This is a genomic window from Streptomyces sp. NPDC058697 (assembly GCF_042715345.1).
GTDB lineage: Bacteria > Actinomycetota > Actinomycetes > Streptomycetales > Streptomycetaceae > Streptomyces > Streptomyces liliifuscus.
On record NZ_JBHXSU010000010.1, the window covers coordinates 1 to 55812 of the forward strand.

53 protein-coding genes and 3 pseudogenes (1 of these 56 only partly in view) are annotated in these 55812 nt (G+C 68.9%); 27 read left to right on the top strand and 29 right to left on the bottom strand.

Annotation, left to right across the window (positions count from 1 at the left end):
• Positions 1 to 383 (bottom strand): fasciclin domain-containing protein (locus tag ACFWXQ_RS23570; protein ID WP_383954456.1); only part of this gene is annotated, 383 nt, incomplete at its 3' end.
• 74 nt (positions 384 to 457) lie between these two features.
• Positions 458 to 2083 (bottom strand): molybdopterin-dependent oxidoreductase, encoded by a 1626-nt coding sequence (locus ACFWXQ_RS23575; RefSeq protein ID WP_383954454.1) that lies wholly within the window; start codon positions 2081 to 2083, stop codon positions 458 to 460.
• A 289-nt stretch (positions 2084 to 2372) separates the two neighbouring features.
• On the opposite strand from ACFWXQ_RS23575, the gene ACFWXQ_RS23580 reads away from it, so the two are divergent.
• Genes ACFWXQ_RS23580 through ACFWXQ_RS23590 form a run of 3 tightly spaced genes read left to right on the top strand, consistent with a single transcriptional unit; the run spans position 2373 to position 3912 of the window.
• Complete coding sequence (locus ACFWXQ_RS23580) at positions 2373 to 2957, top strand: RNA polymerase sigma factor (RefSeq protein WP_383954452.1); 585 nt, start codon at positions 2373 to 2375, stop codon at positions 2955 to 2957.
• A complete protein-coding gene (locus ACFWXQ_RS23585; RefSeq protein WP_383954450.1) occupies positions 2954 to 3568 on the top strand; it encodes an Asp23/Gls24 family envelope stress response protein in 615 nt (204 codons plus the stop codon). The genes ACFWXQ_RS23580 and ACFWXQ_RS23585 overlap by 4 nt, the downstream gene beginning before the upstream one ends.
• Complete coding sequence (locus ACFWXQ_RS23590) at positions 3565 to 3912, top strand: hypothetical protein (protein WP_383954448.1); 348 nt, start codon at positions 3565 to 3567, stop codon at positions 3910 to 3912. Before ACFWXQ_RS23585 ends, ACFWXQ_RS23590 begins: the two co-directional genes overlap by 4 nt.
• 73 nt (positions 3913 to 3985) lie before the next feature.
• Here ACFWXQ_RS23590 and ACFWXQ_RS23595 read toward each other — a convergent pair whose 3' ends face one another.
• Entirely contained in the window at positions 3986 to 4186 is a 201-nt protein-coding gene (locus ACFWXQ_RS23595; protein ID WP_386269038.1) for a hypothetical protein, read from the bottom strand.
• Between the two features lie 76 nt (positions 4187 to 4262).
• A complete protein-coding gene (locus ACFWXQ_RS23600) occupies positions 4263 to 5321 on the bottom strand; it encodes a TerC family protein (protein WP_383954444.1) in 1059 nt (352 codons plus the stop codon).
• Between the two features lie 383 nt (positions 5322 to 5704).
• Between ACFWXQ_RS23600 and ACFWXQ_RS23605 the strand changes: the two genes are divergently transcribed.
• Entirely contained in the window at positions 5705 to 6529 is an 825-nt protein-coding gene (locus ACFWXQ_RS23605) for a hypothetical protein (RefSeq protein ID WP_383954442.1), read from the top strand.
• Complete coding sequence (locus ACFWXQ_RS23610) at positions 6526 to 7191, top strand: class F sortase (RefSeq protein WP_383954440.1); 666 nt, start codon at positions 6526 to 6528, stop codon at positions 7189 to 7191. Before ACFWXQ_RS23605 ends, ACFWXQ_RS23610 begins: the two co-directional genes overlap by 4 nt.
• Before the next feature lie 46 nt (positions 7192 to 7237).
• Here ACFWXQ_RS23610 and ACFWXQ_RS23615 read toward each other — a convergent pair whose 3' ends face one another.
• The 4 genes and pseudogenes from ACFWXQ_RS23615 to tsaD form a co-directional block, all read right to left on the bottom strand.
• Positions 7238 to 8044: a MucR family transcriptional regulator gene (locus tag ACFWXQ_RS23615; RefSeq protein WP_383954438.1), complete on the bottom strand. Its 807-nt coding sequence runs from the start codon at positions 8042 to 8044 to the stop codon at positions 7238 to 7240.
• Entirely contained in the window at positions 8041 to 8400 is a 360-nt protein-coding gene (locus tag ACFWXQ_RS23620) for an antibiotic biosynthesis monooxygenase family protein (RefSeq protein ID WP_383954436.1), read from the bottom strand. The genes ACFWXQ_RS23615 and ACFWXQ_RS23620 overlap by 4 nt, the downstream gene beginning before the upstream one ends.
• 88 nt (positions 8401 to 8488) lie before the next feature.
• Positions 8489 to 9054: pseudogene (locus ACFWXQ_RS23625) on the bottom strand (GNAT family N-acetyltransferase).
• On the bottom strand, positions 9051 to 10115 hold the full coding sequence (gene tsaD, locus ACFWXQ_RS23630) for a tRNA (adenosine(37)-N6)-threonylcarbamoyltransferase complex transferase subunit TsaD (protein ID WP_383954434.1): 1065 nt from the start codon (positions 10113 to 10115) through the stop codon (positions 9051 to 9053). Before tsaD ends, ACFWXQ_RS23625 begins: the two are co-directional and overlap by 4 nt.
• Before the next feature lie 369 nt (positions 10116 to 10484).
• Here tsaD and ACFWXQ_RS23635 point away from each other — a divergent pair, with 369 nt between their 5' ends.
• Positions 10485 to 11126, top strand: a complete 642-nt coding sequence (locus tag ACFWXQ_RS23635) for a superoxide dismutase (RefSeq protein WP_386269043.1) — start codon at positions 10485 to 10487, stop codon at positions 11124 to 11126.
• Positions 11127 to 11563: 437 nt separating this feature from the next.
• Here ACFWXQ_RS23635 and ACFWXQ_RS23640 read toward each other — a convergent pair whose 3' ends face one another.
• The 4 genes from ACFWXQ_RS23640 to ACFWXQ_RS23655 all read right to left on the bottom strand — a co-directional run bounded on the left by ACFWXQ_RS23640 (position 11564) and on the right by ACFWXQ_RS23655 (position 15087).
• Complete coding sequence (locus ACFWXQ_RS23640; RefSeq protein ID WP_383942876.1) at positions 11564 to 12166, bottom strand: SRPBCC family protein; 603 nt, start codon at positions 12164 to 12166, stop codon at positions 11564 to 11566.
• Positions 12167 to 12280: 114 nt separating this feature from the next.
• Positions 12281 to 12961, bottom strand: a complete 681-nt coding sequence (locus tag ACFWXQ_RS23645; protein ID WP_383942879.1) for an ABC transporter permease — start codon at positions 12959 to 12961, stop codon at positions 12281 to 12283.
• Positions 12962 to 13601: 640 nt separating this feature from the next.
• The gene (locus tag ACFWXQ_RS23650; RefSeq protein ID WP_383942882.1) at positions 13602 to 14648 is read right to left on the bottom strand and encodes a medium chain dehydrogenase/reductase family protein; all 1047 of its coding nucleotides are present in this window, start codon (positions 14646 to 14648) and stop codon (positions 13602 to 13604) included.
• Between the two features lie 139 nt (positions 14649 to 14787).
• Positions 14788 to 15087, bottom strand: a complete 300-nt coding sequence (locus ACFWXQ_RS23655; RefSeq protein WP_383942885.1) for a hypothetical protein — start codon at positions 15085 to 15087, stop codon at positions 14788 to 14790.
• Between the two features lie 15 nt (positions 15088 to 15102).
• On the opposite strand from ACFWXQ_RS23655, the gene ACFWXQ_RS23660 reads away from it, so the two are divergent.
• The 3 genes from ACFWXQ_RS23660 to ACFWXQ_RS23670 all read left to right on the top strand — a co-directional run bounded on the left by ACFWXQ_RS23660 (position 15103) and on the right by ACFWXQ_RS23670 (position 19214).
• Positions 15103 to 15687: a multicopper oxidase domain-containing protein gene (locus ACFWXQ_RS23660; RefSeq protein WP_383942888.1), complete on the top strand. Its 585-nt coding sequence runs from the start codon at positions 15103 to 15105 to the stop codon at positions 15685 to 15687.
• A 22-nt stretch (positions 15688 to 15709) separates the two neighbouring features.
• Positions 15710 to 18400, top strand: a complete 2691-nt coding sequence (locus ACFWXQ_RS23665; protein WP_383942890.1) for an ATP-binding protein — start codon at positions 15710 to 15712, stop codon at positions 18398 to 18400.
• A 172-nt stretch (positions 18401 to 18572) separates the two neighbouring features.
• On the top strand, positions 18573 to 19214 hold the full coding sequence (locus ACFWXQ_RS23670; protein ID WP_383942891.1) for a TetR/AcrR family transcriptional regulator: 642 nt from the start codon (positions 18573 to 18575) through the stop codon (positions 19212 to 19214).
• A gap of 251 nt (positions 19215 to 19465) precedes the next feature.
• Here the strand turns inward: ACFWXQ_RS23670 and ACFWXQ_RS23675 are convergent, their stop codons facing one another.
• Positions 19466 to 19687: a helix-turn-helix domain-containing protein gene (locus ACFWXQ_RS23675; protein ID WP_383942894.1), complete on the bottom strand. Its 222-nt coding sequence runs from the start codon at positions 19685 to 19687 to the stop codon at positions 19466 to 19468.
• Positions 19687 to 20178, bottom strand: coding sequence for a DUF2975 domain-containing protein (locus ACFWXQ_RS23680; RefSeq protein ID WP_383942897.1), 492 nt, complete (start codon positions 20176 to 20178; stop codon positions 19687 to 19689). Before ACFWXQ_RS23680 ends, ACFWXQ_RS23675 begins: the two co-directional genes overlap by 1 nt.
• Before the next feature lie 192 nt (positions 20179 to 20370).
• Between ACFWXQ_RS23680 and ACFWXQ_RS23685 the strand changes: the two genes are divergently transcribed.
• Entirely contained in the window at positions 20371 to 20628 is a 258-nt protein-coding gene (locus ACFWXQ_RS23685; RefSeq protein WP_383942900.1) for a hypothetical protein, read from the top strand.
• Positions 20625 to 20996: a fic family toxin-antitoxin system, toxin component gene (locus ACFWXQ_RS23690; protein ID WP_383942903.1), complete on the top strand. Its 372-nt coding sequence runs from the start codon at positions 20625 to 20627 to the stop codon at positions 20994 to 20996. The genes ACFWXQ_RS23685 and ACFWXQ_RS23690 overlap by 4 nt, the downstream gene beginning before the upstream one ends.
• Positions 20997 to 21365: 369 nt before the next feature.
• Here ACFWXQ_RS23690 and ACFWXQ_RS23695 read toward each other — a convergent pair whose 3' ends face one another.
• Positions 21366 to 21554 carry a hypothetical protein gene (locus ACFWXQ_RS23695; RefSeq protein WP_383942906.1) on the bottom strand — a complete coding sequence of 63 codons (189 nt, stop codon included), beginning with the start codon at positions 21552 to 21554 and terminating at the stop codon, positions 21366 to 21368.
• A 235-nt stretch (positions 21555 to 21789) separates the two neighbouring features.
• On the opposite strand from ACFWXQ_RS23695, the gene ACFWXQ_RS23700 reads away from it, so the two are divergent.
• Positions 21790 to 22413, top strand: coding sequence for a hypothetical protein (locus ACFWXQ_RS23700; protein ID WP_383942909.1), 624 nt, complete (start codon positions 21790 to 21792; stop codon positions 22411 to 22413).
• 749 nt (positions 22414 to 23162) lie between these two features.
• Positions 23163 to 23633, top strand: a complete 471-nt coding sequence (locus tag ACFWXQ_RS23705) for a hypothetical protein (RefSeq protein ID WP_383942912.1) — start codon at positions 23163 to 23165, stop codon at positions 23631 to 23633.
• A 439-nt stretch (positions 23634 to 24072) separates the two neighbouring features.
• On the opposite strand, the gene ACFWXQ_RS23710 is transcribed toward ACFWXQ_RS23705, so the two are convergent.
• Positions 24073 to 25266 (bottom strand): acyltransferase family protein, encoded by a 1194-nt coding sequence (locus ACFWXQ_RS23710; RefSeq protein ID WP_383942915.1) that lies wholly within the window; start codon positions 25264 to 25266, stop codon positions 24073 to 24075.
• A gap of 409 nt (positions 25267 to 25675) precedes the next feature.
• On the opposite strand from ACFWXQ_RS23710, the gene ACFWXQ_RS23715 reads away from it, so the two are divergent.
• Positions 25676 to 29368: a helix-turn-helix domain-containing protein gene (locus ACFWXQ_RS23715; protein WP_383942918.1), complete on the top strand. Its 3693-nt coding sequence runs from the start codon at positions 25676 to 25678 to the stop codon at positions 29366 to 29368.
• A gap of 190 nt (positions 29369 to 29558) precedes the next feature.
• Here ACFWXQ_RS23715 and ACFWXQ_RS23720 read toward each other — a convergent pair whose 3' ends face one another.
• A complete protein-coding gene (locus ACFWXQ_RS23720; RefSeq protein ID WP_383942921.1) occupies positions 29559 to 30143 on the bottom strand; it encodes a hypothetical protein in 585 nt (194 codons plus the stop codon).
• A gap of 570 nt (positions 30144 to 30713) precedes the next feature.
• Here ACFWXQ_RS23720 and ACFWXQ_RS23725 point away from each other — a divergent pair.
• A complete protein-coding gene (locus ACFWXQ_RS23725) occupies positions 30714 to 31370 on the top strand; it encodes a M15 family metallopeptidase (protein WP_383942923.1) in 657 nt (218 codons plus the stop codon).
• 104 nt (positions 31371 to 31474) lie between these two features.
• Positions 31475 to 31725 (top strand): annotated as a pseudogene (locus ACFWXQ_RS23730) (GNAT family N-acetyltransferase); the annotation flags it as partial.
• Between the two features lie 456 nt (positions 31726 to 32181).
• On the opposite strand, the gene ACFWXQ_RS23735 reads toward ACFWXQ_RS23730, so the two are convergent.
• From ACFWXQ_RS23735 to ACFWXQ_RS23745, 3 genes are all read right to left on the bottom strand, one after another.
• Positions 32182 to 33453 (bottom strand): hypothetical protein, encoded by a 1272-nt coding sequence (locus ACFWXQ_RS23735; RefSeq protein WP_383942926.1) that lies wholly within the window; start codon positions 33451 to 33453, stop codon positions 32182 to 32184.
• A 351-nt stretch (positions 33454 to 33804) separates the two neighbouring features.
• Positions 33805 to 34734, bottom strand: coding sequence for an SDR family NAD(P)-dependent oxidoreductase (locus ACFWXQ_RS23740; protein ID WP_383942929.1), 930 nt, complete (start codon positions 34732 to 34734; stop codon positions 33805 to 33807).
• Between the two features lie 73 nt (positions 34735 to 34807).
• Positions 34808 to 35695, bottom strand: coding sequence for an SDR family NAD(P)-dependent oxidoreductase (locus tag ACFWXQ_RS23745; protein ID WP_383942932.1), 888 nt, complete (start codon positions 35693 to 35695; stop codon positions 34808 to 34810).
• A 70-nt stretch (positions 35696 to 35765) separates the two neighbouring features.
• Between ACFWXQ_RS23745 and ACFWXQ_RS23750 the strand changes: the two genes are divergently transcribed.
• Positions 35766 to 36698, top strand: coding sequence for a LysR family transcriptional regulator (locus ACFWXQ_RS23750; RefSeq protein WP_383942935.1), 933 nt, complete (start codon positions 35766 to 35768; stop codon positions 36696 to 36698).
• 148 nt (positions 36699 to 36846) lie between these two features.
• On the opposite strand, the gene ACFWXQ_RS23755 is transcribed toward ACFWXQ_RS23750, so the two are convergent.
• Entirely contained in the window at positions 36847 to 37893 is a 1047-nt protein-coding gene (locus ACFWXQ_RS23755; RefSeq protein ID WP_383942938.1) for a prolyl oligopeptidase family serine peptidase, read from the bottom strand.
• Between the two features lie 455 nt (positions 37894 to 38348).
• Between ACFWXQ_RS23755 and ACFWXQ_RS23760 the strand changes: the two genes are divergently transcribed.
• Positions 38349 to 39068 (top strand): TetR/AcrR family transcriptional regulator, encoded by a 720-nt coding sequence (locus tag ACFWXQ_RS23760; RefSeq protein WP_383942941.1) that lies wholly within the window; start codon positions 38349 to 38351, stop codon positions 39066 to 39068.
• 142 nt (positions 39069 to 39210) lie between these two features.
• On the opposite strand, the gene ACFWXQ_RS23765 is transcribed toward ACFWXQ_RS23760, so the two are convergent.
• Together ACFWXQ_RS23765 and ACFWXQ_RS23770 are read right to left on the bottom strand one after the other, a co-directional pair.
• Positions 39211 to 39834 (bottom strand): hypothetical protein, encoded by a 624-nt coding sequence (locus ACFWXQ_RS23765; protein ID WP_383942943.1) that lies wholly within the window; start codon positions 39832 to 39834, stop codon positions 39211 to 39213.
• Positions 39831 to 40406 (bottom strand): RNA polymerase sigma factor, encoded by a 576-nt coding sequence (locus ACFWXQ_RS23770; protein WP_383942973.1) that lies wholly within the window; start codon positions 40404 to 40406, stop codon positions 39831 to 39833. The genes ACFWXQ_RS23765 and ACFWXQ_RS23770 overlap by 4 nt, the downstream gene beginning before the upstream one ends.
• 379 nt (positions 40407 to 40785) lie before the next feature.
• Between ACFWXQ_RS23770 and ACFWXQ_RS23775 the strand changes: the two genes are divergently transcribed.
• The 5 genes from ACFWXQ_RS23775 to ACFWXQ_RS23795 all read left to right on the top strand — a co-directional run bounded on the left by ACFWXQ_RS23775 (position 40786) and on the right by ACFWXQ_RS23795 (position 45043).
• On the top strand, positions 40786 to 41751 hold the full coding sequence (locus ACFWXQ_RS23775) for an ABC transporter substrate-binding protein (protein WP_383942946.1): 966 nt from the start codon (positions 40786 to 40788) through the stop codon (positions 41749 to 41751).
• Positions 41748 to 42521, top strand: coding sequence for an ABC transporter permease (locus ACFWXQ_RS23780; RefSeq protein WP_383942948.1), 774 nt, complete (start codon positions 41748 to 41750; stop codon positions 42519 to 42521). Before ACFWXQ_RS23775 ends, ACFWXQ_RS23780 begins: the two co-directional genes overlap by 4 nt.
• Positions 42485 to 43294, top strand: a complete 810-nt coding sequence (locus tag ACFWXQ_RS23785) for an ABC transporter permease (protein WP_383942951.1) — start codon at positions 42485 to 42487, stop codon at positions 43292 to 43294. Before ACFWXQ_RS23780 ends, ACFWXQ_RS23785 begins: the two co-directional genes overlap by 37 nt.
• 24 nt (positions 43295 to 43318) lie before the next feature.
• Positions 43319 to 44158 (top strand): ABC transporter ATP-binding protein, encoded by an 840-nt coding sequence (locus ACFWXQ_RS23790; protein ID WP_383942953.1) that lies wholly within the window; start codon positions 43319 to 43321, stop codon positions 44156 to 44158.
• Positions 44159 to 44356: 198 nt separating this feature from the next.
• Positions 44357 to 45043, top strand: a complete 687-nt coding sequence (locus ACFWXQ_RS23795; RefSeq protein WP_383942956.1) for a response regulator — start codon at positions 44357 to 44359, stop codon at positions 45041 to 45043.
• Positions 45044 to 45082: 39 nt separating this feature from the next.
• Here ACFWXQ_RS23795 and ACFWXQ_RS23800 read toward each other — a convergent pair whose 3' ends face one another.
• The gene (locus tag ACFWXQ_RS23800; RefSeq protein WP_383942959.1) at positions 45083 to 46252 is read right to left on the bottom strand and encodes a sensor histidine kinase; all 1170 of its coding nucleotides are present in this window, start codon (positions 46250 to 46252) and stop codon (positions 45083 to 45085) included.
• A 445-nt stretch (positions 46253 to 46697) separates the two neighbouring features.
• Between ACFWXQ_RS23800 and ACFWXQ_RS23805 the strand changes: the two genes are divergently transcribed.
• Complete coding sequence (locus tag ACFWXQ_RS23805; RefSeq protein WP_383942963.1) at positions 46698 to 48233, top strand: subtype B tannase; 1536 nt, start codon at positions 46698 to 46700, stop codon at positions 48231 to 48233.
• A 224-nt stretch (positions 48234 to 48457) separates the two neighbouring features.
• Here ACFWXQ_RS23805 and ACFWXQ_RS23810 read toward each other — a convergent pair.
• The 3 genes and pseudogenes from ACFWXQ_RS23810 to ACFWXQ_RS23820 form a co-directional block, all read right to left on the bottom strand.
• Positions 48458 to 48772: pseudogene (locus ACFWXQ_RS23810) on the bottom strand (ADP-ribosylglycohydrolase family protein); the annotation flags it as partial.
• A gap of 465 nt (positions 48773 to 49237) precedes the next feature.
• Positions 49238 to 50356, bottom strand: a complete 1119-nt coding sequence (locus ACFWXQ_RS23815) for a fatty acid desaturase family protein (protein WP_383942966.1) — start codon at positions 50354 to 50356, stop codon at positions 49238 to 49240.
• A 7-nt stretch (positions 50357 to 50363) separates the two neighbouring features.
• On the bottom strand, positions 50364 to 51419 hold the full coding sequence (locus ACFWXQ_RS23820; RefSeq protein WP_384084424.1) for a ferredoxin reductase: 1056 nt from the start codon (positions 51417 to 51419) through the stop codon (positions 50364 to 50366).
• A gap of 86 nt (positions 51420 to 51505) precedes the next feature.
• Here ACFWXQ_RS23820 and ACFWXQ_RS23825 point away from each other — a divergent pair, with 86 nt between their 5' ends.
• From ACFWXQ_RS23825 to ACFWXQ_RS23835, 3 genes are all read left to right on the top strand, one after another.
• Positions 51506 to 52645 carry a PucR family transcriptional regulator gene (locus ACFWXQ_RS23825; RefSeq protein ID WP_383947638.1) on the top strand — a complete coding sequence of 380 codons (1140 nt, stop codon included), beginning with the start codon at positions 51506 to 51508 and terminating at the stop codon, positions 52643 to 52645.
• A 417-nt stretch (positions 52646 to 53062) separates the two neighbouring features.
• Positions 53063 to 53401 carry a thioredoxin family protein gene (locus ACFWXQ_RS23830; RefSeq protein WP_383947641.1) on the top strand — a complete coding sequence of 113 codons (339 nt, stop codon included), beginning with the start codon at positions 53063 to 53065 and terminating at the stop codon, positions 53399 to 53401.
• A gap of 107 nt (positions 53402 to 53508) precedes the next feature.
• Positions 53509 to 53640, top strand: a complete 132-nt coding sequence (locus ACFWXQ_RS23835; RefSeq protein ID WP_383947644.1) for a hypothetical protein — start codon at positions 53509 to 53511, stop codon at positions 53638 to 53640.
• A 188-nt stretch (positions 53641 to 53828) separates the two neighbouring features.
• On the opposite strand, the gene ACFWXQ_RS23840 is transcribed toward ACFWXQ_RS23835, so the two are convergent.
• Together ACFWXQ_RS23840 and ACFWXQ_RS23845 are read right to left on the bottom strand one after the other, a co-directional pair.
• Positions 53829 to 54878 carry a nuclear transport factor 2 family protein gene (locus tag ACFWXQ_RS23840; RefSeq protein ID WP_383947647.1) on the bottom strand — a complete coding sequence of 350 codons (1050 nt, stop codon included), beginning with the start codon at positions 54876 to 54878 and terminating at the stop codon, positions 53829 to 53831.
• Between the two features lie 156 nt (positions 54879 to 55034).
• On the bottom strand, positions 55035 to 55812 hold the 3' portion of the coding sequence (locus ACFWXQ_RS23845; protein WP_383947649.1) for an alpha/beta fold hydrolase. The gene runs 23 nt beyond the window's last position; only the last 778 of its 801 coding nucleotides appear in the window; its start codon lies beyond the right edge, outside the window — the gene reads right to left on this strand; the stop codon is at positions 55035 to 55037.

Sequence of the window (55812 nt, forward strand, 5' to 3'; positions counted from 1 at the left end):
GCGTCGTTGGTCGGCGCGAACACCGTGATGTTCTCGGCGTTGTTCAGGGTGTCGACCAGGCCGGCCTTCTTCACCGCGGTCACCAGCGTGGACAGCGCCGGGTTGTTGGAAGCGGCGGTGGCCACCGGGTCCTTGGCCATGCCGTCGAAGGAACCGGCACCGTCCGCCGGCACCGACGAGCAGGCCGGGCCGAACGGCTCGTCCGCCGTGGAAGCAGCGCCGGGGCTGTCCATGCCTTCGTCGTCGGCCGCCGACGCCGACGCCTTGCTGGAGGAGTCCGACTTCGCGGAGTCGCTGCTGTCGTCCGAGCAGGCGCTCAGGGCCAGCGGCAGGACGGCGGCTGCGGCAACGGTGACGGCGATTCGGCGGATACGGGTGTTCATGGTGTTTCTCCTGTTGGGTCAATGCGGCCGAAGCCGCGTTCATACGGGGGGTAGGGAGGTGGCTCGGGGTGGGGTCAGTCGACGGTGACGACGACCGAGTGCCAACCGCTGGCCCCGTCGGGGATGGTGCGGGCCCGCTTCTCGGTCTGGACGGCGCCGGTGCGGTCGGTGGCGCGCACCGTGAGGGTGTGGCCGCCTTTGCCCGCCTGCCAGGGAAAGGACCACTGGCGCCAGGTGTCCCGCGAGTCCTCGGCGGCGAGGCGGGTCTCCTGCCAGGGGCCGTCGTCGACGCGGATCTCGACCTTGTCGATGCCGCGGTGCTGCGCCCAGGCGACTCCGCCGACCATGACCGTGCCGGCCCGGGGGCGGGCGAACGGTTTGGGCGTGTCGATCCGGGACTGGGTCTTGATCGGCGCCTGGCGGGCCCAGTCGCGTTTGACCCAGTAGGAGTCGTAGGCGTCGAACGTGGTGAGTTCGATGTCCTTGATCCATTTGCAGGCGGAGACGTAGCCGTAGAGGCCGGGCACGAGCATGCGGACCGGGAAGCCGTGCGCGAAGGGCAGGGGCTGTCCGTTCATTCCGACGGCCAGGAGGGCGTCGCGGCCGTCCATGACGTCGTCGACCGGGCTGCCGATGGTCATGCCGTCCACCGAGCGGGCCACCAGCTGGTCGGCCGTACCGCCCCGGGAGGGAGGCGTCACCCCGCACTCGGCGAGCAGGTCCGCAAGGCGTACGCCGATCCAGCGCGCGTTGCCCACATAGGGACCGCCGACCTCGTTGGACACACAGGTCAGGGTGATGTCGCGCTCGATCAGCTCCCGTTGCAGCAGGTCCTCGAAGGAGAGAGTGACCGGCCGGGTGACGCCCTTCCCATGGATGCGCAGTTGCCAGGTCGCGGCGTTCACCGTGGGCACCACGAGCGCGGTGTCCACACGGTAGAAGTCGCTGTTCGGCGTCGTGAAGGCACTGATCCCGGGGATCCGCAGCTGGGCCCCCTTGGGCACGGCGGGAGCCGGCGAGGCGGGGGCGGGCAGGGCGACGTTCCCGCGCGAGGCGATCGCGTCCTGACCGCGTGAACCGGCCAGCGCCCGTCCCAGGGCACCCGCCCCGGCAGACGCGGCGGCGGCAGCGGTCGCGGCGACGACGAAACCGCGACGATCCCACCCGGCAGCGCGGACCGCCGAGTCCCCCTCCTCACCGTTGCTCGGACTCGGCGTGGAAGTGGAAGTGGGGAGCGTGAGGTGGCCGACGAGCAGGAACAGGACCACGGCTCCCACGACCGCACCTGCGGCCGAGGGCAGCGCGTCGGCGAAGCCGGTCGAGTCGGGCCGGCTCGTAGCCGCGGCAGCCCCGACAATCCCGAACACCAGGACCCCCGCCGCCCCGGTACGCCGGTATCGCAGCGCGACAAGTCCCAACACCAGCGCGAACAAGGCCAGAACGGAAAGAATCCCGAGCTGAAGAACCAGCTTGTCGCTGGTACCGAAATTCCGGATCGCCCAGTCCTTCACACCGGCCGGCGTACGGTCGATCGCCGCACCCCCGACCGCGATGACGGGACCGGACTGCGGGCGCACCCACGCCGACACGAGCTCGGCGACAGCGAGAGCCGCGAATCCCGCGAGAGCGCCACTGAATGAACCCAGAATCAGCCGCAGCCAGTTGCGGGGAATTCGCGGCTTCTTCTCGTCGTCTGTCACGTGGGGAATCCGGCCCCGAGAGCCTGGCGGATTGGTCGATCACCCGATCGGAGGAAGCTTTTTCTCAGACCAATCCGCAGGTGTCGCCGCAACGGATTCATGAATACGGTCGTCGACTTCCGCCTCGGCTCCGTCTCTCTCCCACCCACGTGTACCGGGCCGGAGATGAGCTCCTCGTCCCAGGAACGCCTTGCCCCGCATCCGCAGGGATCCAGTTTCTGGAAGTGCCGCGTAACAGGAGGCGGCCCAGATGTGTCCAACCTTCAGAACGGACGAGAGGAGCCGCCCAGTGGCGGGGGCCCGTAGACAGACCGCAGCACCCGATACGCAGGGCGAGGCCGAGGATGCCTTGCTGGCGGTCCGGGCCGCGGAAGGGGACGAGGACGCCTTCGCTGTCCTCGTCCAGCGCCATGCCGGCGCACTGATCCGGCTGGCCACACGCCTGCTCGGAACCCGCGCGGAGGCCGAGGACGCGGTACAGGAGGCCTTCATCAGTGCCTGGCGACGGCTTCCGGAGTTCCAGGGCCGGTCCTCCTTCGCCACCTGGACATACCGGATCGTGACCAATCGCTGCCTGAATGTGCTGCGATCCCGCAAGTTGGAGGCGCCCCTGGAGGCGGCGGGGGACGTACCCGCCCCCGAGCACGCGGCCTCTCCGGCCCGCATCACCGAGGGCCGCGACGCGGTCCGCGAACTGCGGGAGGCTCTCGACCAGTTGTCGGCCGAACAACGCACCTGTTGGGTGCTGAGAGAATTGGACGGCCAGTCCTACGAGTTCATCGCGGACGCGGTCGGGATCAGCCAGGAGGCTGTCCGTGCCCGCGTCTTCCGTGCACGACGCTGCCTGACACAAGCACTGGGGGCCTGGCGATGACCGCTCACAACCCACCCGACCACACGGACGTGCACGACGACGAGCAGCTGCTCTGCGGACGACTGCTGTCCGAGGTCTGGGACGCGTGGGAACGACAGGTGGACGACCCGCACCGACACGAGTGCCCGCACTGCCGGCAGGCGGTACTTGGTCTCGACGAGCTCGAGACGGCCGTGCGTGATCTGCGTGACGAGGGCGCGGACACCGCAGGCTACGACGCGTCGATGCTGACCCGCCGGGTGATGGATGTCGTGCGTCTCGAACTGCGTCCGGGCCGTCCGTTGCCGCTGGGGGAGCCGGCCGAGGACCTTTGGATCATGGAGGCGGTCGCGGCCCGCGTACTGCGTGCGGCAGCCGAGACGGTGCCCGGCGTGCGGGCCGGCTCCTGTCGGCTACTGCCCGACCCCGACGGGGGCGCCGGTCCGGTTGAGGTGCGCCTCGAGATCCACGCGCCGGCCGACGCCTGCCTTCCGGACCTCGCGGACCAGGTTCGCGGGCGAGTGCAGGAGGCGGCCGACCGCGAGCTCGGCATGGGCACAGCGGCCGTGGACATCCGTATCACCGATCTCGTCGACACACCGCCCGACGGCCAGGAAGGCTCGACCCCATGACGCAGCACACCGTGCACGGCACTCTTACCGAGGAGATCGCCCGGGCCGTGCAGAACGTACCGGGCGTCGCCTTCCTCAAGCCGGGGCTCGCCACAAGGGTGCGCTCCGCCCTGGCCCGCTCACAGCCGAAAACGGCCGCCGAGCGAACGGCCGGAGTGCGCCTGGCCGGCCCGGGCGGCACCGGGCCCTGGCGCGTCGAGGTCCACCTCGTGGCGCGCAGGCGGGCCCGCACGGTGGACGTGGCCCGCGCGGCTCGCCGTACCGTCCTGGACCACCTGGCGGTGAGGTGCCCGGAAGAGGCCGTACGGGCACACGTCACCGTGACCGTCACCGGCCTCGTGTGACAGAGGGCCCGGACGAGGCGGTGGATCACTCGGCCGCGAGCGGCATCGGTTCGGCCCGGGTCCTGTGCTGACGTCAGTCGTTCTGCGGGCTGTTGTGTTCGCGCTCCTTCAGGGTTTCCAGACACTCGGGGTTCTGGCAGGGGTCCGGACCCCACACGGGCACGAAGACTCCGAGCGTCTTGTGCCGCTTCTTGATGCTCATGTCCAGGGGGTGCTTGCAGACCGGGCACACAAGCGTCCCTGGGGGACTGGTCTCATGCTCGGTTTTGCTCATTCTTTAACAATAGGCCGGGTTGGCGGATAAAGAGATGATCGGCGTGCCATCTATCGCGTGCTGATCGGTTCGCCGCTCAGAGTGGATCATCCCGTCGCTGTTCCCGCTCGGCATGCGTGCCCTTGTCGAGCCCGGGCTCCTCGGTTGCCGCATCAGGCAGGGAGGGGGCGTTCTCCTGCTGAGTGGTGTGGGCCGGATGGCCCGGGGCGGGTCGTCGCAGGCTGAGTACGACGGATGCGGCCAGAACGACAACGATGACCGCGAGGCTGATCGGCGAGGGGATTTCCGGGATGCTGGAGCTGATCATCTTGTGGGACGCCTGGAGGATGAGCTTGACGCCGATGAAGGCCAGGATGATCGCGAGGCCCTTGTTCAGGTAGTGGAACCGGTCGAGCAGGCCCGCGAGCAAGAAGTACAGCGCACGCAGGCCCAGGATGGCGAACGCGTTGCTGGTGTAGACGATGAACGCGTCATCGCTGACGGCGAGGACGGCCGGGACGCTGTCGACGGCGAAGACCAGGTCGGCGGCCTCGATCGCGGCCACCACCGCGAGGAGCGGGGTGGCCACGCGTTTGCCGGCCTCCTTGACGAAGAACTTCATGCCCGCGTACTCGTCCCGGACCGGGATGACCTTGCGGAGGAGTCGTAGAGCAAAGCTCTTGCCGGGGTCGAAGCTGTCCTCCTCGTTCTTGAGGAGCTTGTAGGTGCTGTAGAAGAGGATGGCGGCGAAGGCGAACAGCACCGCGGTGAAGCGGCTGACGACGGCGACACCGAGGGAGAGGAAGATCCCTCGGAAGACCAGGGCGCCCATCACGCCGAAGAACAGCACGCGGTGCTGGTAGGCGCGGGGCACCTTGAAGTAGGCGAAGATCACCGCGAAGACGAAGAGGTTGTCCACCGACAGGCTCTTCTCCAGCAGCCACGCGGTGGTGTACTCGGTGCCGGCCGTCGTGCCCAGTACGAGGAAGACGACGCCCGCGAAGATCAGGGCGAGACCCACCCACAGGCCGCTCCATGCAGCGGCCTCCTTGAAGCCGATCACGTGCGCGGTGCGGTGGGCCAGCAGGTCCACCGCCAGCGACACCACCACCGTCGCGGCGAACGCTCCCCACAGCCAGAGCGGGACCTCAAGCACACCCGTCACCCTCTCCGCGGTGCACGGCGATATGGGCCTCGATACGGGCGATACGGGCCCCTATACGAAAGTCTGCGGCATTTTCCGGGACCGGGCGACATCACGAGCACCAGGCCACCGGCGGAGCAGGCCGGAGATTCCGCCGGGCGGCGACGCGCAGAACCTCGCGGCCGGCTTTGAACACCGGAGAGCCTTGCTGCGTTACATAGGTAACTGCACATCAGTTGCAATAAGAGGGCGCGGTTCCCACCGACTCCTTCCCAACTGGTGTGTGGGCACGGGGTGTTGATGCTCCCGGCAGCGGTCGGCCGATCGCCCGGGCATCGCCAGGAATCCGTACGACATGCGGCTCTCCCCACGGGAGCCGCGGAAAAGGAACGAACGTGATGTCCAAGCGAACCGGTCGTCTCGCGGTGCTCGCCGCTCTGCCCGCCGCCGTCCTGCTCACCGTGGCCGGCTCCTCTCCGGCGCTCGCGGAGGAGGACACCCCGGCCTTCCAGCTCGACCTGGAGCAGCTGAACGACTCCGGCTCCAAGGGCACGGCCCTGGTGAGCCTGCGCGGCGACGAGATGACGGTGTGGATCAAGTCCGAGGGCATGGTGCCCGGCCAGCCCTCGGCGCAACACCTGCACGGATCGACCGAGGGGCACGACTTCGTCTGCCCGGACGGCAGCGCCGACACCAACGGCGACGGGATCCTGAACAACACCGAGGCCACGGTCCACTACGGCGACATCAACATCGCCCTCACCGTCTCCGGGGACACCGACGCGGCGACCAGTGGCCTGGCGGTGGACCGGATGCCCGTGGCCGACGACGAGGGCAAGATCTCGTACAAGCGGACCATCAAGGTCGGCCAGGACGTGGTCGAGAAGATCAAGGACCTGCACATCGTGCAGCACGGCATCGACCCGAACGGCAACGGCGAGTACGACTTCGAGGGCGCCGGCAAGAGCGAGCTCGACCCCAAGCTGCCCCAGGAGGCGACCGCCCCGACCAACTGCGGTGAGGTCAAGGGCGCCGCGGTCGGCTCCGTGCCGGTCGGCGGCATCGAGACCGGCAGCGGAGCCACCGAGGCGGGCATGTCCACGGGCACGATGATCGGCGCCGCCGGAGCGGCCTCGGCGACGGCGGCCGGCGTTCTGTTCGCCGTACGTCGGCGGACGGCGTCCGGTGCCGCGGCGGCGAAGACCGGGGGTGCCGCGTGAACCGCTCGGCCACGAGCGCACGGGCCAAGGGACGGCGCGTCCCCGCCGCCGTTATCGCCGCTGCCACCGCGGCCCTGCTCCTGACCGCCTGCGCGGGCCAGGACACATCGGCCTCGCAGACGCCCCCGGGCCAGAGCGTGCCCTCAGGGGCGGCGGGCGGCGGGACTCCGGCGACGGGCTCGGGCGCCGGTCAGGCGGTCGCAGCCCTGGAACGGTCTGTGCCGCAGAAAGTCAGCATCCCCTCCCTCGGAGTCTCCAGCGCGCTGGAGACGCTGGGGCAGAACGCGGACGGGGCGATGACGACCCCGAAGAACCCCGACCTGGCGGGCTGGTACGAACCGGGCCCCACCCCGGGCTCCCAGGGGCCCGCGGTGATCGCCGGTCACGTGACCTGGAACGGCGCGGACGCGGTCTTCAAGGGACTTGACACGCTGAAGGCCGGCGACGCCGTCGAGGTGACCCGCGAGGACGGGAAGACGGCCACCTTCACGGTGGAACGGGTCGAGGAGTACCCGAAGAAGGAGTTCCCCACCCTGGAGATCTACAAGAACCTCGACCACGCGGGACTGAGGCTGGTCACCTGCGGCGGCAAGTTCGACGCGGACCGGCACTACTACCCCAACAACATCGTGGTGTTCGCGAGCATGACGGGGGTCGCGTAGGCGAGCGACGGCCGGGTCCGGTGGGGCCACCGGGCCCGGTCGAGGCTCACCGGGGGCCGATCCGGGCCGCCACCCACGGGATGCTGCGGCCGGTGGCCGCAGCCAGTTCCCGCAGGGTGGCGCCCTCGGCGGTCCGCTCGCGCAGCCACGCCGTGATGTTCCGGGCGCCGACCCGCTCGGCGGCGGCCCGGTCGTTGAGCTGTATGCGTGAGCGCCGCCCGGAGGCGGAGTTCTGACCCGTCGGGCGGACCTCGATGCCGTACTCGACCAGCAGACGCCGCAGCCTGCCCTTGCCGACGGCGAGGATGCGCGCCGTGTCCTCGATGCTGTGCTGCCGGTCGACGTACACGGTCCGCAGCGCCTGCGCGAGGTCCGTGAACCCTCCGGCGCGCAGTGCGGCCGTCAGGCGGTTGTCGGCTGCCCGGGCCTGGGTGCGGCGTCCGGCGGTGAGGCTTTCCTCGCGCACCTGCCGCAGCTCCTCGGGGTCCGCCAGTGTGCGGGCGGTGATGTGGCGTCGACGGGTCAGTTCGCCGGAGCGGGCCATCGCCCGGCCCGCCGCGAAGCGCGCCTGGGCACCTTCCGAAGCCCGGTACCCGGCGCGACGGGTGTCGGACTGCTTCTGTGAGAACGACCGCGCGCTGAGTGCCCGGGCCCGCAGCAGGCCGAACTCCCTCCGGTACTCCGCGGCGGTCATCCCGTGCACCCGCACATGCGCCCCCAGCGAGCGAAAGGCCCGCCCGCACACATGACAGATCACGGTGTCCGTGGCCTCGTCACGGATCAGACGGCCGAAATCGGGGTGCCGGACCGCGCGGTCGCTCTCCGGTATCCGCGGTATGTGCGGACCGGTCATGGCTGTCTCTTGCCGGGTTGCGCTTCCTTGCGGTGCGTCGACCGCACCCGGAACAGCCGCGGCTGCACGTCGGTGGCGATGGTGGCCGCCTGGTCCATGTGGACACGTGCCTCGGGGTTGGCGAGCATCGCGCGGTAGTGCTCCTCGGACTCCCACTGGGCGTAGTTGACGACACGCTCGCCGTCCTGGGAGGCGTGGAAGTTGGCGCAGATGAAGCCGGGTTGGTGCTTCATCGTCTCCTCGGTCGCGCGGGCGAGCAGATCGACGAGTTCGGCCTGGCGGTCGGGGGAGACGGTGAAGACGTTGATGAGCGTCGCCACGGGGCGGGTGGTGTCGAGGTGTGCGGTAACAGTCATGAGGTTATTTCTCCCCTTACGGAAGGTGTGGGGGAGCGGGTGCGGGTTCACATTCCCCTGATCGGACGCGCGACCGGCGCCTCGACGCCTACAGGGGCTGGACGGCGAGCGCCCGGGCGGGGTGGCGAGGGCCGAGGAAGACGACAATGCCCTTGCCGTCGGGGGAGGGATGGGTGGCCTGCGTCCAGCCCTGGCGGCGGTAGAAGGACATGGCCCGCGTCGACTGCACCGAGGTGAGCAGCCACGACCGGCCCTCGGGGGCATCGTCGGTGACCGCATCGAGGAGGCCGGCGGCCATGCCTGTGCCGCGGGCATCGGGGCGTACGGCGAGTTCGTCGATCTCGCGGGCTCCGCACAGCCAGCTCTCGGTGCGGGCGGGTCCGAGGCCGGCGGCGGCCTGGGGATAGCAGCGGTCGGTGGGGAAGGGGGCGAGGGTGGTCCAGGCGGTGGCGAAGCCGGTGACCTGCTGGCCGCTGAAGGCGAGCGCGGCGGTGAAACCCGGCCGCCCACGTTCACGGGGAGCCGGCCCACGAACTCCACGGCCTTCTCCTCGTCCTCGTTCCAGGGCGGGGCACAGAAGGCGTCGACGTACACGGAGCGCAGGGCGGCGGTGTGGGCGAGCAGGTCGGCGCCCTTGAGGATCCGGATGCTCATCGGGCCGCACCTGCCAGGGATGCCGCCGGGTGCAGGGTGGCGTACTCCAGCGGTGCCGACGGATCGATGGACAGGTCCAGCGGGGCGGGTTCGGCTCCGGCCCGTACGAGGAGGTCGCCGACGGCGGCGATCATCGCGCCGTTGTCCGTGCACAGCTTCAGCGGCGGCACGCGCAGCTCGATCCCAGCCGCGAGGCACCGCTCCTCGGCGAGCGAGCGCACCCGCGAGTTCGCGGCCACCCCTCCCACCACGACGAGCGTGCCCACGCCATGCTCGGCACAGGCCGCGACCGCCTTGCGTGTCAGCACATCGGCAACGGCCTCCTGGAGGGAGGCCGCGCCGTCGGCCACCGGCAGCTCCCGGCCCGCGTGACCCTCCGCCCAACGTGCGGCGGCCGTCTTCAGCCCCGAGAAGGAGAAGTCGTACGCGTGATCGGGCGAGCCGGTCAGCGGGCGGGGGAAGGCGACCGTGCGCGGATCCCCCGTGCGCGCGGCCCGGTCGATGGCCGGACCGCCGGGGTAGGGCAGCCCGAAGACGCGCGCGACCTTGTCGAAGCACTCCCCGGCCGCGTCGTCGAGGGTGTCACCGAGGTGGGCGATCGGGTCGCGAGCCAGGTCACGGACAAGGAGGAGCGAGGTGTGGCCTCCGGAGACGATCAGCACCAGGCAGGGGTCGGGCAGGGGACCGTGCTCCAGGGTGTCGGCGGCGACGTGACCGGCCAGGTGGTGAACGCCGTACAGCGGGACGCCCAGCGCGTAGGCGATCCCCTTCGCTCCGGCCAGACCCACCTGGAGCGCCCCCGCGAGGCCCGGCCCGGTCGTCACCGCGACCGCGCCGATGTCGGTGAGCCGCAGGCCGGCGTCGTCCAACGCCCGCCGGATCACCGGCCGTACGGCGTGTACGTGGGCGCGGGCGGCGATCTCGGGCACGACACCGCCGAAGCGGGCGTGCTCGTCCATGCTCGACGCCACCACATGGCCCAGCAGCTGCCCGTCCCGGACGAGGCCCACGCCGGTCTCGTCGCAGGACGACTCGATGCCGAGCACGATCGGAGAGCCCATGCCCACCCCTTTCTGCACCGTCAAACTTATTGCAAGTAGTGTGCAATAACGTAAGTGTTGCAACAAGGTGGGGTGCTGGGCCAGACTGGCGGACGCGGCATTGCCGTATGAGCCGGGTGCGGGGCGTCGTCCTGCCTGACCTCGTCCGTCCTCGCGGACGTCGTCCCGCCCCCTTGCCGGCTTCGGTGGCCCGTCATCGCCTGCGACCTGAGCGCCCATCCCTGCGACCGGAGTGCGATGGGTCGGGGTGGTTGTCTCTGCGCGACACGGCGGAAGTCCTAGGACCAATGCCTGATCGGCGGGTGCCTTTCTTGCTGTTAGCGTGCAACTGCATACGATTGGCAATAACAACGCCGAAGGATGTTGCACATGGCGGTTTACACGCTCCCGGAGCTCCCGTACGACTACACGGCGCTCGAACCGGTCATCAACCCCCAGATCGTCGAGCTGCACCACGACAAGCACCACGCGGCGTACGTGAAGGGCGCGAACGACACCCTGGAGCAGCTCGCGGAAGCTCGGGACAAGGAGTCGTGGGGGTCGATCAACGGGCTGGAGAAGAACCTGGCGTTCCACCTGTCCGGCCACATCCTGCACTCCATCTACTGGCACAACATGACCGGCGACGGCGGCGGCGAGCCGCTGGAGAAGGACGGAGTGGGCGAGCTCGCGGACGCGATCGCCGAGTCCTTCGGGTCGTTCGCGGGTTTCAAGGCCCAGCTGACCAAGGCCTCCGCGACCACCCAGGGTTCGGGCTGGGGCGTACTCGCGTACGAGCCGCTCAGCGGTCGTCTGATCGTCGAGCAGGTCTACGACCACCAGGGCAACGTCGGCCAGGGTTCGACCCCGATCCTGGTCTTCGACGCCTGGGAGCACGCCTTCTACCTCCAGTACAAGAACCAGAAGGTCGACTTCATCGACGCCATGTGGGCCGTCGTCAACTGGCAGGACGTGGCCCGGCGTTACACCGCGGCCAAAGAGCGCGGCGACAGCCTGCTGCTCACGCCGTGACGGCGTAGGCGCGCACAGATGTCCTGCTCGTGATCGTCTTCTCAACCTTTCACCGGCAGGCAGTAGAAGGAAGGGCTCCCGCAAGGACGTGACTTGCGGGAGCCCTCCTGTGTCTGGTTCACGCTCACACCCGTTGAGCGAACGGCAGGCCTCCGTCCAGACCGCTTCCTGCCGACAGCACCTCAATGCCTTTGGGGTTCGGGGGACTTCTCCGTCCGGCGACCGGCCAATGGCTCTCAGCGGTCGTGCTGTGCAGGCACGAGCGGGGCGGGCCTCAGGCCGACCGTTCCTCCCTCGTGCACGCTACTTGGTGTCGTACCAGGCGCGTCGCGAGAGTCACGACGAGAGAGTCGGCGGTGCGCCGCTGCCCGTGGGGGTTCAGCCCGGCAGGTCTCCTGTGTGTGCCCCCGCTCGTCCTCCAGACCACCGGATTCCTGCTACTTGGCCCTGTGGTCGGTGCAGCCGGTCTTCGTCTCGGCTGTGGTCTTGAGCCGGTTCACCCAGTCGTTGAGGCCGGCGTCGAGGGCGGCCTGGTTGCCGGGGATGTCGGCTTCGACGGGGGCACCTGCCCAGGATTCCTCGGTCGTGGCGAGCACACCGCCCTTGACCGGCTTGAAGGTGAACAGGTGTACGCCGTCGATGCCGTTCACGGGCGCGGCCCATGCGGTGCACCGCATCCGTTGGACCGCGGCGACCGTAGAGGTGACCTTCATGTTCTGGGGGGACCATTCGAAGACCGAGCCCGGTCGTAGCGGTCCCGGCGTCTTCTTCCGCGCCGGGGTGATCTCCGGTATCCAGGCGGCCCATGCGTCGATGTCGGTGTGCAGTTTCCAGACCGTCGTCAGCGGCGCCTTGATGAGGACGCTTGCGCGGCTGATGACCGGTGCGCTCCTGTCTACGGTCACGCCCCGGCATTCCTGGTAGGTCCCGGCACCCGGCTGTGCCTGGCGCGCCGCTGCCACGGACGGCGCGGACAGAGTCGTCGCCGTGGCGACCGCGGCGACAGCCATGCCCTGCATGAGTTTGTGTCGTGATGTCATCGAGTCGGTCTCTTCCTAGTGGTCCTGGGCTGCTGGTGTTGATCGTCCCGGCGGGAGTCATGCCGTCGCGTCGGCGAAAGCTGCGTAGCTCGACGCCGTTGGTATGCCGACCACTTAGACCTGGGCACCGGTCCAGGTTTCCTCGGTCCCTACGCGGACGCCCTTGTCGATGCGCAGAAGGCCTGAGAGGGACGCGAGTCGGCGGTTTTCGAGGATCGCCGCGATGGCGTAGGCGCTTCCGCCGGCGAGGGTGAGGACCCAGTAGAGGCCGGGGCTGCCGAGGAGGAGTGCGGCGGTGGAGGTGAGGGCGAGCCAGGTGCCGAGGCTGTAGTGGAGCAGGTTGCGGCGGTGGGCCCCTTCGGCGACGTAGAGCAGGCCGACGACGAAGCCGGAGCCGGTGGGCCAGAGCAGGGACTGCACGTCGGGCATGTCGAGAGTGGAGGCCAGGCCCGTGATGGCAAGGAACAGGGCGGCGAAGGCGGTGACCCAGGCGGCGCCGAGCAGCTTGCCGGAGAGGACGTCGTCGGGGTGGACGGCGGTGCGCTGGGCCCGCAGCGCGGCGACGGTGGCCAGGATGGTACCGGCGGCGAGCCCGGCACCGAGGAGGGCCATCGGCAGCCAGCCGGGCAGGTCGAGCAGGGGGGTGTCGCCCTTGGAGAGGGCGGCGGAGCCGTGGCCGAGCACGTAGGCGAGACCGAAGCTGATGTAGGTCGCGCGGTTGTCGACCTCGCCGGGGAGGCGTGCCGCGGTCGGGCGGCCGGTGGTGGCCGGCGTGACGGTGGTGGTGATGGACATGGCGGATGCCTCCGGAGTCGGGGGGCGGAGCGTCAGAAGGTGCGTGAGTTCACGAGGCGTGACCCGATGCGTGACCCATGCCTGAGCGCGTGGTTCGGGCGAGTCCCGGCTGGGCCGGTGTGCCGACAGCGGGGCGTCGCCGCGCCGGCAGACACACGACATCGACGGCCTGGGGAACGAGGACAAACGGTGCGCTGGTGAGCGAGTCCGTTGCGGGCTGAGCCAGAGAGCGACCGAGTCGGCGAACGGACCGACGCCAGCCGAGCATTCGGCGCCGACGAGACGAGAGACGAGAGACGAGACGCGGGATTGGGCCAGGCAAGCGGCCTACAGGCGCCGGCCGGCGTCGTCGGCATAGGGTGCGCGTCGATGGTGGCCTCAAGCCGCCCGGAACAGACCGCCTGAGGTTTCGCGGACTACGGCGAGCCGGATTGTCGGCCGACGCCCGGGTGGACGGGACGTGGCGATACCGGTCGGCCGGGCCATCGTGCGCAGGGGCAACGGCCGTTCGTCGCCGCACTCGTGGACGTTGGTCGCGGCGACCGCGATGTCCGCGCTCGGGCGGCCGCCCTCTCCTCGCCGGCTACGTGGGCGGACGGCCCAGCTCGGTTGCGGCGAATCGACAGCGGCACTCGCACTGTCATGCTTCAGGCACGATGATGATCTTTCCGGCAACAGTGCGGGATTCGGCGAGTGTCAGCGCCGAGGCGGCGTCGGACAGCGGGATCTTCGCGGCGATCTGCGGGGTGAGGGCGCCGTCGGCCACCAGGCGCAGCACCTGGGTGAGGTCCTCGCTCATCCGCTGTTGCCAGGAGGCACGGCAACGGCGCTTGCTGGCCCAGAAGTTGTAGAACTGAGCACTCCTGCCGTTGGGAAGGGAGTTCCACGCGGCGAGCCGCGCGAACAGCTTCAGTACCGGCAACTGGGAGTTCCCCTCGTTGTCCTTGGTGGCCGCGCTGCCGTAGGAGACCAGGGCTCCGCCGCGGCGCAGCAGTTGCCACGACTGTTCGATCCCGGTGCCGCCGACGTGGTCGAAGACGGCGTCCACGCCATCGGGTGCGAGTTCGCGGATCCTGTCGTACATCTGAGGGTCGCGGTAGTCGACCGGGGCCGCGCCCAGCTCGGTCACGGTCGTGTGGTGGCGGGTCGAGGCCGTGCCGATCACGGTGATCCCGGCGTGGCGGGCCAGTTGCACGAGCGTGGAGCCGACGCCGCCGTTGGCGCCCAGCACGACGATCGTGCCGCCGACGCGGACCTTGGCGACGCGGTGCAGCATCTGCCAGGCGGTGACGCCGTTGACAAGCACCGTCTCCGCCGCGGCCGCGTCCACTCCGTCCGGTACGGGCATCAGGTCCGCGGCGTCGACGAGGAGGTGGCTGGTCCACGCGCCGGTCTTGGTGACCGCGGCGAACCGGCGTCCGATGAGCGCGGCGTCCGCCTCCGGGCCGACCGACATGACGGTGCCGACCAGGTCGTATCCCGGCACGAAGGGGAACGGCGGCTGGTCGTAGTACGTGCCGCGCCGCATCTGCTGCTCGGCGAACGACACGCCGGTCGCGTCCATCCGCAGGACGACCTGGCCCTTGACCGGAGCCGGGAGATCGCGGGTCCGGAGCTCCAGGCCGTCCGGCTCGACCGTGCCGGGCAGGACGATCTCGGTGACAGAGGTGGTGACGGTGCTGCTCATGGCGTACCTCTAGAGGTTTCGACTGTGTGTTTACGACTGTAAGGCTACATGTGTTAGTTCAAGCGTGACAAGAGGGTGCACCGATGACTTCACGGTGCAAGGTGATGAGGTGAAGGCCCCCGCGCACTCCCCGGCGGTACTAGCCGATGTCCGGAAGAGCGCTACTGTCCGTATGGGAGGGCAGGTCCGCGACCAACCGGACGAGCTGCGGGTCGGTCTTGTAGTGGCGCCTCTGCAGCTCCGCGACCTTGGCGCCGAACTCGGGGTCGGGGTCGTCCGTGATGTCGTACGACTCGAACTTCTCCATCAACGGCGGAGCCGCGCCGGATTCGTCGGCGGTACGCGCTTCACCGTCGCGGCCATCGACGGCAACGCGATCCAGGGCGCCGAACCGGTCGGTGCGGGGACCGATCTCCTGCTGGCCGCGGGTGGGCGCCACGACATCGCCTTCACCATGCCCAACCGTGCGGTGACCCTTGCCTTCTCCGAGAACCAGGGCTCTGCCGCACTCGCCTTCAGCCCGGACGGCAAGGCGCAACCCGCCGACCTCAGCGACGGCACGCTGTTCGATCCGCTCAACTACGGTTCGGGCGCCCGCTCCGCACCGGACCGCTACGACCGCACGTACGATCTCCGGCTGGACGACGGCTTCGGCTTCGGCCCGGACGGGTTCGGCTTCGTCAGCAGCATGATCAACGGCAGGCTGTACCCGGCGGTGCCCGCACTGGAGGTCACCGAAGGGGACCAGGTGCGGGTGCGTGTAGCCAACCGAAGCGTCAACGACCACCCACTGCACCTGCACGGCCATCGCGTTCGCGCGCTCTCCCGGGGCGGGGAGCCGGCCACTGGTGGTCCCTGGTGGACCGACACCCTCAACATCGCCCCGGGCGAGGTGTTCGAGATAACTTTCACCGCGGACAACCCCGGCATCTGGATGGACCACTGCCACAACTTCGAGCACGCCGCCAACGGCATGATCATGCACCTCGCCTACACCGGCGTCAGCAGCCCGTACTCGGCGGATCACATGCCCGAGTGAGGCAGGCCCTAACGTTTGCGGCATGACGTTGGACTACTCTCCCGGTCAACTCGTCGGCAGGCAGGCCGAGATCAGGCGAATCAACGAGCTGACCGGCGCCGCGCGTGAGGGCCGGGGCGGGGCACTGGCCCTGCGAGGCGAGGCGGGCATCGGCAAGAGCGCGTTGCTGGGCCACGCCCGGCGGGCGGCCTCCGGGTTCCGGATCGTCACAGCGTGCGGGTCGGAGTACGAGAGGGAGTTGCCGTTCGCCGCACTCCACCAACTCTGCGTGCCGATGCTGCCGCATCTTGACGAACTGCCCGCGCAGCACCGCGAGGCTCTTCGGAACGCGTTCGGACTGGTCACGGGGCCACCGGACGTGTTCCGCATCGGGCTGGCGACCCTGGAGCTGCAGTCCTGCGCGGCCCGTGAGCAACCGCTGCTGTGTCTGATCGACGACGCCCAGTGGCTGGACATGGCCTCCTCGAAGGTCCTGTCCTTCCTGGCCCGGCGCGTCGTCTGCGAACCCGTCGCCATGATGTTCGCGACCCGGCCGCAGGGCGCCGAGGGTGAACTCGACGAACTACCCGGCCTGTTCGTCGGCGGGCTGAGCGACACCGACGCACGGATGTTGCTGGCGGCACAGAGTCATATGAGGCTCGACGACCAGGTACGGCGGCGGATCATCGCCGAGGCACGCGGAAACCCTCTGGCGCTGCTCGAACTGCCCAGGGCCGGCGGGTTCGCCCCGCCGGACACCTCGTCGGTGCCGACCCGGATCGAGCGCGGTTTCCAGTCCAGGCTGGCCGACCTGCCCGACGGAGCGCGGCTGCTGCTGACCGTCGCGAGCGCCGACCCGACCGGCGATCCCGGCCTGTTGTGGCCCGCCGCGCGGCAATTGGGCGTCGACCTGATGGCGTCCAGTGCTGCCGCGACCGCCACCGGGCTTGTCGAGTTCTCCACCCGTGTCCGGTTCTGCCACCCGCTGGCCCGGTCCGCGGTCTACCGGGCAGCCGAGGCGGAACAGCGCCGTACCGCTCACCGGGTGCTGGCCGAGGTCACCGACCCGGTCCTGGACCCCGACCGGCGCGCATGGCACCGTGCCCAGGCCGGCACCGGACCCGACGAAGACGTAGCCGCCGAGTTGGAGCGTTCCGCGTTACGAGCCCGGTCGCGCGGCGGCGCAGTGGCCGCGGCGGCCTTCCTCGAACGCGCGGCGGAACTGTCGCTGGACGCCGACAGACGGACCGAACGCACGCTCACGGCCGTGCGGGCCAAGCTCGACGCGGGCATCACCGACACCGCGGCGGAACTCCTGGCCACCGTCGAGAACGCGGCACTGGACGAACTCCAGCACGCCAGGGTCGATCTGCTGCGCGGACAGATCGCCTTCACACGGCACAACGACGGCAACGGACCGATGTTCATGCTGCGCGCCGCCCAGCGGCTCGCGGACCCGGACCCTGAATGGTCCCGCGAGTGTTTCCTGGACGCGCTCGAAATGAGCCTGGTCGTCGGCCGGGCCACGGGAGTGATGGACACGGTCCTGGCGGCGGCCCGGTCCGCGGCGCCGGCACCGCGTTCCCCGGACGTCCTGGACGCGTTGATCCGGCTGGAGGCGGACGGACACCGGGCCGCGGTTCCGCTGATACGGAACGTTCTCGACGGCGACGACGCTCCGATGTGGACCCGGCGGCCCGCACTCGCCGTCATGCTCGCGGGCGAACTGTGGGACCCGCACGCCCTCGGGGCGATCATCGAGTGGCTGAAGAAGACCGGCCGCGAGTCGGGTTCGCCGCTCCTGCTGCGCCTGGGCCTCGCCCAGATGGCGTCCTACGCCGTGCTGACCGGCGACTTGGGGCAGGCGATGGCGGCGATCGCCGAGGAGGAGGCGATCGCCGACGCTACCGGCGGCCCCCCGGTGACGTATCACCGGCTGCAATTGGTCGCGATGCGTGGCCGCCGCCAGGAGGCCCTGGAACTGTTCGAGACGGTCACCGCGGCGGCGACCGTGCGTGGTTCGGGGCAACTGATCGCCAACACCCAGGTGACGGCAGCTGTCCTGCACAACGGCCTGGGCGACTACCCGGCCGCGCTGACCGCGGCCCGGAAGGCCGCCGCGCACGGCGACCTCTTCCTCACCGGCTTCGCCCTCCCCGAGCTGGTGGAGGCGGCCGTCCGGTGCGGTGAGCACGACGAAGCCGCCAGAGCCCTGGAATCACTGACCGAGCGCACCGAGGCCGGCGGAACCCCCTCGGGCCTGGGCATCGCCGCGTACGCACGAGGTCTGGTGACCGGAGTCGAGGACCACTACCGGGAGGCCGTCGAGCACCTGGAGAAGAGCCCCATGGTCCCGTACCGGGCCAGGGCCCACCTCCTGTACGGGGAATGGCTGCGGCGCGAGGGCCGCAGGCGCGACTGCCGCCTGCACCTGGGTACCGCCCACGAGTTGCTGTCCGAGGCGGGCGTCGAAGCGTTCGCCCGGCGGGCGGCGGACGAACTGCGTGCCACCGGCGAAAAGGCCCGCGGCCGATCCGGGCCGGCCTACGACCAGCTCACCGCGCAGGAGGTCTACATCGCACGCCTGGTCGCCACCGGTGCGACGTCCAAAGAAGTCGCCGCCCGGCTCTTCCTCAGCCCGCGCACCATCGACGCGCATCTGCGCAATATCTTCCGCAAGCTCGGCATCACCTCCCGCAGACAGCTCAGGGACCATCCCGGCCTCGGCATCTGACGGGGCGATGGCTCGCCGGCGGGCGAGCCCGTGGCGCGCCGACCCAGCCACAGAGTGACCGCCTCGATTCACGCGGCTCGGCTCACTGCAGCACTGCAGCACGGCGGCTAAGGGGGTTAATGTTTACGGCGCAAAGGTAACGCCCATAAGTTTTGCGCTGTAAGATAACAATATGGCAGACGACGCATCACCGACTCGCGTCCGCGTTCGCAACCGCCGCGGAGAGGGCGATCGGCTGCGCCACGAGATCGTGGCCGCGGCGGTCGCCCTGCTCGACGAGACCGGCGACGAGAGCGCCATCACCCTCCGCTCGGTCGCCCGCCGTGTCGGAATCGCCGCCCCCTCGATCTACCGGCACTTCCCGGATCAGCCGGCCATCATGCTGGCCGTGGTCCGCAGCGCCTTCACCGAGCTGGACGAACAGTTGCGCACCGCCGTGGACGCCGAAGGCGACGCACCCCGTGAGCGGCTTACGGCGCTGTGCCGGAGTTATCTGGAGTTCGCCCAAGCTCATCCCGGCCGCTACCGCACGATGTTCGGGGGAGTGTGGATGCCCGACCTGAACGAGAGCTCCGTGACCGAGGAGGACGTGGTCACGCTCGGCCGGGCGAGCATGCGGCGGCTCGCCGAAGCCCTCCAGGATTGCGTGACCGCCGGCTGCGCAACCAGCACCGACGTGTCCGCCGACACGGTCGCGTTGTGGCTCGGCCTGCACGGACTCGCCCACCAGCGAGCCGCTGCCCCCTCATTCCCCTGGCCGCCGGACATCGCCGAGCGTGTCATCACCGCACTCGCGCACTTCACGGACGAGTAAGGCGCCGCGACACCCTCCGCTCCGGCCGTCCGCAGCCACACGTCCTGGGTCATGTCCTAGGTCACGTCCTGGGTCACGTCCTTGGCGTCGGCCACGCTCCTCAGCAGCCGGTCGGTAGGCCACACCGACAACCGCAGGCCGGTACCCGCCCCATCCGGCTCGGAGCGCGTTCTCCTGCTCGGACCGTCCGGACCTGTTCCCGCCGCCTATACAGATCGAAACCTCCTCCAACCTGCGGGGATCCACCGCAGCTATCCGACTGCGGCGTCCTCGGCCTCCCAGCGCAGCAGGTCGCCCGGCTGGCACTTGAGCACCTCGCAGAGCGCGGCGAGCGTCGTGAAGCGCACCGCCTTGGCGCGGCCGTTCTTGAGTACCGCCAGGTTGGCGGGCGTGATCCCTACGCGGTCCGCGAGCTCGCCCACGGACATCTTCCGCCTGGCCAGCATCACGTCGATGTCGACGGCGATCGGCATCAGATCACCTCGTCCAACTCGTCCTGCAGCTGTGTCGCTTCGAAGTCGCGTGCGACGGCCTGGGCGAGCAGCATCCGCAGTACGAGCACGATGAGTGCGACCCCCAGGATGGCCAGGCCGATCCCGCCCATGATGACGGTGACGCCCGGGTCGTCCCGCTGGCCCGGTGCGTTGACGGCCGTGACTGTGAACCACAGGAGGGCGGCCGCCACGATCGCGCCGATCACGCCGTCCACGTACCGGAAGGCGGCGTGGGAGAACACGGTTCCGCGTCGCACCATCGTCACGAGCCGCCATACGCAGACCAGGGCGACCTGGACCGACACCATGCCCAGGATCGTGATCACGCGCAGCGGGGTCAGCGGGAGTGACCCGTCCTCCGGATCGTTCCCGCTGACCAACACCCACACCATCCCTGCCTGCACGAACAAGGTGCCGGCAAGCACCACCCCGAGCACGGCGCGCAGCGCACGCACTGTCAGCTTTCCCACGGCCCATCCTCCCATCGAACAACGATGGGAACCTATCGAAAGTCGATAGATACGGCAAGGGCTGGGACGGAAGGTGGCGGCAGGTTCAGGCGACGAGCGTGAGCCTTAACCCTCAGAAGCGCAGGGAACGGACAACCGAGTGGGATCCTGCCCCGCACCCTTTGCCTGCTACCACCCTGCTACCATGCTGGTGTGACTACCGGGAAGAAGCAGACGCAGGTCCGGCTTGAAGAGGATGTGCTCGCGGCCGGCAAGGCTGCCGCGGCCGCCCGCCGGCTGGACTTCAACAAGTATGTGGAGCGGCTCATCATCGAGGACACCACCGGTGCTCGAGCCGCCGGTATGGTTGCGGCCCAGCGGCTCATCGACGACCACGGCATGTTCCTCGACGATCTGGAGCAGCAGCTCGACGCTCCCTACGCCGAGTCGCAGCCGGGCGCCGCCGCGTGATCCTGCACGTCGACGAATCCTGGATTCTCGAAGTGGCGGAACGGGCCGGCCACCGCGACCCGGCCGCCGACGACTACGGCGTCCCCATCGCCGCCGTCGCCCGCCACCGCGGCGAACTCCTCGACACACCCGTCTACGACGGCGCCTACTCCCGTGCCGCCGCCCTGGTGCACACCCTGGGCCGATGCCGCTGGCTGGAGCGCTCCAACCTCACCGTCGCCTGTGCCGCCGCAGTCATGTATCTCGAGGCCAGCAACATCCCCGTCAGCCCCACCCGCGAACAGCTCACCGCACTCGCCCACGAGCTGAACAACCCGCGCTGCACCGCCGCCCGGATCGCCTCCTACCTGCGTACCTGGAAGCCCTGAAATAGCCCCCGTGGGTTGAAGCGCCCTTCCCACGAACGGCCCGAGAGCGGACACGGCAGCGACGGGTACGGTTCCCGGCAAGGCGCCGTCGCGAAACCTGGTGACCTTCCCGGTCGGAGCACTCGACCGCAGGACAGTTCCTCAGGAGGACTGCCCGCATGGTCGCTCTGCGTGAGCTGACCGCGAACGACGCCCCGGAACTCTGCTGCTGCGGTTGCGTGATGAGTGGCGGCGGCCGCGGGCGGGTCGGGGAAGGGACATTCTGCCTCTGGTACCAGTTGCTACCTTCCACGCCATCGCCCGGCGTGACCCACTGCGCGATCCCGTCCCTACCGCCGCCAGGATCGCCGCCCTGATACGCACCTGGCCCTAGACCACCTGAGAGCAGTCGAGCGGCACCGCGTCGCCCGCGCGGTAGCGGTGCCGGGTCGAGGTGTTCATGCCCGGACGGCGGGCCGGCGAGCCATGGCTCCGGTCCGTGTGCTCCTTCAGCGCCCGCAACGGCGCCGCGAACTCCGCCACTTCGTGGATGCCGTCACCGTCATTGTGTGCCGACACAGGCTTTCCTCGTCCTCGTACGTCCTCACCCGGCCGGGGACGCTATCCCAGGCACCCCATGTATCTGCAGGTCAGAGGGGATGGGATGGTTCCATGGTGCTGGATCAGCCTGTGGCTGTTGCGCCCGGTGGCTGTGACGGCTGATGCTCTTGGTGTCGCACCGAGCAGGCCCGGGCCGACCAGCCGGCCTCGCCGGGGCATCCATGTCCACGCACTCATTCACGGGGGAACACCCATGTCCATGCGCATCCGAACGAGCGCTCTCACCGCACTCACCGTCGCCGCTCTGGCGGCGGGCATGGTCCTCACAGCGCCGGCCGCAGGCGCCGCGCCGAAGGCCGCCGTGCCCACGTTCCTCTCGGCGTCACAGCTGCCGCCGCACCCGGCGTCGTCCTGGACCGCCGGACCGGTCACCGAGGGGTTCCCGGAGGCACTGGGCCTGTGCGTGAGCACCGAGGGCGTGCTCGACTACGACTACCGGCACCGGGAGTTCCGGACCGACCTGGACACCAGCGCCGTGCAGCTGACCGTCGTGACGGGCACGGCCACCCAGGCCAAGGCCCTGGCGAAGCACTACGACGACCTGATCCGCACCTGCGCCAACCGCATCGAGAAGTCCTCGCCCGACGTCGAGGCCGAGGGCCGGGACTATGGCACGCTGCCGGTCGAGGAGGGTGCCCGCGTCCGCGGCCTGCACACCGAGACGTCCTCGGGCGCCACCGACATCGCCCTGCTGTCGGTCGGACGGGACGGCAGGACCGTCACCGTCGTCCAGTGGGGACAGATGGGCGACTTCAAGAATGCGCCCGTGACCGCCTTCAAGAAGACGACGACCACGGCCGTCAACAAGCTGTACTGACCGGGCGGCCACCGGAAAGGGCCGGGGTCGTCCTCCCGCCACGGGGTCGGGAGGACGGCCCATACCGGTCATGCCCGACACGTCCGCTGTACCCGCTCACTGTCACCACCTACCACCGTGGCACCGCTCTGCAAGACTCCGGGACCTCCTTCCGGAAAGTCGGCATAGGTTCAGCGTGGGTCCGTGCCGCGGTGACAGAACCGGCACGGACCCACTCTCGCGCTCACGGCCTCGGTTGGACTCCCGCGTCCAGCCGGGGCCGCGCTCTGTCTGCGCAGGGGCAGTACGCGGCGGGCTCCGTATGTCACGGATTGGAGCGGACAGCCGAGAGCGATGTCCTGCAGGGCCGCGAGTTCGGTGTTGTCGGCGGCCAGGCCCCACCGCAGCTTGGTGCCCACCCACTCGCAGGCGTACTGGCAGCGCACCGCGTCGCCGGGGCAGGCGGCACCACTCTGCCGGGTCCTGGTCGCTCTGGCTGCGGTTGGAGCGGGCGGTGACGGCGACCAGGGACGTCTCGGAATCCTGGTCGGTTGCGTAGGCCTCGCGATGCTGCGACGTCCAGCCGGAGGCGCCGCTGTCCCAACCCTCCGCGAGCGGCACCATCTGGTCGACGTCCAGGCCGGACGCGGCAGTTCACCCAGGTCGCGTCGCCGCTGGGGGGCGCGGTTGTTTAAGCCGGGGTGCCGCACGGGTTCGGCTTCGACACGTGCACCAAAATGGGGCCTCCGGATCGGTGAAGGGGTGTTGGGATGGGCTATGACTTGCAAGCAGTGATCGTCGGCAGAGAGGTGTTGCGCGCCGCTGCGCAGGATCTGCCTGATGCTCGGCTGGCATCGCTCGGACAGGGCCTGTCGCTGATGCCGATGACAGACGCCCTCTTTGATTCCGTCACGGATGGCAGCGAGGCAGGACCTTTGGGGTTCCGGCGGTTGCCGGGAGGGTTCGAGAAGACCCTCGCTGACTGGTCGACCGCTGGGCCGGTGGCCTACGTGGAAGCCGAGTACTTCGGCGGGGTGGGCGAGCAGCAGGCTGCCGTGTGGGATGGCGGCACCATCGTGTTGGGCCCGCTCCATGTACAGGAGGGCCAGCCCTTTCCGCCAGCCGGCAGCGCCATCTCACAGGCGCTTCGACGGATGGGCGTCGTGGCGAGCACCGGAGAGGATGAGTTCTCCGCTGTGGGATTGGACCGCCACCGACACGGTGAGGGATGGATCGCCTGAGCAGCGGCTTCCGGATTCCCGCATGGCCGTGCAAGATTCTGGCTCCGCTGGCGGAGTCTGCCCGTAAGTACGAGAACCCCGCGCCCGCTTGGGACCGCCCCGCGCAGGATGCTCACCTGCAGACTTGCGCCGAACCGGCGGCCGACCATCTTGGGGCACCCGCGTGAACTCCAGTTTCATCGGTCACTTCCACCGCCTTCGGGGCCAGCGAGGCGGGGCCACGGATCTCGTCGTCCCACTTCATCGCGTGCAGGACGATCGCGTTGTCCCGGACCAGAGCAGCCCTAGCCGCTCCCGACCGCGCCAGCGCCTTCCGCAACAGCATGTACGGTTTGCTGGCCACCGGGCCGTTGGCTTCCAGGTAGTAGCCCTAGCCGATCCGGATCGGGTACACACGCGTCAGCAGTGGCACCGCAAAGGTGTGCGGAACGAGCGTTCGTCACGGCGGCTGCGTGTGGCGGGCCAACCTGCGGCCCAAGGCCTGGCCAGGCGCTTCAATGTAGCGGTAGGTCAGCAGGCACAGAGGCAGTAGCACGGTGAAGAACGCCGCTTCGAGCGTGAGATTGTCCTGCCGCCGTCGGCCGATGGTGCTGTCGATCACCGTCAGCAGCACGGGATGCACCAGATAGATCGAGTAGCTGATCGTTCCCAATCCGGTGAGTATCCGCGGTATGCGCTGGTGGCGCGTCGCCAGTCCGGCGCCGAAGGTGAGTACAGCCAGCAGGAATGCGACGATCCAGCCGCGCCGTGTGAAGTGGTCACCGTCGCCGTACCAGTACGCGCTCCCCACGGCACAGCCGACAACCATGACGGCGGTGCCAGCCGCATAGCGCCAGGTGATCTGACCGTTGTCGGCACGGTAGACGGCGGTGCCGAGGAACATCACGGCGAGGATCACCAGCCCCTCCCATAGCGGGACCGTGCCATTGAGCAGGACCAGTGCGAGCGCCAGCGCCCCGCCCAACACACCTCCGAACACTCGAAGCACGGGTGGCCTGGCGCTCGCACAGCAGATGGCGATCCCCATCGCGATCGAGGCGAAGGCGATGAGTGGGCCGGTGCCGACCAGGCATGACAGGGCAGAAGCAGGCAGCACCACCCCTGCGATCACGCTCACAGTGGCAAGCACGGCCAGGGTGACCGCGACCGCCGCAGACTGCTGGTGAAGGCGGACCGAGAAAAGTGCGACGACGAGCAGATAGAAGGCCATCTCGTATGAGAGCGTCCACAGGATGAGCAGGAGATTGGGTGTCCCCAGTAACTCCTGGAGCATGGTGGCGTGGGCGACCGCCACGGCGGCCGCGCTCTGCTGACCGAGGTCACGCATCTCCGCAATGCCCAAGAGGTTGACGGCAAGAAGCACGGTGAGGACAGCCGCCCACAGCGGGTACACGCGGAAGATCCGTCCGATCCAGAACGTACGGACGCAGCCACGGCGCTCCAGCGACGCAGGGATGATGTAGCCGCTCACCAGGAAGAACACCATGATGCCGTACCGGCTCGTGTTGAACTGCGGCATCAACTCCCTCCGGAAGTCGGCCATGAACGTGTACGCCGAGTGGTCGAACACCACGACGAGCGCGGCGATGCCGCGCAAGGCGTCCAGCCAGCCCAACCGCGACGAACCGGCCACCGTGAGGACTTTGAGTAATCGAAATCTTGCGGAGAGTGAATTTTCCGGTGAAGTGGGGAGGAGAGGTGGGGATTGCATGCGCAGACAGAGTCCTCTTGGGTGAGGTGTTGGTTGGGCGTGTCGTGGGGCGGGTGCGGTGTGGCCCGCACTGGGTGGGGGAGAGCGCGAAGCCTTCGATCCTGCTGGCGCGGTTGCAGGCCGCCCTGCTGGCCGCTGACGACCAGCAGGGATACGACAGAGCGGTTCTCCGCGCCGCTCGCATCACCGAGTTCAGCGGCTGGCGCATTGTTCGGCAGTAGCGTTCTGGCGGCCGAACAATGAAACGCGGCACGCGAGCTCTTTCGGGTGCCATCGAGGTACATGAATTGGCTGCCCCCTCTGATGCAGGGGCAGTTGGAGGGGTGAGGGTGTGGGGGGTCGTCGTGAGGTGCCGGTGGATCCGGCGGCGGGACCGGTGCAGCGGTTCGCGTTCGAGTTACGCAAGCTGAGGGCGGACGCGGACGGGATCACCTACCGGTCGCTGGCGCAGCGGGCGGGCTACTCGGTGACCACGCTGTCGCAGGCGGCAGCCGGCGAGCAGTTGCCGACGCTGCCGGTGGCCCTGGCCTACGTGGGGGCGTGCGGTGGAGACCTGGTCAAATGGGAGGCCCGGTGGAAGGAGACGGCGGAGGAGATAGCCGGTGACAGCTCCCAGGTCGACGACGGATCGCTCACGCCGTACCGGGGTCTGGCACGGTTCGAGGCCGGAGACAGCGCCTTGTTCTTCGGCCGGGAACAACTCACCGCCGACCTGGTCGGCCTGCTGCGCCGTCACCGGTTCGCGGCCGTCTTCGGCCCTTCCGGCAGCGGCAAGTCCTCCCTGCTGCGGGCCGGCCTGATACCCGCCCTCCGACAGACTCAGGAACCGGACCTGCGTCCGGCCGCGATCCGGATCCTCACCCCGGGCGAACGTCCCGCCCGCACCCATGCCCCCCTCCTCACACGCGCAGTTCCCGGCGACGGCAGCGCTGGGGCGGACACGGTCGTGATCGTCGACCAGTTCGAGGAGGTCTTCACCCTCTGCCACGATGCCGCCGAGCGCGCCCGCTTCATCGATCTGCTGCTGACAGCCCGGCAGCCTGAGAGCCGCCTGCGGGTGCTGCTGGCGGTGCGCGGCGACTTCTACGGCCGCTGCGCCGAGCACCGTGACCTGGCCGAGGCACTGCGCGATGCCAACCTCCTGGCCGGAGGGATGAGCCCAACAGAACTGCGTGACGCTGTCGTCAAGCCGGCCACGGCCGCCGGACTGCACGTGGAACGCGCCCTGACCGCCCGGCTGGTCAAGGAAGTTGCCGACGCACCGGGCGGGCTGCCGCTGCTGTCCCATGCGTTGCTGGAGACCTGGCACCGCCGTCGCGGCAAGACACTGACCATGGCCGGGTACGAGGCGGCCGGATGCCTGGACGGCGCGATCGCCAAGACCGCCGAGACGCTCTACGGCCGGTTCACCGAAGACCAGGCGGCGGCCGCCCGCCGGGTGTTGCTGCGCCTGGTCGCCCCCGGCGACGGCACCCCCGACACCCGCCGTCCCGTCGAGCGCGCGGAGTTGCTGGGCACCGGCGGGGACGACACCGGCCAGGTGGTGGAGGCACTCGCCGGGGCGCGGCTGCTCACCCTGGACGGCGACACGGTCGAGATAGCCCATGAGGCCCTGATCACGGCCTGGCCCCGGCTGCGCGGGTGGATCGAGGAGGACCGCGAACGCCTGCGTGTGCACCGGAACCTGACCGAAGCGGCACACGCCTGGCAGGAACTGGGCCGCGAAGAAGGTGCCTTGTCCCGGGGAAGCCGACTTGCCGCCGCCCAGGAACACTTCGGCGGCGCACCGCGCGAAGACCTCAACGACCTTGAGCACGCCTTCCTCGACGCGAGCCGCAACCACGAGCAGAAGGGCCGTCGCCGGTACCGGCTGGTGCTCACCGCGGTCATCGCCGCCCTGTGCCTCGCCCTCGTCGCCGCCGGCCTCGCCGTGGGGCAGTGGCAGAACGCGGTCACCGCCCAACACCTCGCCCAGTCCCGGCAACTGGCCGCCCAGTCCAGCGCACTGCTGGACTCCGAACCCGACCTCGCCTCATTGCTTGCTGTCCATGCCTACCGGACCAACCCGACCCGCGAAGCGACCGCCGCCCTGTATGCCGCCGCGGCTCTACCGCTGCGCAAGCGCCTCACCGGCGGCACCAAACCCGTGGATTCCATCGCCCTCAGCCCGGACGGACACACCGTCGCCGCCAACAGCCGAGACGGCAAGGTGCGGATCTGGAGCCTGCCCGGAGGCCGGCTCCGAAACACGCTCGCCGGCTACGACAGCGGCGAAGTCGCGGCGTTCAGCCCCGACGGACGCACCCTCGCTGTCGCCAGCGGCGGGCTGGTACGCCTGTTGGATCCGGTCACCGGCGGGAAACTGAGAACCTTCACCGTCCCCGACGGTGCGGTACGCGGGATGGACTTCAGCCCTGACGGCCGCACCGTGGCCACCTCCTCCCCGGCGGCTGTACGGGTGTGGGATGTGGCCACCGGCCGCCCACGGCACAGATTCACCAGCGACCCAGAGGCGGTCGCATTCGGCCCGGACGGACGGACGGTCGCCGCGGCAGGCCGCAACGGACGGGTGCAGCTGTGGGACCTCGCCACCGGCCGCACCCGGACCATCCACGACAGCCGAAGCAAGAGCGCTTCGGTGGCTTTCAGCCCGGACGGCCGGACATACGCGATTGCCCGCACCGACGGTCTGATGCAACTGCGGGAGGTGGCCACCGGCACGGTCCGGCGCACCATCAGCGACGACCCCGTCGGGCTCATGGCCTTCGCCTCGGACGGGCGGACCCTCGCCACCCGGAGCCAGGGGGACACAGCGCGACTGTGGGACACCGCCTCCGGCACAGCGATCGCCACCGTGACCGCCGGTCACCACGGACAAGGGGCCCTGAAAATGGCCCTCAGCGCGGACGGCCGCACCCTGGTCACCAGCAGCAACGTGGACCCCACCATCCGCGTCCACCGACTGTCTGCCGATCGCCCTCAGACGACTCTGTCGGGCCATGCGAGCACATACATCGCCGACATGACGTTCAGTCCGGACGGACGCACGATGGCCACGGTCCGCCAAGGGCCGCCCGGCCGTGGGTCAATACAGCTCTGGAACATCAGGACCGGCGACTGCAAAGCAACCCTGGCGCTCGACACGGACCTGGCAGACCGCGGAAAACAGTCGCCCGACACGGGTTCCCGCCTCGCGGCCGTGGGGTTCAGTCCGGCAGGGCGCGCCCTGGCTGCCCGGGCCGCCAAGAACAGGGGGATCGAGGTCCGGGACGTTGCCACGGGCCGTCTACTCAAAACCCTTACCCTGAGCGTCATCGACACGGCGGTCTTCAGCCCCGACGGGACACGGCTCGCCATCGTCGGTGAGAAAGGCACGGTGCGGATCTGGCACCTTTCAACTGGCGCGTTACACACGGCCCACACCAGCCCCGGCGAGTCCGTCAGGGCCGTGGCGTTCACCCCGGACGGCAGCACACTTGCCGTCGTGGACATCAAGGACGGCGGCGACCAGGTCACGCTTCTCGACACCGCAACCGGCCGCACACAGCGCACCATCAAGCCGAGCCGCCCAAGCACAATGTCTCTCGCGTTCAGCCCGGACGGGCACACCCTGGCCACCGCAAGCAGTAGCGGGGTCGTGAGCACATGGGACAGGCGCACCGGCCGGCTCCAAGACAGCTTCAGCGCCAGTGGTGAGGTGGCGTCGCTGGCGTTCAGCCCCGATGGACGCACCCTGGCCGCAGGCAGCGTCAGAGGAGTCCAGCTGTGGGATCTCGCCACCAGCCAGACCCGCATCACCCTGCCGACCCGCTCACTCGCAGCAGTCGCGTTCAGCCCGGACGGACAAACCCTGGCCATCGACACGGGCAGCTCCGTCGGGCTGTGGAACGTCGACCTGCCCGACCCGGCCCACGCGATCCGCAACATCTGCCAGGCCATCGACACCACTCTCACGCCTCTGGAACAGTCCCGCTACCTGCACGATCAGTCCGCTGAAACCGGCTGCCGGCTGGCCGCGCGATAGGAGGTCGCTTTGGGGTGGTTCACTGCCTTCGCACCCGAGCAGGCCCGCGCCGATGATCACGGATTCCGGCACCCATACCGCCTGAACGGGGTTCACCCGGGATATCGCCAGATCAACGTCCGAACCTCTGCCTCGCTGGACCCATCGCACCACAGCCGGTGCAAGGTCAACTGTCCGGGCACCCCGTGCTCTACTCGCCTCGATTGCGCCAGAAGGCAGGGCACTCCGTCTTTGTTGCCGCGGGAAGATCCTTGTCGATCCGGCTGCGGACGGCCGCCAGGGTCCGTGATGTCCCTGCCCCGTCGACCCGGAAGGTGTCCGCCGGCTCGTCGGGACGGTCCATCACAACCACCAGCAGGTGTTCCCCCGCCGAGTAGGCAGGCTCGCCCTTCCAATTGGCGCTCATGGTGGTGAACTGGATCTGTCGCTGAGTTCCCTGCTTCGGTTTGATCCAGTCTGTGACGGTGAGCGTGACTTTCACGGCGTCGGCCTGTTCGGGGTGCTCCTGGATCGCCTCGACATCTCCTTCGACGATCTTCGGCGAGCAGGCAATCCGTTCCACGTCGGTCAGGGCCCGTCCCTGATCCTGCCGGGAACCGTCCGAGCCATCATCAGCAAACCCGTACGCCAGGAAAACCAGGCCGATGGCCGCCGCAGCGACCAACGCACCGGCAATCGTGCCGGGACGCTTCATCCAGACGCGGCGTGGACCCTGCGCAGAGCCACTGCCGCCGTCCTTGGCCGCTTCACGGATCGTGCCGAGGGCCAGCCGCAACTGTGGTCCTCCTCCGGGCCGGTTAACGAGATGATGTCAGACCGACTCCACCTGCCGCAGCCGCGCCCGCACCACTGCCTGAGCCGCGTGTCAGCGGCTCTCGATGGTTCTTCGGGGACGTCCAGGAGCTGTGCGATCTCACGGATGGGCAGAGCCGCGTAGTAGCGCAGCACCGGGACTTGCCGGTGCGCCTGGAGTATCAATTCCAGTTCATCCGCCCGGCAGGGCGAGAAAGCGCTGTTCCTCGGAATGCGCCACTGGCGGCCGAGACCAGCGCTTGGTCAGGCGCCGACCCAGCCCGGCGTCTCTGCTCTGTGAGCGATGCCAGTCACTGGCCACACGGGAGGCGCCAACGGCGAGCACCCTCACTGAAGCGGCCCGAGACCTCGGCATCCTCCAATCCGCCAGGGTGATCCAGGTCAACTGCCTCGAAGCGAACCTCAGACAGCCCTTCCCCGAACGAGCTGAACGCGGCACGGCCATGAACTGACCCGATTTGGGACACGCGTTGTCACGGCAGCTCGGAAGATCCAGGCTGAAGGGGGCGCAAGGCCACGAGATGATCGTGTCATGACTGAGATCGTTCTGATGTCGGACCCGAAGGTCGCAGCGGTGCCTGTTCAGGAGTGCGGTGAGCCGCTTGTGGATGTGCGCCGAGACAGTGCCTTGCTGGTCGACAAGCGGAAGTGGCAGGACTCCGCCGGCGCCTTCGCCTACCTGCGGGCAGGAGTGCTCGACCGTCTCCTCAAGGCCCAGGCACATCTGCCTCATGGGATGCGGCTGCTGTTTGTCGAGGGGTATCGCCCACCATCCCTTCAACGCCACTACTTCGACGAATACGCAGGCCAACTGCGGGCCGAGCATCCGGAATGGACAGCTGAGCAGGTCCGCTCAGCAGCCAGCCGTTACGTGTCGCCGCCCGAGATCGCACCGCACAGCGCTGGAGCCGCCGTTGACCTGACGCTGGCCGATGACGACGGCCATGAACTCGACATGGGCACCCGCATGAACGCGACTCCTGAGGAGAGTGCGGGCGCCTGCTACACGCAGGCCGACAACATCAACGACGCTGCTCGCTCTCACCGGCACATCCTGAGTACTGCGCTCACCGCTGTCGGCCTGGTCAACTACCCCACAGAGTGGTGGCATTGGTCATACGGAGACCGCTATTGGGCCTTGGAGACAGGAGCGGCAGCCGCCCACTACGGGCCCAAGGAACTCGGCTAGTCCTGTTTGGGTTCGGATCTAGGTGGCGTTAAGCCTTTCCCGTTAGCTTGTTTGACCATCTGTTAGCGTGCCGCGGGTGGAGGATCTGGGGCCTGTGTCTTGGGTGGCCTGGGAGTTTCGTTGTTGATCTCGACGGGTCGATGATCGGCCAGATTCTGCTGAGGCGTGCGCGGCGGCACTCGGCTGGCTTGCCGACACGCTTCCTGGCGAGCCGGTGGTGCTCACCACTCAGACCGCCAACGTCGGCTCGATGCGTCTCGCGGCGAAGCTGGGGTTTGCCGAGGTGGAGCGGTTCGAGGCATGTGGCGCCGAGCAGTGGCTCGGCATGCGGTCCCCGGTCAAGCCGTCCCGTTGAGTTCGTGACGGAACCGCCGGGGAGTACCCGCCCATCCGCGCGCGGGAGCGGCCTGCAACCGAGACCTGCCCGCGCGCGTGCCGGGCGTCACCTCTGACTGCGGACTTCGCACCTGCACCAGAAGCAGTAGTTCGGGACAGAGTGTCGGCAGCCACGTCCACCAGGCGCTGGGCTTGGTCAACCTCGTGCCGTTCGACTGGTTCGCTCCCTTGGACCCGAGCAGGCCTCCGCCGAGGATCGCGTATTTCGGTACCCATATCGGTGTGCTCTGCCTGGCGCCCGGTGCGGTGTCCGGCGGAGGCAGCGGCGCGCGGGGCCCACGGGAGAGGGCAGCAGGGGCGGACGTCTCCGCAATGCCGGTGGGCACTTTCAGACAGCCGGGATGCTCCGCAACTCTTGTATGGCGCGCTCGCGGTGGGCGGTGTCCCGGGACGTGACGGAGGGATTCGGCAGGATTCAGATGATGGGAAAGTCTTGGCCGGCTGTCACTTCGCGTGCGATGTGACGCCACTGGTCCTTTCCGCCGGGCAGGGGCCAGGCCCAGGTCGGCTGTTCCGCGGTGTTCAGGTCGTGGAGGAGGCGGACGAGCTGTGGGCCGGCGGTGGCGGCGCCGTCCGGGACGGTGGGGCCGTGGACGGCGCGGAGTTCGTTGAAGCGTGCCAGTTCGTTCTCGTAGAAGCTCACGGCCTTATCGACGCGCGCGGCCAGGTCGCCGCGCGGCACCGTGCGGTGCAACTGCAGCAGCGGGGGTTCGATGGACTCGGCGATCGCCGCGGCGAGCCGCGCGTGTCCGTCCAGGATCAGATGGCAGTCCAGGCCACTGACCCACCACAACAGGACTGGTGGGAGCGTTCCTTCACGGGCTTGCTTGCGGTATGCCTTGACCCGGCTGTCGTCGGCGTCGGGCATCGGCCGCAGCGGAAGGACCTCCCACGCCCCAGAATGGATGAACCAGTCGATGTATCCGTCCGGATGACCGTCGACGAGCATCGAGCTCCAGTACTCGGCATGCGAAGTGTTGGGGTGACGCCAGCGCCGGAGCGGACTCTCACACGAGAGCAGCCACCGGCCCTCGTGCAACGGGCTGTCCGGTGAGTCGATGAGGTACTGCGCGAAGCGGTGAGCCCACCGTTGCGCGCTGCCCGCCAGGGCGCGAGCCACATCGGCACGCAGCGGCGGGACAAAGGGGCGGTACGCGTCGGTGCGCCAGAAATCCACGCCCCCGAGCTGCTCTTCGACAACGGCAAGCAGCACAGGCCGCGACAGCTGGGAGATCAGCAGTCGCGGCCCGGCACTGAACACACACAGTCCCGGCTGGTGCCGGTCCTGCACGTCCAAGGACAGGCCCACCCACGTGCCGTCGTCCCGCGTGACGTTGCTGCGCTGCATACCGAGAGAGCGTAGGCGGCTGTCGCACGGAACTCGGATGCCCCCTTGGCCATCCGACGCGACCCGCACACGTTCGTGCGGCTGACCTGTCTGTTTGCGCGTCGCACCATCCGGCTCGACCGGGTTCTGGAGCGTATCGGGCTCGCGCTGGCCGGACGGTCCGGCAAGAGGCTGGCGTCCCAACTGGGCCTCGTTGTCGGGCGGATGACGCTCCTGCGCCGGGTGATGGCCTTGCCGGACCCGCAGTTCAGTACGCCGCGGGTCCTCGGGGTCGATGTCTTCGCCACACGCCGCGGCTACACGTATGCCACCGTGATCACGGACGGTGAAGGCCACCACCCCATCGACGTCCTGCCCGGTCGTGAGGCAGCGCCGCCGACGGCCTGGCTGAAGGCGCATCCAGATGCCGGCAGTGGTGGTCCTGGCAGCTGGCGTGGAAGACGACGGGGTTCAGTACGACGTGCCGGGTTGTCTCCGCTCGGCAGGGGGTCCGGCGCTTGCTGAGGGGGGGGCCGGGGGGCCCGACCGGGCGGGGTCGGCCTTGTCGATTGCCCGGTGGATCCCGTTGCCGGGGCGGGCCTGGCGCCGGTAGCTGCCGGTTTCGGTGTCGGGTTGGGCAGGCCGCACGACACATCGTCAGCGCCACGGTGCCTGCTGTCTCAAGGCCGCGGGCCCCTGGTCCCCGGACGCTCAGGCGGCGTCGGCAAGGAGATCCTGCGACAGGTCCCACAGGCGCCGGGCGCCCGTCGGGTCGACGGCGTAGCGGGCGACGCCGTGCAGGCTGCCGGAGCGCCGGTCGACGATCTCAGTCTCGTTGCAGTCGACGAAGTAGCGGCCGCCGACGCCTTCGAGCAGTGGTGAGGTGGCGAGGAGCGCCGACGTGGCGGCGCCCTGTCCGACGGACTTGATCAGCTCGGCGGGGACACGGCCACTGCCCCGGCCGCCGGTGTGTCGTTGCAGGTTCGTGTAAATGGCGCCCGGCATCAGGGCGTTGGCGGTGATGTTGTCGTCGGCCCAGCGCCGGGTCGCCTCCACTGCGAACAGGACGCCTGCGGTCTTGGACTGTCCGTAGGCGAGCCACGGGTCATAGGGGCGGAAGGCGAAGTTGACGTCGTCCCACACGATCGGCGACTGCTGGTGGCCGGTGGAACTCACCACCACGACACGGGCGTTGCCGTCGGCGGCCAGCGCGCCGTGCAGGCCGGTGGTGAGGGCGAAATGGCCCAGGTGGTTGGTGGCGAACTGCCACTCATAGCCCTGCTCCGTGTACTGCTCGGGGCAGGCCATGACGCCCGCGTTGTTCACCAGGACGTGCAGGGGGCCCTGCCGGGTGGTGGCGAAGGCCGTGATGGACGCGGGATCGGTCAGGTCGAGATGCACGGCCCGCACGTCCTGGTTGCCGGTCGATCCGGTGATGTCCTTGGCGACGCGTTCGCCCGCTGCCACGTCCCGTACGGCGAGGGTGACGGCCGCACCGGTGGCCGCCAGGGCGCGGGCCGTCTCCGTGCCGATTCCGGAGGAGGCGCCTGTGACCACCGTACGGCGGCCGGTGAGATCGATTCCTGACACGACCTCGCCGGCGGTGCTGGCGAAACCGAACGGGGTGGTGATGGCACTCATGAATGGACTCCTTGCTGAAAGGCTTGGCCTTGGAGCGCCCACGGGCGCTGCGGGCGGACGGCGGTTCGTGCGGTCAGGGGACGAGCATTCCGTCCTGCTCGACCGGAGGCGTGCCGTCGTGCCAGGGCACGACCTTGCCGAAGCGCACGAGCTCGCCGTAGAGAGCGGGGTCGACGTGCTCGGCGAAGACCAGATCGAGGACGGTTTCAGCGGCCCGGGCGGGAGGCTGGGCCTGGCTGTAGTCGCTGAACCACGGGCGTGAGGTCGCGGTGTCGACCATGCCGGGGCAGACGGCTGCGACGAGCGTGTCGTCGGCCAGGTCCCGAGCACGGCGTTCGGCGGCGACGGCGCGAACGGCGGCGACCTGGGCCACCTTCGAGGGCACGTTCAGCCACAGCGGCCAGCCCGCCTCCGCGGCGGTCTTGTGGTGGATGGCGCTGCGCCACGACTCCACGGTGTACTCGACCTGGTCCAGGCTCGCGCCGTCGAACAAGTGGTGCAGCCGGCCGTCCAGGTGACCGAGAGTGCCCAGGCTGCTGGCGACAACGAGCAGTCGGCCGCCCGGGCGCAGCACGGGGCCGAAGGAGCGCAGGATCGCGTGGGTGGCGGTGTTGGAGACGTCGATGAACTCGTCGGCCCGCTCGGCCTGTGACTCCTCGGGAAGCAGACGGGCGACCGCGTTGGAGATGACGACGTCCACCCCTGCGTACCGGGCCCGCAGATCCTCGGCGAGACGGGCGATGGCGTCGGTGTCCGTGACATCCAGGACCCGGCCTTCGACACGGGCACGGGTAGCGGACAGCTGGGTGACTTCCCGGGCGGCGTCCGCCACTCGCTGCTGACTGCGACCGGTGAGCAGGACCAGGTCCTGCGGATCCATGCGGGCCGCCAGTCCTTCGCAGAAGGCCCGGCCGAGACCTTGGTTGGCCCCCGTGACGAGGGCGATGCGTGAAGTGGTCATACGTCCACGCTAGAAACCCCTGATCCATGAGTCCAACGAGAGTTCGGCACAGCTAGCATGCGTAAACATCATGGACTTCACCGATGTGTCACTGACCGCACTGCGCGTCCTGCGAGCCGTGGCCGAGCAGGGAACCTTCACCGCGGCCGCGGCATCGCTCGGCTACACCCAGTCCGCGGTCTCCCGGCAGATCGCGGCGATCGAGCGAGCGGCAGGCACGGACCTGCTGGAGCGTCGGCGCGACGGTGCCCGACTCACGCCCGCGGGCCATGTCGTCATGCGCCGCGCGACCGTCGTGCTCGACGAGATCGCCGCGACCGCCAGGGAACTGTCCGGCCGGCCGGAGCAGACCGGGACGGTCCGTCTGGGGTGGGTGCCCAGTGCCGGCGCCGTGCTGCTGCCCGGAGCTCTTACCGCACTGCGCGAAAGCGACCCCGGACTCGACGTCGTCGGCCGCGAGGGCGGCACTCCGGCTCTGGTCCGAGCGCTGCGGGCGGGCAGCCTGGATCTGGCTCTGCTTGCCTCGGCACCGCCGTTCCGCGCGCCGGATACCGAGTCGCCTCCACTGGCACTGCAGACACTCACGGAACGCCCTCTGCGTCTCGCGGTGCCCGCCACGCACCCCCTCGCCCGCGGCGAATACGTAGATGTGGCCGATCTGAGGGGGCAGCGCTGGATCGCCGGGTCCTCATCGGGCGAGGACCGCCTGATGGGCGTGTGGCCGGGCCTGGACGAGCGTCCCGAGATCGCCCACACCGCCCGCGACTGGCTGGCCAAACTCCACCTCGTCGCCGCAGGCTGCGGACTGACCACCCTTCCCGCCTCACTCGTCTCCGCCGTACCTCCCGGAGTACGCGTCCTCCCCGTCCGCGGCGGCCCACAGGAACAGCGGCGCCTGCTCCTCGCCCGTCTCCTCGCCCCGCCGACTCAGGCCGTGACGCGGGTAGCCGCCGCCCTCCGTGCGGCGGCCCTCGACGCCCACACGCCCCTTCCCTCCGCATGAGTGAGGTGATGGGCCGGCCCAAGGTAGCTGCTCTGAAGCGGGCCCCTCATCCAGTACGGAGCCACAGCGACCGTCGCTGTGCCATGAAGGACGTGGGCCCCGTGCCGCAACGGGTCGCGGTGGTCGTCGATGAGCCGTCAGCGACGGCTTATTCGGTGTGGCCGGCCAGGAAGTCCGTGATGAAGTTCATCGCCTTCGTGGTGGACCACGGCTTTGCGCTGCCGTCGGCGGATGAACCGGCGGAGTCGGAGGGGCCGCCCGGAGAGGCGGAAGAAGAGGCCGCCGTGACAGTCATGTCGCCGTGACCTGCCCCCGTGAGCACCACGCGTTCGGCGTCGACACCCTCGTCCTTGAGGGCGGTGAACAGATTCAGTGTCTGGCTGGGCGAGACCAAGGGGTCGGCGTCGCCGTGCAGGAGAAGGAAGGGGGGAGTCGAGGAGGAGATGTGGGTGGCCGGGTCGGCGGCGGCCATCTGGCGGCTGTACTCCTTGATGGACTTGGTGGTCCCGGAGCCGTAGATCCACTGCGCGGCCGCGTTGCCCGCAGCGTAGTTGCTGTCCTTGGCGGCCTGGTCGTAGTCGGAGGCGAGTTCCGAGAGGTTGGCCGGGCCGAACTCGTCGACCACTCCCTGGACCTGGCTGCTCTGGTCGAGGTGATCGCCGACGTCGTACGTCTTGTCGCCGTTGGTGACGCCGGTCATGGCCGCCAAGTAACCGCCCGCCGACTGGCCCCACACGAAGACGTGGTCCGCGTCGATCCCGTACGTGTCGGCGTTGGCCCGCAGGTAGCGGATGGCGGATTTTACGTCGGCAAGAGCGTCCTTGTACGTGGCGCCATTGGCCGTGGTGCGGTACTGGATACTCGCGACCACATAGCCCTGGTCGGCGACGTAGGTGCGCTGATCCAGGTTGGCGGTCCGGTCGGACAACATCCAGCCGCCGCCTGTTATGTAGACCACCAGAGGCTTCTTGCCCGAGGACTTGGGCACCTGAACGTCGAGCTTCAGGTCGGCTTTCGTGCCGTGGGTGGTCGGCGAGGAGTAGGTGATGTCGTCGGTCGCCGTGACCGCCGACGTGCCGCACGTGATTGCCGGGCCGGTGGGGTTGATGACCGTGCTGGTGCTGTTGTCGGTTTTCTTGATCGTCTTCGCCTGAACGAAGCTCGCGCCCTCACCGCCCGAGGCTCCGGACGGCACACCGCTGGGCATCCCCTCGGGTGCGCCGCCACCTCCCGGCGCTCCCGATGTGGATGTCGGACATGCAGAGGCCGACGTCGATGCCGACGCGGATGATCCGGCCGAAGAGTCATCTGCTCCACAGCCGGCCAGACCGACACAGGCCACGATTGTGACCGCTGTCAAAGCGGCGATCCGCCCCTGGCGTCGAGGCCATCGCCGCCGCTCCCTCATGCCCTGGCCCGCAACCGCATCGTGTGCATACATCGCGCCTTCTCCTGTCGTATCGAGCGGAAACACATGCGGAGATGGGATCTCCGCTTTGGCGTGCCGCCACCGTAGCATGAAACGGAGATTGAATCTCCATTTCGATGCGGTGTGCGAGGACGGTGACCTGCCGACGCTGCAGGACCTGCGGATGGTGCGGTCGTACGATGTGCCAGGAAGATCGCGCCCCCCGAAAGTGAGACCCCTGCATGGCGGCACACTCCACATCCGGCGAGGGCGACGGTTCCGGCGGGGCGCGTACGCCCAAGCCGCGGCGCGACCGGGAACTGAACCGCCGCAAGCTCCTCGCGGCTGCACGCGAGGTGTTCCGTGATCACGGTCTGAAGGCGACGCTGGACGATGTCGCCCGCCATGCCGGGCTCGGGGTGGGGACGGCCTATCGCCATTTCCCCAACAAACAGGCCTTGATCGACGAGTTGGTCGACGACATGTTCGCGCGCGTCGAGGAAGCGACCCGGGAGGGGGCGGAGGACAGCGACGCATGGCGCGGACTGACGGTCAGCCTGGAGCGCGTGGCCGAACTGCAGGCTCTCGACCTCGGCCTGCGCGCGGTCGTGCTCCACAGTGACCACGCGGTGCCGGCAGGGTTGCGACACCAGGAGCAGATCCGGCGAAACGTCGACCGCGTCGTCGAGCGGGCCAAGGAGCAGGGTCTTCTGCGTGCGGACGCGGAACCCTGGGACCTGGCCATGATCCAGCAGATGCTGGCCGCTGTGACCGAGCGGAGCGGACAGCCCGAGCTGTGGCGGCGCTATCTCCGGCTGTTGCTGGACGGACTACGGGCCGGTCCCGGGCCCATGGAACCACTGCCCGGCGAGGACTACGGCAAGCGGTTCGACGTGCAGGGACCGAACTGGATCGGCCCGCCGTCGCCAGGAACGGACGACCCGAGCCCACCACGCGACTGAAGGAAGATCCCCAGCCCTCCATTGCGCTGACGACCAGCCTGCTGATGACGAGTTACCGCGTGGGCGGAATGGCCGACACCGGCCTCGGCCTGGCAGTCGCCCCCACAGCAGGCTGGTGCTGGGTGTTCTGGGTCAGCGTGATTTACCTTTCGAGCGCCTGGCGGAACTCCTTCCAGGTCTCCTCCGAAGCCCAGTTCGCTCCGCATACGGGAATGGTGTCGTTCTCGTCGGCTGCCACGATGTAATGCTCACCGAGCGTGAAGGTCAGCCTTTCCGGAAGGTCGGGGTCGCTGTTCACCAGGACTGTGTCCGTGCCACCGCCGCGCAGCCAGTGATCGACATGGAAGGTGACCAGGGGCCCCTTCACAGAGGTGGCCGTCCCGTAGAAGAGCGTCGGGTAGCCGGCCAGTTGATCGGGAACAGGTGCGGCGCACTTGCTGTTGCCGTCCCCGGCGAGGGTGAGGGACAGCGGGGTGTTGGCTGTGGCCGAGTGACCGTCGCCGGAATTCGCTGTGATTCCCACGGTGATACCCCCTCCGATAAGCAGTGCGACAGTGGCCGCGAGCCCGAAGAGACGTCGGCGTCCCCTTCCTGCGGCGGCTTTCGCTGTGCGAGTTGTGGTGTCGGTGGCAGTGTTCTCGGACAGGATTACGGCGTCGGTCTGCAAGGCGGCCTCCACAAGACGATTGGCGTCGGGCAGCGGAGCTCGTGAGGTCAGCGCCGGATCCCCGGCCCTCAGCAGGGCCAGCAACTCGTCGTCATTCACTGACTGCTCCTTCCTTCACTCATCTTGTGTCCGGGGCGCTCGGCATTCTTTCGCCCCGGCTGCAGCTGATTGGCGAGTTTCTTTTTCGCCCGGTGCAGCCGCAGGCTCACCGCATTGGACGTCAACCCTGTCACTTCCGCGATCTGACGTGGCGCCAGCCCTTCCCACGCCCACAGCCGCACCACCTCGCGATCCAGCTCTCCGAGCGCGTCGAGCGCGGCGTGCAGGTCGCCGTGATCGGTGGCCACGGCCGGAGACTCCTGCTGCACCCCGATCAGCCGCTCCACCAGGCGGAGCCTGCGTCCATCCGCCCGACGGGCATTGGCCAGACAGCCCCGCGCCACCCCGTAACACCAGGGGAGCACGTCATCGCGATCGGGCAGGGAGCCGGTGCCGAGCCCCGGTACGTGGTCGATGCGACGCCACAGCACCAGCATCGTCTCGGACAGAACGTCCTCGACCATGTCAGGGGCCGTTCGTCGCAACACGTACCGGTGCAGGGGTTCCGTCACCACGTGCGCCAGTCCCTCGAAGCGCGCGCGCCGCTTCCGGCGCGTCTCCTGTTCCGTCATGGATTCCACGCCCCGTCCGTGTCCGGCACCGGCCCATATCTTTCAACACCTCATCCTGGGACCGAAGGCGCCGACGCCCTCGGCCTCTGGCGTTTGCAGGGCTGCCGGGCATGGCGGCCTGCCTGCGGAAGCGGGCCCAGATCCGTAACCATCCGCGGTCCCGGCCCGGTACGGCTGTGAACGTACCCCTCACCCGTCGTACGGCGGCTGCCGTACGACCCAGTGACGGTGCCCGGGGGATGTGCGGGTGGGCCGCGGACGACACCTTTGGCACGTCGGACTCGACGCCATTTCATGAACCTTCGTCTTTCGCCCTGCCACATCCCATCGCGCGCGAACCGGCCGGAACATTTCGGTGCGGTCCGCGGGAGGACAGACCATGCAACGCCTATTCGCCGGCATCGCCGCCGCCTCACTTCTGCTTGTGGCCACCGCCTGTGGATCGTCCGGGAATTCCGGCGACTCCGCGTCGGAAAGCGGCGGTACCACCAAGGTCAAGGTCGGGGTCATTCCGATCGTCGACGTGGCCCCCATCTATCTCGGCCAGAAGCAGGGGATCTACAAGAAATACGGTCTCGATGTCTCGATGACCACGGCGCAGGGCGGCTCGGCCATTGTGCCGGGTGTGGTCAGCGGCCAGTTCCAGTTCGGTTTCAGCAATACGACGTCGCTGATGGTCGCGCAGAGCAACGGCATACAGGTGAAGGCGGTCTCCAACGGTGCGGCGACCACCGGTGTGGACGGCGACGACTACGGCGCGATCGTCGTCAAGAAGGGCAGCTCTCTCAAGTCCGCGAAGGACCTGGAGGGCAAGACGGTCGCCGTCAACACGCTGAAGAACATCCTCGACACGTCGGTCCGCGAGTCCGTGCGCAAGGCCGGGGGAGACCCGTCGAAGGTGAAGTTCGTGGAGCTGGCCTTCGACCAGATGCCCGCCGCTCTGGAGAAGGGCCAGGTGGACGCCGCGACGGCGGTCGAGCCCGCGCTGACCACCATCCTGAACCAGGGAGGCGTGGAGATCGCGTCACCCTACGTGGACGTGGCCAAGGATCTCACCGTCGCCATGTACTTCACCTCGCAGTCGTACGCGACGAAGAACCCCGAAGTGGTGAACAAGTTCCAGCAGGCCACCGCGGAGGCGCTGACCTACGCGAACAGCCACCCGAACGAGGTCCGCGACATCGTCGCCACGTACACGGAGATACCGGCCTCCGTCCTGTCGAAGGTGACGCTGCCGAAGTGGCCGGCGGACATCAGCCGGTCCTCGGTGGAGACGCTGGCGAAACTCGGCGAGCAGGACGGCCTGTTCAAGACCGCCCCGGACCTGGACGAGCTGCTGCCGTGAGGATTCCGAACATCGCACTCGGAGCGGCAGGGCTCGCGACCTTCCTCGCCCTCGGCGAGGCTGTGCCGCGGCTCGGCCTGGTCGACGCCGACTACTTCCCGCCCCCGAGCAGGATCGCCGGCGCGCTGCGCGAGGAACTCGGTGACGCCGCCTTCTGGTCGGCACTCGGGGACACGCTGACCGGCTGGATCATCGGCCTGGGGATCGCGTCGGGTGCGGCCGTCCTCTGCGGCCTGCTCATCACCGTGGTCCCGTTTCTGCGCCAAGTGACGGCGTCGACGATCGAGTTCCTGCGTCCCATCCCGTCCGTGGCACTGATCCCGCTGGCCGTACTGCTGTACGGCACCGAACTGCGCTCGGTGCTTCTGCTGGTGGTCTACGCGTCGTTCTGGCAGGTGCTCGTCCAGGTGCTGTACGGCGTCCAGGACGTGGACCCCGTCGCCGACGAGACGGCTCGGTCGTACGGGCTCGGGACCTGGGCACGCATCCGGCATGTGATGTGGCCGACCGCTCTGCCGTACGTCATGACCGGGATCCGGCTCGCGGCGGCGGTGGCCCTGGTGCTCGCCATCACGGCCGAACTGGTTATCGGCGCACCGGGACTCGGCTCGCTGATCGCGGTCGCCCAGGCGTCGCAGGCCGTACCCGACATGTACGCGCTGGTCACGGTGACCGGAGTCCTGGGGCTCCTGATCAACCTGGGGGCCAGGGCGGTGGAGCGGCGGGCGCTGGCATGGCACCAGTCCGTACGCGGGGAGACCGTACTGTGAGGGCGCTGACACGGCAGGTGCTGTTCGCGGTAGGCCTGCCCGCGGTGCTGCTGGGACTGTGGTGGGCCGCGTCGGACGGGAGCACCGACCCGTTCTGGCCGCCGCTGCGCACGATCCTTGACACCTTCCCCTCGGTGTGGACCGGCGAACGCCTGCGCGCGGACCTGCTGCCCAGTGTGCTGCGCCTGGCCGGCGGCTACACGCTCGCGGGCGTCGTGGGTATCGGCCTGGGCACCGTCATCGGTTCCCACCGCGGGGTGCGCGCCTTCTGCGAGCCCGTACTGGAGTTTCTGCGGGCGGTGCCGCCCCCGGTGCTGGTGCCGGTGATCATGCTGTTCGCGGGCATCGGCGACACGATGAAGATCGTGGTGATCGCGAGCGGCTGTGTCTGGCCGATCCTGCTGAACACGGTGGAGGGCGTGCGCGCGGTCGACTCGGTGATGCTGGAGACGGCGCGTTCGTATCACATCCGCGGTGTCGGGCGGATGCGCAACTTGGTGCTGCCCTCGGCGAGTCCGCAGATCGTCGCCGGTCTGCGCCAGGCCCTCTCGATCGGCATCATCCTCATGGTCATCAGCGAGATGTTCGCGGCGAACAACGGCATCGGCTTCACCGTGGTTCAGTTCCAGCGCAGTTTCGCCATTCCCGACATGTGGACCGGAATCCTGCTCCTCAGCCTGCTCGGATTCCTCCTCTCCGTTGCCTTCTCCTTCGCCGAGCGCCGGGTGCTCGGCTGGTACCACGGCCTGCGCGCGTCCACCCGGCGGTCGTGAGTGAACATTCTGAAAGGGCGAACGATGCTCGACGTATGTGGCCTCCGGAAGACCTACCAAGGCTCCGGCCGACAGGTGGAGGCGGTCCGCGACCTCACCTTCACGGTGAAGGCCGGTGAACTGGTCTGTCTGGTGGGACCGTCGGGCTGCGGCAAGACGACCCTGCTGAAGTGCATGGGCGGCCTGCTCAGCCCGACCTCGGGCCAGGTGCTCCTCGACGGCGTACCGGTGACCGGCCCGCCGCCCGGAATGGCGATCGTCTTCCAGGAGTACGGGCGCAGCCTCTTCCCCTGGATGAAGGTCGCCGGCAACGTCGAACTCCCCCTGAAGGAGAAGGGCATACCGAAGGCGAAACGCCGAGAGCTGGTCACCGACGCACTGCGGTCGGTGGGACTCCAGGACGCCGCCGACGCCTATCCCTGGCAGTTGTCCGGGGGGATGCAGCAGCGCGTGGCGATCGCCCGCGCGCTGGCCTACGAGCCCCAAGTCCTCCTGATGGACGAGCCGTTCGCGGCGGTCGACGCGCAGACCCGCGCCGACCTGGAGGACCTGGTACGGGTCCTGTGGCACGAGCGCGGGATCACCATCCTCTTCGTCACCCACGACATCGACGAGGCGGTCTACCTCGGCGAGCGGGTCATCGTCCTCTCCGCCTCGCCGACCGTCGTGCAGGACGAGCTCCACATCGACCTGCCCGACGAACGGGATCAACTGCACACGCGGGTCGCCCCTCGCTTCACCGAACTGCGCACGCACGTCTACGAGCAGATCCAGACGGCGAAGCGAGCCGGGCGGACGGACGACACGTCCACGTCATCGGCTCCATCCACGTCATCGGCTGCGTCGACCGAGTCGGCTTCGTGACCGCGTCCGCGACCGGCGGGCATCCGACCGGCTGAGCCCCCGGCCGACGGTCCTCTGGATCGCCGTCGCCGTCGCCGTCGCCGTCGCCGTCGCTGTCACCGTCCCGGCCCCGGGCTTCACGGAGAACGTGACAGGGCGGCGGCGATCTCCGTCACCGTACCCGGAGACGAACTCTCCGTTTTGCCGTAGGGTGACGGCATGAAGGACGCCTCGATCCGGGTGGTCATCGCCGACGATCAAGCTCTGCTGCGGGGTGGATTCCGCATTCTGATCGACTCGGCCGACGACCTGGAGGTGGTGGGCGAGGCTGAGACCGGCCACGAGGCCATCGAAGTCGTCCGTCGCACCACACCGGACATCGTGCTGATGGACATCCGTATGCCGGAGCTGGACGGTCTGGCGGCCACGCGGGCGATCACCGCGGATCCGGACCTGGACAGCGTGCGCATCGTGATCCTGACCACTTACGAGGTGGACGAGTACGTCCTGCAGGCCCTGCGGGCGGGGGCGTGCGGCTTTCTGGGGAAGGGCATGCGCCCCGCGGAACTGCCGGAGGCCATCCGGGTCGCCGCGCGCGGCGAGGCCCTGCTGTCGCCCAAGGCCACCCAGACCTTGATCACGAGGTACCTTTCGCTGCCCGACGGACCGCCGGCCGCCGTCTCCGGGGAACTGGCCGAACTCACCGACCGCGAGCGGGAGATCGTGGCGCTGGTGGCCGAGGGACTGTCCAACCAGGCGATCGCCGAGTACCTGATCATCTCGCGTCAGACCGTCCGCACCCATGTGCACCGGGCCATGGCCAAGATCGGGGCTCGGGACCGGGCACAGCTCGTGGTGAGCGCCTACCGGGCAGGGCTCGTCCGCCCCGCGGCCGCAAGGCGCTAGGTCGTGTCCGATGCGAGGGGCGCCGGCCGGAGCGGCCTTTCAGGGCTTCGTAGGGAGCGCGGGAAGGAACGCGTCCACGCTGAACTCCTCGCGCCCCTCCACGATGTCGAGGCGACCGCCGATGGAGGCGGCTCGCTCGCGCAGACCCAGCAGGCCACGACCGGTGCCCCAGGAGGAACGCCGCCCGTCCTCGATACGGGTCACCGGGTTGACCACCGTGATCCGAAGCCGGTGGGCGGCGAAGGACAGACGGATCGTCGCGGACCGGGGCGTGGCGTACTTGAGCGCGTTGGTCAGTGACTCCTGGATGATGCGGTAGCCGGCCATGCTGACGGCCGGGCTCAGGGTGAAAGTCCTTCCCCCGCGCTGTATGTCGATCACGAGGCCGGCGGCCCGGAAGCCGTCGAGCAGATCGTCGAGGCGGTCGAGGGTGGGTATGGGCTCCGTCGGGGGAGGCTCGCCGTCGGGCCGGCGCAGGACGGTCAGCATGGTGCCGAGTTCGGCGAGCGTGGTGCCACTCGCCGCGATGACGTGCTCGATGGCGGCCTCGGCTGCGTCGGGCTCCCGGCGCAGCAGGTGGGCGGCCGCCCCGGCCTGGAAGTTGATCACCGTGATGCTGTGGGCCACGATGTCGTGCAGGTCGCGGGCGAGCCGCAGGCGCTCCTCGGCCACCCGCTGGGACGCCTCCACCTCCCGGGTCCGCTCGGCGCGCAGGGCTCGGTCCTTGATGGCCTGGATGTAGGCGCGGCGGTTCCTGGTGGCGTCACCGATGGCGATGGCCGCGCCGAGCCATGCGATCAGCATGAGGTTGGCCGGGGCGAAGACGTGAACCCCTGTCACGATCAGTGTGAAGAGCTGGATCATGGTCCCGGCGATCGCGCCGGTGATCAGAGCACGGGTACGCGGGACCGCCACGGCCTCGGAATACAGGGCCACCAGACAGCACACGATTCCCGGGCCGGGCTCGCTCATCCACAGCAGGGCGACGAGGTAGCCGACGGTCGTCCCCGCGAGCGCGGCCGCCGGCATACTCCGTCGCACCGTCAGTGGCGCTGCCGAAAACAGGGAGAACAGCATCGCGGGCCACACCGAGACGCCTTCCCGAAGGAATCCCGGGAGAATGAGGGCGACCCCGACAACGGCGAGCAGCCCATCCACGAGGACCGGATTGCCGAGCGCCCGGCCGCGGATTCCGTCCAGCACACTCACCCTCTCCGGAGTCCGGCCGGTCTTTTCTCGCGACAGGGCGCGTCCACACAGTTGACGCCGTTCACGGTACGCGCCACAACCGGCCGGGACACCCCACCTGTCGTACCTCACCGCCGTCCCGCGACACGGTCACCCCATCCGCGGCGACTCTGCGCGCATGCGGATCCACCTGCGCCTTCGCGGTGTCCGACGGATCCGGTCGACGGTTTCGCCCTACGCCGACCCGCGTATACCGCGGGGCACGATACGGCGGGCGCCGTATGCGCGAGAGACGGTATTCGGGGGACGCGGGAACCGGTTTTCAGAAGGCAGTTTGAATCCATGGCCTTCCCCCAGGCGACGAGACCATTGCATCTCCTTCGGTCTGGCCCGTTGTCCATGACGTCACGCAAACCCGCACTCCGAGAAGGATGTTGATGTGAAGCGCCGAATTTTCCTTTCCGGCATGGCAGCCACCGCGGCAGGAGCGACCGCCGCCATGTACTACGGCGGAACGCAGGGCGCGGCGGCTACGACCGTAGGCACGCTGACGTTCCCCAAGGACTCCTACGCGACGAAGAGCAAGACCGTCACGACGGCCGACGGTGCCAAGAAGAGCGTCACGTACCGGTTCTGGGAGAACATCGTCTACGTCGCCAATCCCGTGGACCCGGCCTACCAGTGCCTCAACGTCGAGCAGCCGGTCGAGATCGACGGGCGGGCCGTCGACGCCTCCCACGCTCCGATCTTCTTCTCCATCCCGCTCGGCGGCTTCAACTCCGGCACGCCCGCCGGTCGCACAAACCCCGGCGGCGCCGGCCCGTCCCCGAGCGACAGTTCCTCGGCCGACCCCAGCGCCACCCCGACCGCGACGCCCACGACCAGGCCCCCGCTGCCGCCCGGAGCGGGCGACCAGGGCGACAACTCGGCGCTGGCCCTCGCGGCCGGCTACGTCGTGGTCACCTCGGGCGCGCGCGGCCGGGACAACGTCAAGGACGGCAAGTACTACGGCAAGGCTCCCGCCGCCCTCGTAGATCTGAAAGCGGCACTGCGGTACGTCCACAAGAACAGGGGCGTGCTGCCCGGCAACCCCAGCAGGATCATCACCAACGGCGGCAGCGCCGGCGGCAACTTCTCCTCGATGATGGGCGCCTCGGTGGGCAGCCCGCTGTTCGACTCCTACCTCCGGGAGATCGGCGCGGCCGAGGCGAGCGACGCGGTGTTCGCCTCCGCGGTCTTCTGCCCGATCATCGACCTCGGCAACGCCGACAAGGCCTACGAGTGGATGTACGGCTCGGCCAAGCTGAACGGCGAGCTGGTCGACCGGACGGCCTCGAAGCAGCTGACCGCGCAGTTCGCGGAGTACCAGGCGTCCCTCCGCCTCCGTGGCGTGGGCCGGTTCGGCCGGGTGACGGCCGCCAACTACGACCGCTACCTGCTGGAGAACTACGTGCAGCCGGCCGCGACCAGCCACCTGCGGGCCCTCTCCGAGGCCGACCGAACGACCTACCTGACCGCCAACCCGTTCATCAAGTGGTCCGGCCACAAGGCGTCCTTCTCGTGGGACGGCTACATCGCGCACATCGCGCGGTCCCGTCCCGTGCCCGCTTTCGACGACAAGGCGATGGCACAGCCGGAGCCGGGCTACTTCGGCGACGAGACCCACGTCTCCCGGCACTTCACCACCTTCGGCCTCCGCTACGCGACCGGCGACAAGACCGCCACGGTCGACCGCGACATCCCGCACAAGGTGAAACTGACCAACCCGATGACCTACCTGGAGGAGCGCAACCCGCGCCGGGCCAGGCACTGGTGGCTGCGGATCGGCACCAGCGACACCACGCACTCCCTGACCGCGATCACCAACCTCGCCCTCAAGACACAGAACCTCGGCGACGACGTCAACCTCAAGATGTACTGGGACGGCGGCCACGGCGCCAACGAGGACCCGGGCGACCTGATCAAGTGGATGGGCGAGATCACCGGCTACACCTTTGGATAGCACTACGGCGAAACCCGGCCGTACACCCACGGAGGGCGGCCCTCCGCCTCTGCCGGGCCGCGACAGAAAGCGGAGTGAGCCGCCGCGGCCACCGAGCTGGGCGAGGCCCTGGTGGTCGACGGCGAACTCGTCGTGCCGCATGAAGGGCGGCTGAACTTCGGCGAGCCGCAGCGCCATGCCCGTCTGAGGGGCCGCAGCGCAGGCCGCGGCCGACCGCCCTGCCTAGCGATGCGGCGGGCTGCTTCCATGGTGACTTCTCGGCCGATGGCTGCGAAGTGGACCGCGGAGGTCGATGCCCGCATCAAGGAGCCGTTTCCTGCTGCTCGTTGGTTGACCTGGAAGTGGATCGCGGCGGCGAGGCCCCAGGACATGCCGTTGGTCAGGATGTCTTCGATCTGCAGGCCGATGTCCTTCGGTTCTGATGCTGCCCACCGCTGGAAGCGGGCGAAGATGTCCGGCAGATCCAGTCCGCCCTGCTCCCGCAGCGACTCCGCGACCGGGACGGCCAACTGCGTGTCGTCGGTGGCCTCGCCGGGATCCTATCCGCCGCCTCAGCACATCTCGCCGACGGTCACGCGGCCTTCCTTCCTTCTTCGGCTCCCCGAACCATCGGCGGCGAACGCGTCTCGTCTACGGAGGTGCGCCGCCTGAGACACCCTGGGTCTGAGACACCCGCACAGGTCACATAGCGTCGTCCAGCGCCGTGGAATCCGGCAACCGCCTGAATCCGGGATTCGATCTCCGGGAACGACGACGTAGCCGTCCCACTTGGGCTCACCCGCCCACCCCGGCAGCAGCGCAGGGTCGGACATAGGGTCGGCGAGCATCGATTGCGGCAGTGTCCACGTCACAGCCGCGCCTTCCACCCAGCCCGTCCGCCGGCAATCCGAGTGCGCGTACGTACCCGGTTGCCGGCCCGACCAGGGCAGGTCGGCGCACTGCAGCACCTCGCCGGGGGCTGTGTGCTGAGCTCCTCGCGCACGTTTAGGCAGCGCAGCCGGGATTCAGGCCGCTACGAGCTCCTTCTCGCGCTCCGGCGTTTTGACATTGGGCTTCTTGTTCGGCAGTGAGAGTCGGAAGACCTTGTGCCATGCGGAGAGCACCTGCTTGGGCAGTGGCCCGGTGACGTACTCCAGCTCGTACTTTTCGAAGAGTGCGCGCACCTTCACCGCTACCTCGGCGTACCGGTTGCTCGGCAGGTCCGGGAACAGGTGGTGTTCGATCTGGTGGGAGAGGTTGCCGGTCATGAAGTGCATGGCCTTGCTGCCGCTGATGTTCGCCGAGCCCATCATCTGGCGCAGGTACCACTGGCCGCGGGTCTCGCCCTTGATGGAGCGGCGTTCGAAGACCTGCACGCCCTCGGGGAAGTGCCCGCACATGATCACCGAGTGGGTCCAGACGTTGCGGACCAGGTTCGCGGTGAACGTGGCTGCGAGTGTGGGGAGGAACGACGGGCCCGACAGCAGCGGGTGGATCACGTAGTCCTTGAGGACCTGCTTGCGGATCTTGCGGCCCACGGCCCTGGCCCGCGCGCGGAACTCCGGGTTCTTGCGGCGGCGCTTCTGCAGGTTCTTGCCGAGCTCCAGGTCGTACGCCGCGATGCCGTACTCGAAGAAACAGGCGTTGAGGAAGTTCCACAGCGGCTGGCCGAGGTGGAACGGGTGCCACCTCTGGTCCTCGTCGACGCGCATGATGCCGTAGCCGAGGTCGTTGTCCTTGCCGATCACGTTGGTGTACGTGTGGTGCAGCTCGTTGTGCGAGTGCTTCCACTGATCGGCCGGCGAGACGTGATCCCACTCCCACGTGGTGGAGTGGATCTTCGGGTCCCGCATCCAGTCCCACTGGCCGTGCAGGATGTTGTGGCCGATCTCCATGTTGTCCATGATCTTCGCCACGGACAGACCGGCGGTGCCGATCAGCCACGCGGGCGGGAAGATCGAGAACAGCAGTACGCCCCGGCTGACCAGTTCGAGCTTGCGCTGCGCCGAGATGACCTTGCGGATGTAGGCGGCGTCTTTCTCTCCGCGGTCGGCGATCACCTCGTCGCGGATCGCGTCCAGCTCGCGGCCGAGCTCCTCGATCTGCTCCGCGGTCAGGTGGGCGGTGGGGTCGATGGCGGTCAAGGTGCTCCTACCGTTCGATGTCGCAGGGGCCCGCCGCGGCGGACACGCAGGTCTGGATGAGGACGCCCGGCTCGGCCTCGGTGATCTCGCCGGTGCGCAGGTCGCGGACGGCGCCCGCCTTGAGCGGCGTGACGCAGCCGAAGCAGATACCCATGCGGCACCCGGAGGGCATGAGCACGCCGGCCTCCTCGCCGATGTCCAGCAACGGCGTGGCGCCGTCCGCGGCGACGCTCTTGCCGGTGGCGCTGAACGTGACCTCGCCACCGTCGCCGGTGACGACGACGGTGGGGCGGAAGCGTTCGGTGTGCAGGCGCTCCTGTACGCCGTGCTCGGTCCAGTGCTCTTCGGCGGCGTCGAGCAGGCCCGCGGGCCCGCAGGCCCAGGTCTCGCGCTCGGCCCAGTCGGGCACGAGTTCGTCGAGACGGGCGATGTCGAGCTTGCCGTCCGTGTCGGTGTGCACCTCGGTGAGCCGCAGCTTCTTGTCCGCGACCAGGTCGTGCAGTTCGCTGCGGAAGATCACGTCCTGCGGCTGTGGCGCGCAGTGGACCATGACGACGTCGTCGAACTCGCTGTCGCGCAGCATGCCCATCACGGGAGTGATGCCGCTGCCGGCCGTCAGGTAGAGCACCTTGGCGGGTTTGGCCTGGGGGAGCACGAAGTCACCGGTCGGCTGGTCGAGCTGGATCAGTGTGCCCGGTTTCGCCCTGCGGACCAGGTGGTTGCTGACCTTGCCGTCCGTGATCGCCTTCACGGTGATCGTGACGCGGCCGTCCTGGCGGTTTGTCGGCGAGGTGATGGAGTAGGCACGCCACAGGCGCACCCCGTCGACGTCGACCCCGATCCGCACGTACTGACCGGCTGTGTGGCCGCGCCAGCCCCGTCCCGGCCTGATCACAATGGTCGCGGCGTCACCCGTCTCGGGGTGCACGGCCTCGATGCGCCCACGCAGGTCGGCGCCCGCACGCAGCGGGCTGACCAGGTCGAGGTAGTCCGACGGCAGTAGCGGCGTCGTGACCATCTCCAGCAGTTTCCTCGCCCTGCTGCGGAGGGCTGTACTCGTCATGACTTCAGCTTGCTGCGCCGCACGGGGTAAAGTCCTGACCGCAGGACGTAAATCTGGTCGGCTGAATTGTTCGCAGGGAACAAAGCATGAGCCATGCAATCCGGAGGGCCAGCGAGCTAGCCCTGGATGAGACGACGGTCACCGCACTTCGGGCCGCGCTGAAGGGCACCGCCGACGAGGTCGTCGAGGCGATCATCGACGAGGTCCCTCCCTACGCCAATGCCCTCTCGGGCCGCATGGGCGCCACCATCCGCCGAGCCGTCCGCACCGCCCTGGGGCACTATCTGGACCTTGCGAGCGGGAACGCCACGGGCGGCGACGCCGGTGACGCGGCCTACGAGCTGGGCCGCGGCGAGGTGCGCGACGGCCGTTCGATGGACGCCCTGCTCAGTGCCTACCGTGTAGGCGCCCGCGTGGCCTGGCGATGCCTGGCAGCGGGTGCCGTACCCGCGGGTCTGCCCGCCGCCGAGGTCGCCAAGTTCGCCGAGCTGACCTTCGCCTACATCGACGAGCTCTCCGCCGCGAGCGCCGCAGGCCATGCCGACGAACTGGCCGCCCGGGGCAGGGCCCACGAGCGCCACCTGGAACACCTGGCCCGCGACCTCCTCGCCGGCGCGAGCCCGGACGTGCTGCTGGCCTCTGCTCAGCGGGCCGGGTGGCAGCCTCCGGTTTCACTGACCGCGGTCCTGCTGCCCGCCGCCCAGGCCCGGCCCGCCTACCGCGCGCTCGACCCGAGCACCCTCGTCCTCGACGATCTGCCGGATTCCACCGGTGTGCTGCTCGTCCCCGATGCCGACCGATCACATCTCCTGCGGCAGCTGACCGACCGCACCGCCGTGGCCGGCCCGCCCCGGCCATGGACTCGTGCGTCCGCCTCGTACGCACGAGCCGTTCGTGCGCGCTCCCTCTCCTCCGACATCCGCGACACCGAGGACCACCTGCCCGAGCTGGTGCTGAGCGCCGACGTGGACGCGTTCGCAGACCTGCGGGCCCGAGCCCTCGCACCGTTGCGGGCCTTGCCTGTCGCGACCGCACGGCGGCTGGAGGAGACGTTGCGGGAGTGGCTGCTGCACCAGGGCAGGCGGGAGGAGGTGGCGGCGGCGTTGTTCGTCCATCCCCAGACGGTCCGCTACCGGATGTCGCAGCTGCGGGAGCTGTTTCCGGATCTCGCATCGCCACAGCGGGTCCTTGAACTGACGCTGGCGGTCGGGCTTGGGGTCAGCTGACGCCGTACTTCGACCGTCCACGACCGCGTCCGCGAGCGGCGGTCCAGGGATCGTGCCTCGCTCTCGGTGCCATCAGTCGGCTGATACGGCCCGGGGGAGAGCGGTATCAGCCAGCTGAGACCCCGGGGGGTGATACGAAGACTGGACAAGGCCTCGAGAAGCCCGTCGGGGGCGCTGTCTCTGAGAAGCGCGGTGGCGGACACGGCTCGACTGGATCCGATGGACGATCCGCACCGGCGCGCTGGCTGACGTGCTCATCGAGCATCTGGTCGGTGATCTGGGCCGGACTATCGTGGTTCCGCGACGGCCCCGTGCCTCCCTTCCGACAGGTCAGCCGGACGACCGACCGGGCCGGCCTGGCACACCGCGCGAGGGATGATGGGGATGGAATGACGGAACGTGAGGTCAGGAGCTTCCATGACGAACCGGGTTCACCGACCTCGTGAGGACGCGGAGTTCAATTTCATCCTCGGGATGAGCGGAGTTCCGGTCCTCGCGTACTTCACCGGGGCATGGACCAAGGCGATCGAGCCCTGCCGGGTGATGGACCTCGTCGTGGGTGGCATCGCGGACGACTACACGGGCCGCCTGACGGCCGTACGTGCCGACATCACGCGCTGTCCGGCCGCGACCGAGCGATACGGGATCACCGGAGCCCCGTCCTACGTCCTGCTGAAGGAGGGAGAAGCGGTGGCGCACGGCACGGGGCCCGCGACCATGGCCGAGGTACGGAAATTCCTGGACGGCCACCTCTGAGCAGCCGCTGCGGTACGCGGCCGCGACGCCTGCCACGACTCGTCTATGGGAGCTGCGCCGCCTGAGACACCTTGGGACTGAGACATCCCCACAATCGATCCGACCACTTGGCCGCAGTCCTCGATGACGACGTACGCGAGAGCGTGGTGCACCTCCAGAAGGCCATCAACGCTCTCGTACAGAGCGTCGCAGACCCCGATCACCAGGCAGAAGTGATTCGGCTGGAGCGCCGCGCGTAGCTCGTCGGTGCGCGAAGAATGTTCCGTCGCCTGACAGAGTCCATGGCGTCCTTGAACATGCCCAAGTCCGTGAAGCTGTAGAACCCTTGAGGCCCTCAGCTGAGCGGAGCCGTCCCGGTGGCCTCCCCATGCCACCAGGACGGCTTTTGTGCGTCAGAGTGCTCCCGTGCCCAGGCCGCCCGACGCGATCAGCTGAAGAACGGATCGTCCACGACGTGAACCCAGCCGCCGCCCGGCTGGCGTCGGAGGATTTCGGTAGTGGTGGAAACCACCGGCTCCGGTCCGACCCCGGTGAGGGTGGCGATGTTCGACACCAGGGCGACGTCGTCGACCTCGCGGATCGCGCGCAGTTCGAGCTTGAGATGGGCACCGCTGTCCACCATCTGCTGCATGGCCGTGCGGATGGCTTCCGTGCCCACCAGGTGGGTTCCGGGAGTGGGGACGAAGTGGGCGTTCGGCTCGTAGAGCGACACCAGGCCCTCGACGTCACCGGCCTCCAGGTACTCCATGTACATGGTCCCCACCTGCTGCGGCGTCTCGGCACGGCGCCGGGCGGTGACGCCGACCGGCTTGTCGCCCCAACCGGCCGCGTCGATCAGGTCGTACCAGGTGGGATAGGCGCCGTAGGGCAGGTGGCGACGCACCAGGTCTCCGATGAAGGTCGTCGGGGACGCCTTCTGGGGCTTGGCCACGCCCTGGGTGATGATGAGGTCGCTGAACCCGTGGGCCAGGTCCCGACGCGGCAGCAGGGCGTGCACCTCGTCGGCGAGGCCGGCCGGAAGGCTCTCGCGCCGGACTCCGAGGATGTCGGTGCCGATACCCGCCTGGGCCAGCGCCACCTCCGTGCCCTTCCGCGAGGCGATGCCGTCCGAAGTGTGCAGGGCGATGGCGTCCCAGACGACGGCGATACGCCCCTCCTCGACACCGAGCTCGCGGAGGAATGCCGCTGCGATGTCGGCGCCTTCGACTTCGAAACGCTGGTCGCCGTTGCTGCCCTCCTCGCTCAGTCCCAGGTCGTGCAGGACGCAAGCGACGAACAGCAGCTCGTCGTCGTAGTCGGTACCGGCGCGCAGACCCTGGTTCTGGGCATGGGCGCGGGCGAAGACGTAGCTGCGGAGGCAGTGATCGTGAATGTAGGCAGGCGTGGTCTGTGCCGCATAGGCGAATGCGTCCCGGGCGAGGCTCGTGTCGGGGAGGCCGAGTTGCGCGAAGACGGACAGGTGCGTGTCGGTGGTCATGATGTGTCTCCTTCATTTGGGCCCCGGTCCGGGGCGGATCGGCACGGTGGCCGGACGGCACGCTCACGCGTGCCGGGTATGGGGTGCGGCTGTACGGCACATGGAGTGACAGCCGATCGCCAGACCGGTGCCGTGCGGTTGGAGCGCTGTGAGGGTTTACAGCTGGTCGACGAACGCGTCGATGTGCGCGGCCACCTGGTCGGGCACCTCAAGGGGCGAGAGGTGGCCGGTGTCCTTCAGGACGGTCAGCGTGGCGGTCGGGATCAGCGGCAGCAGGTGGTCGGCGAGCACGCTCGGCGGGTCGACCTTGTCGTGGCTGCCCGCGAGAACCAGCACCGGCACCTCGATGGCCGAGAGGCCGGCCGATACGTCCTGGACCAGGCCCTGGCGCGGCCACTCGAGACGCGCCTCGTCGCCACCGCGCAGACTGTCCTCGACCACCTGCCGGCGCAGCTCGGGAGTCAGCCCGCCGCGGGTCAGCATAGGGTCGATGCTCCGAAGAACCGTCTCCTCGCTGTCGTAGGCGTGGGAAAGCGTCTCCTGCATCTGCCCGGTCACCCCGATCGGCGCGGGCGGCGCGGGCGCCACGAGGACGACTCCCCTCAGTCCGGCGGGCTTGCGTGCGGCCAGCATCTGAGCCACCTTGCCGCCCATGGAATGCCCGACCAGCACATAGCGGGAGTATCCGAGCGTGTCGATGACCCGCTGCGCGTCGTCGACGAGCTGCTCCAGGTCATAAGGTCCCGGCACGCTCGTGGAGTCTCCCCACCCACGCTGGTCGTAGGCCACGAAGCCCTGCCCGGGATCCAGACGCTGCAGCACCGGGATCCAGGTGCGCCGGGAGCCTCCCCAGTAGTGCAGGAAGATCAGCGCCGGGCCGTCACCCTCGCGGACGTGGGCGTACACCTGGCCGCCCTGCACGTCGAAGAAGCGG

Excerpts from the sequence above, each read along its gene's own strand:
- ACFWXQ_RS23585 (WP_383954450.1), top strand. The coding sequence starts at position 2,954 with ATGACCGCTCACAACCCACCCGACCACACGGACGTGCACGACGACGAG.
- ACFWXQ_RS23590 (WP_383954448.1), top strand. The coding sequence starts at position 3,565 with ATGACGCAGCACACCGTGCACGGCACTCTTACCGAGGAGATCGCCCGG.
- ACFWXQ_RS23595 (WP_386269038.1), bottom strand. The coding sequence starts at position 4,186 with ATGAGCAAAACCGAGCATGAGACCAGTCCCCCAGGGACGCTTGTGTGC.
- ACFWXQ_RS23615 (WP_383954438.1), bottom strand. The coding sequence starts at position 8,044 with ATGACCGGTCCGCACATACCGCGGATACCGGAGAGCGACCGCGCGGTC.
- ACFWXQ_RS23620 (WP_383954436.1), bottom strand. The coding sequence starts at position 8,400 with ATGACTGTTACCGCACACCTCGACACCACCCGCCCCGTGGCGACGCTC.
- tsaD (WP_383954434.1), bottom strand. The coding sequence starts at position 10,115 with ATGGGCTCTCCGATCGTGCTCGGCATCGAGTCGTCCTGCGACGAGACC.
- ACFWXQ_RS23635 (WP_386269043.1), top strand. The coding sequence starts at position 10,485 with ATGGCGGTTTACACGCTCCCGGAGCTCCCGTACGACTACACGGCGCTC.
- ACFWXQ_RS23640 (WP_383942876.1), bottom strand. The coding sequence starts at position 12,166 with ATGACATCACGACACAAACTCATGCAGGGCATGGCTGTCGCCGCGGTC.
- ACFWXQ_RS23645 (WP_383942879.1), bottom strand. The coding sequence starts at position 12,961 with ATGTCCATCACCACCACCGTCACGCCGGCCACCACCGGCCGCCCGACC.
- ACFWXQ_RS23650 (WP_383942882.1), bottom strand. The coding sequence starts at position 14,648 with ATGAGCAGCACCGTCACCACCTCTGTCACCGAGATCGTCCTGCCCGGC.
- ACFWXQ_RS23660 (WP_383942888.1), top strand. The coding sequence starts at position 15,103 with ATGCCCAACCGTGCGGTGACCCTTGCCTTCTCCGAGAACCAGGGCTCT.
- ACFWXQ_RS23665 (WP_383942890.1), top strand. The coding sequence starts at position 15,710 with ATGACGTTGGACTACTCTCCCGGTCAACTCGTCGGCAGGCAGGCCGAG.
- ACFWXQ_RS23670 (WP_383942891.1), top strand. The coding sequence starts at position 18,573 with ATGGCAGACGACGCATCACCGACTCGCGTCCGCGTTCGCAACCGCCGC.
- ACFWXQ_RS23675 (WP_383942894.1), bottom strand. The coding sequence starts at position 19,687 with ATGCCGATCGCCGTCGACATCGACGTGATGCTGGCCAGGCGGAAGATG.
- ACFWXQ_RS23700 (WP_383942909.1), top strand. The coding sequence starts at position 21,790 with ATGTCCATGCGCATCCGAACGAGCGCTCTCACCGCACTCACCGTCGCC.
- ACFWXQ_RS23705 (WP_383942912.1), top strand. The coding sequence starts at position 23,163 with ATGGGCTATGACTTGCAAGCAGTGATCGTCGGCAGAGAGGTGTTGCGC.
- ACFWXQ_RS23725 (WP_383942923.1), top strand. The coding sequence starts at position 30,714 with ATGACTGAGATCGTTCTGATGTCGGACCCGAAGGTCGCAGCGGTGCCT.
- ACFWXQ_RS23740 (WP_383942929.1), bottom strand. The coding sequence starts at position 34,734 with ATGAGTGCCATCACCACCCCGTTCGGTTTCGCCAGCACCGCCGGCGAG.
- ACFWXQ_RS23745 (WP_383942932.1), bottom strand. The coding sequence starts at position 35,695 with ATGACCACTTCACGCATCGCCCTCGTCACGGGGGCCAACCAAGGTCTC.
- ACFWXQ_RS23750 (WP_383942935.1), top strand. The coding sequence starts at position 35,766 with ATGGACTTCACCGATGTGTCACTGACCGCACTGCGCGTCCTGCGAGCC.
- ACFWXQ_RS23760 (WP_383942941.1), top strand. The coding sequence starts at position 38,349 with ATGGCGGCACACTCCACATCCGGCGAGGGCGACGGTTCCGGCGGGGCG.
- ACFWXQ_RS23770 (WP_383942973.1), bottom strand. The coding sequence starts at position 40,406 with ATGACGGAACAGGAGACGCGCCGGAAGCGGCGCGCGCGCTTCGAGGGA.
- ACFWXQ_RS23775 (WP_383942946.1), top strand. The coding sequence starts at position 40,786 with ATGCAACGCCTATTCGCCGGCATCGCCGCCGCCTCACTTCTGCTTGTG.
- ACFWXQ_RS23785 (WP_383942951.1), top strand. The coding sequence starts at position 42,485 with ATGGCACCAGTCCGTACGCGGGGAGACCGTACTGTGAGGGCGCTGACA.
- ACFWXQ_RS23790 (WP_383942953.1), top strand. The coding sequence starts at position 43,319 with ATGCTCGACGTATGTGGCCTCCGGAAGACCTACCAAGGCTCCGGCCGA.
- ACFWXQ_RS23795 (WP_383942956.1), top strand. The coding sequence starts at position 44,357 with ATGAAGGACGCCTCGATCCGGGTGGTCATCGCCGACGATCAAGCTCTG.
- ACFWXQ_RS23805 (WP_383942963.1), top strand. The coding sequence starts at position 46,698 with ATGGCAGCCACCGCGGCAGGAGCGACCGCCGCCATGTACTACGGCGGA.
- ACFWXQ_RS23820 (WP_384084424.1), bottom strand. The coding sequence starts at position 51,419 with ATGACGAGTACAGCCCTCCGCAGCAGGGCGAGGAAACTGCTGGAGATG.
- ACFWXQ_RS23825 (WP_383947638.1), top strand. The coding sequence starts at position 51,506 with ATGAGCCATGCAATCCGGAGGGCCAGCGAGCTAGCCCTGGATGAGACG.
- ACFWXQ_RS23830 (WP_383947641.1), top strand. The coding sequence starts at position 53,063 with ATGACGAACCGGGTTCACCGACCTCGTGAGGACGCGGAGTTCAATTTC.
- ACFWXQ_RS23840 (WP_383947647.1), bottom strand. The coding sequence starts at position 54,878 with ATGACCACCGACACGCACCTGTCCGTCTTCGCGCAACTCGGCCTCCCC.